The sequence below is a fragment of the Deltaproteobacteria bacterium genome (assembly GCA_016210005.1).
In the GTDB taxonomy this organism is placed as follows: Bacteria; Desulfobacterota; Binatia; order HRBIN30; family JACQVA1; genus JACQVA1.
On the sequence record JACQVA010000069.1, the window covers coordinates 1 to 57671 of the forward strand.

The 57671-nt window shown below is 66.5% G+C and carries 44 protein-coding genes (1 of these 44 running past the window's edge); 10 read left to right on the plus strand and 34 right to left on the minus strand.

The annotated features are described in order from the left end of the window. The first annotated feature begins 183 nt into the window (after positions 1-183). From HY699_07050 to proB, 5 genes are all read left to right on the plus strand, one after another. Positions 184-507 (plus strand): hypothetical protein, encoded by a 324-nt coding sequence (locus HY699_07050; protein MBI4515556.1) that lies wholly within the window; start codon positions 184-186, stop codon positions 505-507. Continuing rightward, complete coding sequence (rplU, locus tag HY699_07055; protein MBI4515557.1) at positions 504-836, plus strand: 50S ribosomal protein L21; 333 nt, start codon at positions 504-506, stop codon at positions 834-836. Before HY699_07050 ends, rplU begins: the two co-directional genes overlap by 4 nt. Next, entirely contained in the window at positions 826-1080 is a 255-nt protein-coding gene (rpmA, locus tag HY699_07060; protein MBI4515558.1) for a 50S ribosomal protein L27, read from the plus strand. Before rplU ends, rpmA begins: the two co-directional genes overlap by 11 nt. 74 nt (positions 1081-1154) lie before the next feature. After that, positions 1155-2195: a GTPase ObgE gene (gene obgE / locus HY699_07065; protein MBI4515559.1), complete on the plus strand. Its 1041-nt coding sequence runs from the start codon at positions 1155-1157 to the stop codon at positions 2193-2195. Then, entirely contained in the window at positions 2192-3334 is a 1143-nt protein-coding gene (proB, locus tag HY699_07070; GenBank protein ID MBI4515560.1) for a glutamate 5-kinase, read from the plus strand. Before obgE ends, proB begins: the two co-directional genes overlap by 4 nt. 9 nt (positions 3335-3343) lie before the next feature. Here proB and HY699_07075 read toward each other — a convergent pair whose 3' ends face one another. From HY699_07075 to HY699_07115, 9 genes are all read right to left on the minus strand, one after another. Next, positions 3344-3757: a VOC family protein gene (locus tag HY699_07075; protein ID MBI4515561.1), complete on the minus strand. Its 414-nt coding sequence runs from the start codon at positions 3755-3757 to the stop codon at positions 3344-3346. A gap of 11 nt (positions 3758-3768) precedes the next feature. Further along, a complete protein-coding gene (locus HY699_07080) occupies positions 3769-4200 on the minus strand; it encodes a pyridoxamine 5'-phosphate oxidase family protein (protein MBI4515562.1) in 432 nt (143 codons plus the stop codon). Positions 4201-4228: 28 nt separating this feature from the next. Then, complete coding sequence (locus HY699_07085) at positions 4229-5470, minus strand: TIGR04053 family radical SAM/SPASM domain-containing protein (protein ID MBI4515563.1); 1242 nt, start codon at positions 5468-5470, stop codon at positions 4229-4231. Between the two features lie 49 nt (positions 5471-5519). Then, positions 5520-6527 carry an acyltransferase family protein gene (locus HY699_07090; GenBank protein MBI4515564.1) on the minus strand — a complete coding sequence of 336 codons (1008 nt, stop codon included), beginning with the start codon at positions 6525-6527 and terminating at the stop codon, positions 5520-5522. Between the two features lie 67 nt (positions 6528-6594). After that, complete coding sequence (locus tag HY699_07095) at positions 6595-7512, minus strand: NAD-dependent epimerase/dehydratase family protein (GenBank protein MBI4515565.1); 918 nt, start codon at positions 7510-7512, stop codon at positions 6595-6597. Between the two features lie 96 nt (positions 7513-7608). Beyond that, positions 7609-8667, minus strand: a complete 1059-nt coding sequence (locus HY699_07100; protein ID MBI4515566.1) for an aminopeptidase — start codon at positions 8665-8667, stop codon at positions 7609-7611. After that, complete coding sequence (locus HY699_07105; GenBank protein ID MBI4515567.1) at positions 8654-10414, minus strand: ABC transporter ATP-binding protein; 1761 nt, start codon at positions 10412-10414, stop codon at positions 8654-8656. The genes HY699_07100 and HY699_07105 overlap by 14 nt, the downstream gene beginning before the upstream one ends. Before the next feature lie 89 nt (positions 10415-10503). Continuing rightward, a complete protein-coding gene (locus HY699_07110; GenBank protein ID MBI4515568.1) occupies positions 10504-12243 on the minus strand; it encodes an ABC transporter ATP-binding protein in 1740 nt (579 codons plus the stop codon). 120 nt (positions 12244-12363) lie between these two features. Next, entirely contained in the window at positions 12364-13710 is a 1347-nt protein-coding gene (locus HY699_07115) for a VCBS repeat-containing protein (protein ID MBI4515569.1), read from the minus strand. 369 nt (positions 13711-14079) lie between these two features. Between HY699_07115 and HY699_07120 the strand changes: the two genes are divergently transcribed. Together HY699_07120 and HY699_07125 are read left to right on the plus strand one after the other, a co-directional pair. Then, entirely contained in the window at positions 14080-15231 is a 1152-nt protein-coding gene (locus HY699_07120; protein ID MBI4515570.1) for a hypothetical protein, read from the plus strand. Between the two features lie 68 nt (positions 15232-15299). Continuing rightward, positions 15300-16616 carry a hypothetical protein gene (locus HY699_07125; GenBank protein ID MBI4515571.1) on the plus strand — a complete coding sequence of 439 codons (1317 nt, stop codon included), beginning with the start codon at positions 15300-15302 and terminating at the stop codon, positions 16614-16616. Positions 16617-16695: 79 nt separating this feature from the next. On the opposite strand, the gene HY699_07130 is transcribed toward HY699_07125, so the two are convergent. From HY699_07130 to HY699_07180, 11 genes are all read right to left on the minus strand, one after another. Beyond that, complete coding sequence (locus tag HY699_07130; protein ID MBI4515572.1) at positions 16696-18981, minus strand: LPS-assembly protein LptD; 2286 nt, start codon at positions 18979-18981, stop codon at positions 16696-16698. 15 nt (positions 18982-18996) lie between these two features. Then, complete coding sequence (locus tag HY699_07135; GenBank protein ID MBI4515573.1) at positions 18997-20310, minus strand: bifunctional folylpolyglutamate synthase/dihydrofolate synthase; 1314 nt, start codon at positions 20308-20310, stop codon at positions 18997-18999. 11 nt (positions 20311-20321) lie between these two features. Continuing rightward, a complete protein-coding gene (locus HY699_07140; protein ID MBI4515574.1) occupies positions 20322-21155 on the minus strand; it encodes a tryptophan synthase subunit alpha in 834 nt (277 codons plus the stop codon). A gap of 7 nt (positions 21156-21162) precedes the next feature. After that, a complete protein-coding gene (gene trpB / locus HY699_07145; GenBank protein MBI4515575.1) occupies positions 21163-22362 on the minus strand; it encodes a tryptophan synthase subunit beta in 1200 nt (399 codons plus the stop codon). Continuing rightward, positions 22346-22954, minus strand: a complete 609-nt coding sequence (locus tag HY699_07150) for a phosphoribosylanthranilate isomerase (GenBank protein MBI4515576.1) — start codon at positions 22952-22954, stop codon at positions 22346-22348. Before HY699_07150 ends, trpB begins: the two co-directional genes overlap by 17 nt. 20 nt (positions 22955-22974) lie before the next feature. Beyond that, positions 22975-23769, minus strand: a complete 795-nt coding sequence (trpC, locus tag HY699_07155; protein MBI4515577.1) for an indole-3-glycerol phosphate synthase TrpC — start codon at positions 23767-23769, stop codon at positions 22975-22977. Beyond that, positions 23766-24782, minus strand: a complete 1017-nt coding sequence (gene trpD, locus HY699_07160) for an anthranilate phosphoribosyltransferase (GenBank protein MBI4515578.1) — start codon at positions 24780-24782, stop codon at positions 23766-23768. The genes trpC and trpD overlap by 4 nt, the downstream gene beginning before the upstream one ends. A gap of 94 nt (positions 24783-24876) precedes the next feature. Further along, positions 24877-25452, minus strand: a complete 576-nt coding sequence (locus tag HY699_07165; GenBank protein MBI4515579.1) for an aminodeoxychorismate/anthranilate synthase component II — start codon at positions 25450-25452, stop codon at positions 24877-24879. 15 nt (positions 25453-25467) lie between these two features. Next, complete coding sequence (trpE, locus tag HY699_07170; protein ID MBI4515580.1) at positions 25468-26940, minus strand: anthranilate synthase component I; 1473 nt, start codon at positions 26938-26940, stop codon at positions 25468-25470. Positions 26941-27031: 91 nt separating this feature from the next. After that, positions 27032-27727 carry an SPOR domain-containing protein gene (locus HY699_07175; GenBank protein ID MBI4515581.1) on the minus strand — a complete coding sequence of 232 codons (696 nt, stop codon included), beginning with the start codon at positions 27725-27727 and terminating at the stop codon, positions 27032-27034. Between the two features lie 45 nt (positions 27728-27772). Next, positions 27773-29428 carry an arginine--tRNA ligase gene (locus tag HY699_07180; GenBank protein ID MBI4515582.1) on the minus strand — a complete coding sequence of 552 codons (1656 nt, stop codon included), beginning with the start codon at positions 29426-29428 and terminating at the stop codon, positions 27773-27775. A gap of 337 nt (positions 29429-29765) precedes the next feature. Between HY699_07180 and HY699_07185 the strand changes: the two genes are divergently transcribed. Together HY699_07185 and HY699_07190 are read left to right on the plus strand one after the other, a co-directional pair. Continuing rightward, a complete protein-coding gene (locus HY699_07185) occupies positions 29766-30071 on the plus strand; it encodes a hypothetical protein (protein ID MBI4515583.1) in 306 nt (101 codons plus the stop codon). 12 nt (positions 30072-30083) lie between these two features. Beyond that, positions 30084-30782, plus strand: coding sequence for a hypothetical protein (locus HY699_07190; protein ID MBI4515584.1), 699 nt, complete (start codon positions 30084-30086; stop codon positions 30780-30782). 141 nt (positions 30783-30923) lie between these two features. Here HY699_07190 and HY699_07195 read toward each other — a convergent pair whose 3' ends face one another. The 6 genes from HY699_07195 to HY699_07220 all read right to left on the minus strand — a co-directional run bounded on the left by HY699_07195 (position 30924) and on the right by HY699_07220 (position 43077). After that, positions 30924-34403 carry a VCBS repeat-containing protein gene (locus tag HY699_07195; GenBank protein ID MBI4515585.1) on the minus strand — a complete coding sequence of 1160 codons (3480 nt, stop codon included), beginning with the start codon at positions 34401-34403 and terminating at the stop codon, positions 30924-30926. Between the two features lie 398 nt (positions 34404-34801). Then, complete coding sequence (locus HY699_07200) at positions 34802-35800, minus strand: nitrilase (GenBank protein ID MBI4515586.1); 999 nt, start codon at positions 35798-35800, stop codon at positions 34802-34804. An 8-nt stretch (positions 35801-35808) separates the two neighbouring features. After that, entirely contained in the window at positions 35809-37638 is a 1830-nt protein-coding gene (locus HY699_07205; protein ID MBI4515587.1) for a CRTAC1 family protein, read from the minus strand. A gap of 16 nt (positions 37639-37654) precedes the next feature. Then, positions 37655-39793 (minus strand): hypothetical protein, encoded by a 2139-nt coding sequence (locus HY699_07210; protein MBI4515588.1) that lies wholly within the window; start codon positions 39791-39793, stop codon positions 37655-37657. Between the two features lie 25 nt (positions 39794-39818). Next, positions 39819-41672: a CRTAC1 family protein gene (locus HY699_07215; protein MBI4515589.1), complete on the minus strand. Its 1854-nt coding sequence runs from the start codon at positions 41670-41672 to the stop codon at positions 39819-39821. 202 nt (positions 41673-41874) lie between these two features. Further along, positions 41875-43077 carry a hypothetical protein gene (locus HY699_07220; GenBank protein ID MBI4515590.1) on the minus strand — a complete coding sequence of 401 codons (1203 nt, stop codon included), beginning with the start codon at positions 43075-43077 and terminating at the stop codon, positions 41875-41877. A gap of 239 nt (positions 43078-43316) precedes the next feature. On the opposite strand from HY699_07220, the gene HY699_07225 reads away from it, so the two are divergent. Beyond that, positions 43317-43754, plus strand: coding sequence for a hypothetical protein (locus HY699_07225; GenBank protein MBI4515591.1), 438 nt, complete (start codon positions 43317-43319; stop codon positions 43752-43754). Positions 43755-43758: 4 nt separating this feature from the next. On the opposite strand, the gene HY699_07230 is transcribed toward HY699_07225, so the two are convergent. The 8 genes from HY699_07230 to HY699_07265 all read right to left on the minus strand — a co-directional run. Then, the gene (locus HY699_07230) at positions 43759-45279 is read right to left on the minus strand and encodes a hypothetical protein (protein ID MBI4515592.1); all 1521 of its coding nucleotides are present in this window, start codon (positions 45277-45279) and stop codon (positions 43759-43761) included. Next, positions 45276-48434 (minus strand): hypothetical protein, encoded by a 3159-nt coding sequence (locus HY699_07235; protein MBI4515593.1) that lies wholly within the window; start codon positions 48432-48434, stop codon positions 45276-45278. Before HY699_07235 ends, HY699_07230 begins: the two co-directional genes overlap by 4 nt. Before the next feature lie 86 nt (positions 48435-48520). Continuing rightward, positions 48521-49726 (minus strand): hypothetical protein, encoded by a 1206-nt coding sequence (locus HY699_07240; protein ID MBI4515594.1) that lies wholly within the window; start codon positions 49724-49726, stop codon positions 48521-48523. 12 nt (positions 49727-49738) lie between these two features. Next, entirely contained in the window at positions 49739-50776 is a 1038-nt protein-coding gene (locus tag HY699_07245; protein MBI4515595.1) for an ABC transporter substrate-binding protein, read from the minus strand. A 210-nt stretch (positions 50777-50986) separates the two neighbouring features. Next, complete coding sequence (locus HY699_07250; GenBank protein ID MBI4515596.1) at positions 50987-53410, minus strand: ABC transporter substrate-binding protein; 2424 nt, start codon at positions 53408-53410, stop codon at positions 50987-50989. A gap of 9 nt (positions 53411-53419) precedes the next feature. Next, a complete protein-coding gene (locus tag HY699_07255) occupies positions 53420-55399 on the minus strand; it encodes a hypothetical protein (protein MBI4515597.1) in 1980 nt (659 codons plus the stop codon). Beyond that, positions 55396-56424 carry a hypothetical protein gene (locus HY699_07260; GenBank protein MBI4515598.1) on the minus strand — a complete coding sequence of 343 codons (1029 nt, stop codon included), beginning with the start codon at positions 56422-56424 and terminating at the stop codon, positions 55396-55398. Before HY699_07260 ends, HY699_07255 begins: the two co-directional genes overlap by 4 nt. Then, positions 56417-57671, minus strand: partial view of a CRTAC1 family protein gene (locus HY699_07265; protein MBI4515599.1) — the 3' portion only. 500 nt of this gene lie beyond the right edge of the window; only the last 1255 of its 1755 coding nucleotides appear in the window; the start codon falls outside the window, past its right edge; it ends in the stop codon at positions 56417-56419. The genes HY699_07260 and HY699_07265 overlap by 8 nt, the downstream gene beginning before the upstream one ends.

Sequence of the window (57671 nt, forward strand, 5' to 3'; positions counted from 1 at the left end):
CAGTCCCTGCGTTGCGCTGTTCTCCCTTGCCATTCGACAATTCTCCTCTCGTCGAGATGGCCGGGGAGGTTAGTCGAACGCGACGTCAGCGCGCATGCATGCTCACCGGAAGGACACAGATCAACCGCGCGGCGCTGTTGGCGCCGTCACCGGCAGCGGCGCGCACGGAAGTGGAGCTATCGGATGCCAGCGGCGAACTTCCGCCTCACCCAGATCCTCAGCGCCGGCGCGAGCAACACCTGGTTGAGCCTCAACTACGACCAGTATCAGCACAACGGCTTGCTTAAGCACTTGAGCGACACCGGCCCCAAGGGGGCCAACAACGCCATGGACAACACCGCCACGTTCACGTACGACGGGCTCGGCCGCTTGCGCGGCGTCGAGGGGCAGCAGGGGCTCCCACCGACCTCCCCCGGGCTCCGCTCCCAGGGCTGGTTGGCCTGGTTGACAAGGTTGGGTGCGTTCAGTAGGTATTCTCGTTCCTGTAAGCGGTGGAGAACTCAATGAACTATGCCATCATCCGCACCGGCGGCAAGCAGTATCGCGTAACCCCGGGCGACGTTATCCAAGTCGAGAAGCTGAGCGGTGACGCCGGCAGCCCGGTCGAGTTCGGCGAGGTGCTGATGGCCTCCGGCGGGGGCAACGTGCAGGTCGGCAATCCCCTGGTAGCGGGGGCGCGAGTCACCGGCGAAATCGTGCGGCAGAGCAAGAGCAAGAAGATCTTGGTGTTCAAGAAGAAGCGGCGCAAGAACTATCGCCGGCATCAGGGCCACCGCCAGCTGCAAACCAGCGTGCGGGTGACCGGTATCGAAGCGGGAGGAAGCCATGGCGCATAAGAAAGGTCAGGGCAGCACGCGCAACGGGCGCGACAGCAACGGACAACGCCGTGGGGTGAAGATGTTCGCCGGTGAGCTGGCGCGTGCCGGCAACATCATCGTGCGCCAATTGGGCACCCGCATCCACCCTGGCAAGAACGTCGGCATGGGCCGTGACTACACGCTCTTCGCCAAGATCGACGGGCTGATTCAGTACGAACGGGTCGGGAAGGACCGCAAACAGGTCCACGTCTACCCCCTGTAGTTCCACCCTCCGACCGCCCCGCGGCGCGGTCGGCCCACCACGATTCAGCCGCTGACGCTGGCTGAGCCCGAGCGATGAAATTCATCGACGAAGCTGAAATCACCGTGCACGCCGGCGACGGCGGCAGCGGTTGCGTCAGCTTCCTGCGCGAGAAGTACCGTCCCAAAGGCGGCCCTGACGGCGGCGACGGGGGGCACGGCGGCAGTGTGATCATGGAAGCTCGCGAGGGGCTCACCACCCTGCTCGACTTCAAGTTCCAACCCATAGTGCGCGCCGAGCGCGGTGAAGATGGCCGCGGCAAGTGCCAATACGGTCGTGCGGGCGAGGACCGCATCGTGCGCGTGCCGCCAGGTACGCTGGTGCGCGACGCCGACAGCGGTGAGTTGCTTGCCGACCTGCATCGGGCCGGTGCCCGCGCGATCGTGGCCCGAGGCGGTCGCGGCGGCCAAGGCAATGCCCACTTCGCTACCGCCACCCGCCAGGCGCCGCGCTTTGCCCAACCGGGCGAGCCCGGCGAGAGCCGCTCGGTGAGGCTGGAGCTGCGCTTGCTCGCCGACGTTGGCCTGGTCGGCTATCCCAACACCGGCAAGTCGACGCTCATCAGCGCGGTGTCGGCGGCGCGGCCGCGGGTTGCCGATTACCCGTTTACAACCCTGGTGCCCCACCTCGGGGTGGTGCGCTGGAACGAGGACGCTAACTTCGTGCTCGCCGACGTGCCGGGGCTAATTGCCGGCGCCCACAGCGGGCACGGTTTGGGGCTGCGTTTCCTGCGCCACCTCTCGCGCACGGCGCTGCTGATTCATCTGCTCGACATCAGCGGACTGAGCGGCCGCGATCCGCTGGCGGACTTCGACGTAATCAACCACGAGCTGGCGTGCTTCGATCCCGAGCTGGCCGCCAAGCCGCAGATCGTCACCGCCAACAAAATCGATCTTAGCGAAGCCCGCGAGCGCTTGCCCGAGGTGCGCGCCCGCTTCGCCGCACGCAACATTGAACTGCATGTGATCTCAGCCGCCACCGGCGCGGGGGTGCGCGAGTTGATGCAGCTGGCCGGCCAGCACGTTCAACGCCAGCGCGCGGCGGCAGCCGCCGAGACCGGAGCCGTCCAGCCATGAGTTCGCAGCTGCAACACAAAGCCAAGCTGCTGAACAACCTGCGCCGGGTGGTGGTGAAGATCGGCAGCAGTCTGCTGTCGGACGGCCTGCGCATCGAGCGCGGTCGGGTCGAGGCGCTGGTCGCCGACCTGTGTGCGCTGCACGATCGCCCGCTCGACCTGATCGTCGTCAGCTCCGGCGCGATCGCCTCCGGCGTCGCGCGCATGGGGTTGAAGACCAAGCCGAAGACTATTCCCGAACGGCAGGCGGCGGCGGCGGTGGGTCAGATCAGCCTGATGGCGACCTACGAACAGTTCTTCGCCACGCGGGGCAAGCTGGTCGGGCAGATTCTGCTCACCGGCGACGACCTGGCCGACCGCAAGCGCTACCTTAACGCGCGGCGCACGATTGAAACCTTACTGGCGGCGCGCGTGGTGCCGGTGGCGAACGAGAACGACACCGTCGCGGTCGAGGAAATCAAGCTGGGTGAGAACGACAACCTCTCGGCCCTGATTGCCACGCTCGTGGATGCCGACTTGCTCATCATTCTCAGCGACGTCGAGGGGCTGTACACCCGCGATCCGCACCTGCATCAGGACGCTCGCTTGATTGAGCTGGTGGAAAAGAGTGCCGGCGGCGTTCTGCACTTTGCCGGCGATGCGGCCGGCCCGGTGGGCACCGGGGGCATGGCGTCGAAGATCAACGCCGCCATCAAGGCCTCGCGCGCCGGCATCCCTACGCTGATCGCTAACGGCACGCGCCCGCAGGTATTGCGCGCCATCGTCGCTCCGGAAACCAGCGTCGGCACTTTGATCCTGGCACAGGGCGATCGGCTGACGCGGCGCAAGCACTGGATCGCGTACACCCTCAGGCCGCGCGGCACGCTGGTGGTCGACGAGGGCGCACGGGCCGCCATCAGCCAACGCGGGCGCAGCCTGCTGCCCAAGGGTGTGCGCGCGGTGCGCGGTGACTTCGGCGTCGGCGCCTGCGTGCGTTGCCTGGACGCCGAAGGCGTCGAGTTTGCCCGCGGCCTGGTGAACTACGCGGCCGCCGAGTTGGAGAAGATCGCCGGCCTGCACTCCAGCGGCATTGAGGCCGCACTCGGCTACAAGACCACCGACGAGGTCATTCACCGCGACGACTTGGTGCTGATCGAGTGAGGCGCCCGCTCACCGGCCAACTTGCCGCGGATTGATCGGCTGGCCGTGGGAGAACTCGACCAAGTTGCCGTCGGGATCGCACAGCAAGCAGAAGTAGCCGACGATCGGCCCGGCATCGCGCGGCGCCTGCGCCAACACCCCGGCGACGGCGGCTCGGGCGGCCATCGCATCGACCGCGGCGCGCGAGGGCAGGTCGTAGCCGAAGTGCGCAAACGGCGCCGGCTGTGCCGCCGGTGCCGGCGCGATGCCGATGGCGACGATGACAAAATCGGGTTCGCTCGGGCGCTCGCTCAGCCAAACCACCCGCACGCCCTCATCGGTGCGGTCATGCACCACGTGCAAGCCGACGTAGTCGCGGTAGAACTCGACCGTGGCGGCCACCTCGCGCACGAACAGCGCGACGTGGGTCAGATGCGGCGGCATCGGGCGCACGCTCACGCCGGCTGGCGCACCGCCGCGTGGCGGCTGTGGCCCAGCCCTTGTGTCCAGTCGATGATACGGATGCGCTGCGGCTCCAGCTTGGCGATCAGCAGTCGCTGGTCCGCCCACACGTCCGCCAGCTGCGGGAACTTCTGCGTCAGCAGATGCTGCCCGAGCACGGTTTCGTCCCCGGCGACAATCGAAGCGTCGCCCAGCAACTCGACGCCGTGCATCGGAATCTGAAACCCGTCGTCGACCACCACCGACACCTGCGGGCGGGCGGCGATCGCCCGGTGCTTCTCGCTGTCCCGGAAGACGAAAAAGTACACGCTCAGCGGCTCGGCCAAAGCGTAGCAAGTGGTGGCCGCGCGCACCTCGCCTTGGAACTCGTAGGACAGCACCATCGAGCGGTGCGTGGCCAGGTAGGCTTCGACTTCGTCTTGCATCCGTCCACCCCCGGAACGTTCGGCCGCATCATGGCGCGGCGGCGTCGGGCTGGCAATGGGCGGCAAGCCGCCGGGCGAAGTAGGCCGCCACCGGCTCGGCGGTGCCGGCGGCCACCGCCTTGCGGTAGGGGCCGGGAACGTAAGCGCAGAAAGGATCCGACTCGAGGTAGTCTCCCGTCATGCTGAAGGCGCGCGCCCGCGAGCCACCGCAGACGTCGCGGAACTCACAGACGCCGCACTTGCCCTTGAGCTGCTGGTAGTCGCGCAAGGTGCGAAACAACTCGCTGTCGCGATAAATCGCCGCCAAGCGCTGCTGGCGCACGCTGCCGGCCGAAATCGGCAAGAAGCCGCTGGGGAAGACCTCGCCGGTGTGTGAAATGAACACGAAGCCGTTGCCGTCATTGACGCTCTTGGGCGCGCGCGACTGCCCGTCCTTGATGGCGAAGCCGAGACCGCGGACCGCCGGCAGCGGGCGGCGCTGGCGGCGCGCGCCGGCGCGCCGCTGCAACAGAAAGCGCCGGTAGTGCGGCGCGGCCGTGCTCTTGATGTCGAACGGCACTTCTTGTGACAGAGAGAACATCTTGGCGAAGATCGCCTCGTACTGCTCGGCGCTGATTTCGTCCTGTGGCCGCCCGCGCCCGGTCGGCACCAGGAAGAACACGCTCCAGAGGTCAATGCCCAGGCCGGTCATCAGCTCGGCCAGGGCGTCGAAGTCATCGAAGTTGAAACGGGTGACGGTGGTGTTCACCTGGGTCGACAGGCCGAGGCTGCGGGCGTACCCCAGCAGGTCGAGCGACCAGTCGAAGGAGCCGCGTACGCGCCGGAAGGCGTCGTGAGCGGCCGCGCTCGCGCCGTCGAGGCTGACGGCTATGCGCGCCAGGCCGGCGGCCTTGAGCCGGTCGATGACTGCGTGCGTCATCAGCGGCGTGCCCGAGGGCGTCATGGTCATGCGCAGGCCGGCGCGGTCACCGTAGCTGATGAGGTCGTAGATGTCCGGCCGCTTGATCGGGTCGCCGCCGGTGAGCACCAACAGCGGGCTGCCGAATTCGGCCACCTGCTCGAGCAGCTGGCACCCCTCGGCGGTGCTCAACTCGCGCGGGTCGCGCGCGGGCACGGCTTCAGCACGGCAATGCACGCAGGCGAGGTCGCAGGCGCGGGTGACTTCCCAAATGACGAGAAAGGGGGCGCGCTCGAAATCGAGGGTGCCGAGGTCGGTGCGGCCGCCGCCAACGGCGGTGTCGGCCGAGGCTGCAGTCGGTGTCGCAGACATCGCGGCGCAGCTTAGCGCAGGCGCACGGCTGGCGCCACCGCACCGCCGGCTAGAAGAACACCCCGGTGCGCTCGCGCAGGCCGCGTTCGAGCATGCTCTGGATCGCGCTCTTCACCTTGTCGACGTGGCGCTGGATGACGCGGTCCTCGTCGTGAGGGTTACCGGAGAACCGCATCGGCTTGCCGAAATAGATGCGGTACTTCGCCGGCAGCGGGATCAAACCGAGCGGCCCGAGCCATGGCCAGGTGAGCGTGACCGGGAAGGCGGGCATGCCGAGCAGGCGCGCCAGCCAGCGCACGTTAGCGATCGCCGGGGCTTGTTCCTCCGAGCCCACCACCGCCACCGGCACGATCGGCGTTTTGGTCTCGAGCGCCAAGCGCACGAAGCCAAGGCCGAACTCCTGCAGCTGATAGCGCTGGCTGAAGAGTTTATTCATGCCGCGCACGCCCTCGGGAAACACCAACACCGCTTCGTCGTTGTTGAGCAGGTCAACGCAGTTCTTCGGCGTGCCGACCACCGAGCCGATGCGGGCGAGCAACTCGCTGACAAACGGGACGGTTGGCAGCCAATACTCACCCATGGCGCGCAGGATGCGCGGCGGGTCGCCGTAGAGGAAGGCGGCGGTGGCGATCATCGTGCCGTCGATAGCTATCTGGCCGGCGTGGTTGGCGATGAGCAGCACGCGCCCGGGCGGCAGGTGTTCGATACCGCTGGCCTCGGCGCGGAAGTAGTAGCGGTAGAACAGCGCCGTAACCTGCAGCGCGCGCCGGGCGCTGTCGACGTGAAAGCCCCAGGGGTCGTAGCCGTAGCGATTCAACCGCACCGGCACCTTGTGCATGCGGTGCGCGATCTCGTCGTTGAGACGGGCGATGACATCAGGATTGACGGCGTTGCCGAGCTGGTGCACGAACTCCACCAGACGTTCGAGCCCGTCCGGCGCCGCGGTGGGCCGGCGGGCGACGCGAGCCTTGGCCGCTGGCCCCTGCTGGTCGCCGGTCTTGGCGCGCCGGCCCGTCTGCCGGCGGTGGTTGTCCAGTGAGGCAACGCGCGCAGCCATACACATCACTCCTTGCGCAGAATCATCCCGTTGGGTTTCCGGCGGTGGTCGTCGCTCGGCTACGCGCCTAACTGCGCAGGCTGGCGAAGATCTCCTCGAGCCCGAAGCGGGGCTTAAAGCCGGTGGCGGCGGCAAAGCGGCTGCCGTCGAGCGTGCACGGGTACTTGACGAAATCGATCGCCCCGGGGGGAAAGGGATAGAGGCCCAGGCGAAACATGGTTCTCACGGCCGGCCGCGCCAGCACTTCCGGCAGCGGCACCGCCGTCCCACCGGTTTCCGCGATCGCCACTTTGAGCGGCACCGCCCCCGGCCCGGTCAAGTTGAACACTCCGCGCGCACGCCGCTCAATGGCCAGCGCGATGGCCTCGGCAACGTCCTGCTCGTGGATGAACTGCATCATGGGGTTGAAGCCCATCGCCGTCGGCACGTATTCCAGTTGCAAATAGCGGCCGATCGCACTGTGTACGGAGTAGCCGAGCACATTTACAGGTCGAATAATCGTGACCGCGATCTCCGGGTACTGCCACAGGTAGGCGCTGGCGAGGGTGTCGACCTCCACCAGATCGCGCACGTCGGGATAGGTGCGGCTGCCGTTGAGCGGATAGCCCTCGTCCATGTAGTAGGGGTTCTCGGGCAGCGCTCCGTAGACGTAGGCGCTGGAAAAAACCACTAATTGTTTCACGCCGTAAGTGACGCAACACTCGAGCACGCGTTTGGTACCGGCCAGGTTGACCTGGTGCCGAACCGCCGGGGCCTCCTCGAAGTGGCGAATGAAGGCCAGGTGCGCGATCGCGTGCGGGCGCTCGCGGCGCACCACGTCCTCGAAGCGCCGTTTGCGCAAGTCGAGCTGGTAGAAGCGCAGCTCGCGCGGGCGCTCCTTCCAGGGAGTGCGGTCGGCGCCGACGATCTCGTAGGCACGAGCCAGGCGGCGGGCCACCAAATTCCCCTGCCCGCCGGCGACGCCCGTAACCAACACCTTGTCCATACGGCGGCAACTGTAATCCGCCGCTCAGCGCAGAGCAATGGCCGCGACCAGCCGGTGCCCGCAGCCCGCCCGCAGCCCCCCGGCAGGCGGGTCGGCTCAATTGCTGCCCAGGTGCGCGGCCAGTGCGGCGTAGGGATCGGCGGCGCCGGCGGCGACTTGCAACACCTGGGCAATCGCAGCAGCCAGGTTGCCACGAGCGCGTGCCTGCATGGCAGCGAACAGCTCCAGCCGCTCGTTGTACATCGCATAGTGCAGCAGGCTGGCGTTATTGAGTGGAGCGCGAGCGAAGTCGGCATAGAGATTGGTTTGCAGGGGCAAGGCGCGAAACTCGGTCTGGCCGCGGCTGAGCCGCCGCCGCCGCTCGCTGTCATCGATGCCGCTGGCGTAGGCTGCGCGCATGCTGGCGGTCAGCCGGCCAAGAAATGCCGAGAACGCCAGCGCGTCCTGCCACAGCTGTTCGGCGCGCGCGGCGTTGTCGCTCTCGCCCCGCGCGGTGAAAAACGCCACCGTGCCGCTGTAACCAACGAAGTTAGCGAACGACTCGTTAAAGGCGCCGTGGCCGGGCAGGTAGCGGGTGTTGTGGGTCAGCTCGTGCATGATCACCGCTGCCAGGCTCACCCGATCGAGGCGCAACAAATTCGACAGCAACGGATCATCGAACCAGCCGAGGGTGCTAAAGGCTACCGACGGCTGCACCACGGTATCGTAGCCCTCGGCTTCCAGCTCCGCCGCCGCGGCGTGCGCCTCGGCCTGGTCAAAAAAGCCGCGGTACGGCACCCGACCCACGATCGGAAACCACCAGGTAACCAGCTCCAGCCGCTCGCGATAAGCCGCCAGCACCACGTGCACCACCTGATCGGCGTCCACCCGCGCGAAGCTGCTGAAGCTGCCGGCGGCCCGCAGCCCGAGTCGGTCGCGGGCAAAAGCGCGGGCATCGAGCGCTAGCGCCAGCTTGCTCTTGGTGTCGGCGTCAAGCAGCGGGTCTGCCAGTAACTCCTCGATCGGTTGCCGGCGCCACAGGATGCGTGCTTCCTCGTAACCCGCGCGCAGCACGTACAGCGGCGAGCAGCCGGCGAGCAAGCAGCCGCCGGCGGCCAGCGCTACCGCCCAAGCGGCGGCCGCGGCCAGCCGGCGCCAGCGCTCACTTCGCCGCACCGCTGCCCACCTCCGCCGCCGGCGCCGGGGCGGCAACCGGACGGTACTGCAACTGATGCAACCGGTAGTACAAGCCGCGGGCGGTCAGGAGCTGGGCGTGCGTGCCGCACTCGCGTAACTGGCCGTGATGCATCACCAGAATGCGGTCGCTGTGCTCGATGGTGGAGAGCCGGTGAGCGATCACCACCGCGGTGCGCTGGCGCATGAGCACGGCGAGCGCGTCCTGGATCAGCAACTCGGTTTCGGTATCGACACTGGCGGTCGCTTCGTCGAGCACAAGAATCGGCGGATCGCGCGCCAGGGCGCGGGCAAACGCCAGCAGCTGGCGCTGGCCGGTGGAGAGGTTGCTGCCACGTTCGCGCAGCTGTGCGTGGTAGCGCTCGGGCAGCCGCTCGATGAAGTGGTGGGCGTTGACCAGCGTCGCCGCCCGCTCGACGACGGCGGGGGAGATCTCCGGCCGGCCCAAGGTGAGGTTGTCGGCGATGGTGCCGGAGAACAGGAAGACGTCCTGCAATACTACGCCGATGCGCGCCCGCAAGGCGTGCAGATCCCACTGGCGCACATCACTGCCATCGACCAGCACTCGGCCACGGTTAGCATCGTAGGTGCGATTGAGCAGCTTGATGACCGAGGTCTTGCCGGCGCCGGTGGCGCCGACGATGGCGATCTTCTCGCCCGGTTCGATCACGAAGGAAACGTCCTTCAGCACCCAGTCCTCTTGTTTGTAGGCGAACCACACGTGATCGAACTCGATCCGGCCGCGGGTGGCCGCCGGCCGCTTAGCCGCCGGTGGGCTGGCAATCAGGGCGGGGGTGTCGAGCAATTGAAAGACGCGCTCGGCCGAAGCCATGGCCGATTGCATCACCGCATACTTGGTCGAGAAATCGCGGATCGGAACGAAGAACTTCTGCACATACTCGATAAAGGCGACCAGGGTACCAAACGCCAAGGCGCCGGCCAGGATTTCGCCGCCGCCGTACCAGACGATGAGCGCGAAGGAGATCGCGCAGACCGCTTCGACCAGCGAGAACAGGGCCGCCTCGTAGATATTGGCCCAGTGATTGGCCAAGCGGTGGGCGTCGTTGAGACCCTCGAAGCGGCGATAAGTCTTGGCCTCCTGGGCGAACAGTTGAATGACGCTCACGCCCGAGATGGCCTCCTGCAGGTAGGCGTTGAGGCGCGCGATGCGTTCGCGGATGGCGCGGTAGCTCTCGCGCGCTTTGAGGCGGAAGAAGTTGATGGCCAACACCATCACCGGCAACAGCGCCAGTGTTACCAAGGCCAGGCGCCATTCGATCGCCAGCATGATGGCGACGATTCCCAGCAGCGTGACCACATCCATCAGGATCGTCATCGCCCCGGCGGCGAACATCTCGCTGATCACATCGACGTCACCGGTGAGCCGGGTAACGGTGCGGCCGACCGGGTTGCGGTCGAAGAACGACGCCGGCAGGGTTTGCACATGCGCGAACAAGTCGTGGCGCAAGTCGGCCAGGCTTTTCTGCGCCACCACCATGGTCAGGTAGTACTGCACGTACAGGCAGACGAACTCACCGGCCAAGCTGCCGGCATAGAGCAGCCCCATATGGCCGAGACCGCTGAGGTCGCGAGCGGCGACGTAGCGATCGATGGCGAGTTTCAGGATGTAGGGTTGGGTCAAGGCGAACAGCGAGGTTAGCGGCAGCGAGGCCAGCGCCAAGAAGAACAGGCGGCGGTAGGGCCGGATGTAGGCCCACAGCCGGAGCATCAGCCGGGCGTCGTAGGCCTTGCCGAGCGCGGCTTCCTGATGCAACGAAGGACCGGCGGCGGTGCCGGCCGTTGTCACTGGCGGTGTGCTCACAGCTCGGCCAGCTCCTCTTCCAGGCTCTGCTGGCGGTAGAGATCGGCGTAAAAGCCGGCGCGCGCCAGCAGCGCGTTGTGGTCGCCGACCTCGACGATGCGGCCGTCGTCGACGACTGCGATCATGTCGGCGTCCTGAATGGTGGAGATGCGGTGAGCGATCACGATGCTGGTGCGGCCGTGCAAGATCTCGCGCAGCGCCCGTAGGATGCGCCGCTCGGTGCGGGTGTCGACGCTAGCGAGCGCGTCGTCGAGCACGAGGACCTGCGGGGCGGCAGCGATGGCGCGGGCCAGCGTCAGGCGCTGGCGCTGGCCGCCGGAGAGCGTGATGCCGCGCTCGCCGATGATGGTGTCGTAGCCGTAACGAAAGGCGGCGATCTCGTCGGCGATACCCGCCGCCTGTGCCGCTCGCTCGACGGCGGCCTGATCAACCGGGTCGAGCACGAAGCCGACGTTGTCGGCAATGGTGTCGGAAAACAAGAAAGGGTCTTGCGGCACAAAGGCGATGCTGCGGCGCAGCTGCTGCAGCGGCAGTGTGCGGATATCGCGGCCATCGAGCAGGATGGCGCCGGCGCTGACATCGGCCAGGCGTGGCAACAACCGGGCGATGGTCGATTTGCCGCTGCCGGTGCGGCCGACCAAAGCGAGCTGCTGTCCCGGCTCGACGGTAAAGCTGATGTTGTCGAGCACCTGATGGCCGTTGTGCGGCGTGTGGTAAGCGAAATCGACGTTGCGGAACTCGATGCGGCCGCGCACGAGCGGTAGCGGCGCAGCATCGGGGGCATCGCGGATCTCGGGCACAGCCGCGAAGATGTGTTCGAGCCGCTGTAATGCGGCGCGGCCACGCTGGAGCACCGACAGCATCCAGCCCAGCGCCATGGTCGGCCACGCTAGCAAGGCCAAGTAGCCGATGAACGCCACCAGATCGCCGAGGCTCAGCCGGCCGCTAATCACGTGCGCCCCGCCGTACCACAGCACCACCAACGTGCCGAGGCTGGAGGCCACCTTCATGGCTGGAAACATCCGGCCGCGCACCTTGGCCAGCTCTATACTGTCGGCGAGGAAGCGCCGGTTGATCTGCTCGAACTTAGCCGTCTCGGCCGCTTCGGCGACGTATGACTGCACCACGTGGATGCCGCTCAAGTTCTCCTGCACCGCGCTGCTCACCTCCGCCAGCCGCTCCTGCACGTGCAGTGTCCCTTCCATCAACTGGCGGCTGTAGTACTTCACCAGCCAGAGCAGCAGCGGATAGGGTAACAGCGCCATGAGCGTGAGCGTGGCATCGAGCGACAGCATGATCGACACGGCGTAAACGTAATAGATTGGAGTGTTGACGAGATTGAGAATGGCCGGGCCTAGCAGCAGCCGCACCGCGGTGACGTCGTTGACCAGCCGGGACATGAGGTCGCCGGTCTGTTGCGCGTGATAGTAAGACTGCGGCAGCCGCTGCAGGTGCGCGAAGAGATCATTGCGCAGGTCGTACTCGACGTCGCGGCCGGCATTGAAGATGAGTACCCGCGAGCAGGTGCGCACCAGCCCCTGGACCAGCGCAATCGCGATGATCGCAGCCGCGAAGACCAGTACGTTGCGGTAGGGTTGCCCCTGCTCGACGGCGTCGATCGCCTGCTTGAGCAGGTAGGGGACGCTCATCGCCAGCGAGGCAGTGACGAGCAAGCAGGCACCACCGGCGAGGTATCGCCGCCGGTAGCGCCACAGATAACCCCGCAGTCGCCCCACGGGGGCCATCATCCCACAACGTGGCGCTGAAGCAACGCGGCCGGCGCCTGCCGAATTACAGAATACAGACGACTACTGTGAGCGCGCGGACGGCAGCGATAGCGCCGGCGCGCAGCGTACTCAACGGCTGATGCGCCCGCGCCAGACCTCGATGGAGCCGAAGCGGCCACGCTCTGGCCCTTGGGACTTGGGGTCGAGCTTGGCTTTCGGGTCGAACTTGGTGTCGGCTTTCTGGTCGCCCGCCTTCTTGGCTGCGTCTTTCTTGCCGCCAGTGCGGTATGTCGGCGAAAGCACGTCGCCGAAAGCTACACCGATATCGAGGACGCCGTCGCGATCGACATCGGCCAAGCCGACACCCCAGGTTCGCTCGCGACCAGTCAGCGGCAGCGTAGTGGTTTCCACCAGCTTCCAGTTGCCCTGGCCGTCACCCAAGAACGGGAACACGCCGTAGACGCCGCCGATTTCCTCCAGATTAGTCTTACCGGCGACGACTAGGTCGGTCTTGCCGTCGTTGTTCAGATCGCCAAAGGCGACGCCGAGCGCGTTCATCGGCATCAAGCCGGTGCTCGACACTTTCCACTTGCCGTTGTCCCAGAGAAACACCTCTATCCCCGGCACCGCACTGGAAGCGGCCAAGTCCAGCTTGCCGTCTCCGTTCACGTCGCCAAGGGCGATCCCAAACATGTACAACCCGTGCACGTCGGGAGCCGGCAGACCTTCTGAGCCTTCGCGGAAGCCCCCTTTGCCGTTGCCGAGCCACACCCGCGGGCCGGCAGAGTAGGCCGCGGCGATATCCAGATTACCGTCGCCGTCGACGTCACCCACCGCCAGCGCATTACCCCACTCGTTTTGAGGCAACCCTTCGGTTCGTTCCCGCCACGTTCCCTTACAATCGCCGCGGAAGGTGCGAATACCCTCCTCGGACGCGGCGATAACAACCAGATCGGCGCAGCCGTCTTTATCGAAATCACCGATGGCGACATCCTCGCATCCGATGGTCGGCAAACCGGATGAGGCGGCCTTCCAATTGCCGGCTCCGTCGCCGAGGAAGACGTATACCCCCTTGCAGTGATCGGCAACGGCTACGTCCGTCTTGCCGTCGTTGTTGATGTCGGCGAACTCCACGCCGCCGCCGCAGAAGGTCTCGCGCGGCAGTCCGTTCGAAGCGTCGGTCCAGTGACCTTTGCCGTCGCCAGCGAAAATGAACGGGCCATCGGCCAAACGGGTGACAAAGCCAATGTCCGGATTGCCGTCGCCATTGATGTCGCCGAAGCTGATCTGCGACTTGAAGATCTTGCCGCTGGGCAACCCCTGGCGGGCCGGTTCGTAGGTCAGCGGCGACGACACCGCCACCGGGGCCGCGGGCTCGGCGGGCGCTGTCGCCGGCACTGGCCGAGTTGCCTGACACCCCGCGATCAGCCCTAGAGCTACCGCCGCGCACAGCAGTTGCGTTCTCGATTCCGTCATGATCCCAAACCTCCCCCGTTTCGCGTGTGCCGTATATGACCGCCGAGCGCGGCAAATATTCGGAGTGCCAAAAAAACGTGCCGTCCTGTACCAGAGCGATTCCGCAGCGTCAAGGACGCCCGCGCCGGCACTCCGGCCCCGCCAGCCGGGGCGGAATCGCCGTATTTTTGAAGACTTCCGTCGCTCGATTGGGCAATAATCGGCCATTTTCCGCTTGACAACATAGACCGCTTCAAGTATCTCAACGGCGCTTCCCGCCCACTTGCGTGAAGGGGTGGCGGTAGGCGCTCGCAGGCATCGGCTTGCGGGCTGGGTGGTCAGGGCTCAGGGTGAGCGGTTAGTTTCTCCGCAACGGAAAGGAGAAAGAAGATGAGTTCTCGATTGGGGAAGCGGCGACTGGCGGGTCTGGCTGTAACGCTGGCGACGGCGCTCCTAGTAACAACGGCGGGACGCGCCAAGGCGGCGGACCCCCTGACGAATTCCGGGGTCACCGTGGATCAGCCGGGCGCGATTCTCGTGTTCCCCAAGGTGGTGTACAAGGCGAACCCGACCACCGGTGAGGTTCGTGACACCATCATCCAAGTTGCCAACACCTTCAATTCCGCGGTGCGGGCGCGTTGCTTTTACGTCAACGCTCAGCTGACGAATCCAACGCAGCCATTTCACCCCACCCTGAATCCGCGGCTGTGGCAGGAGACTGATTTCTCCATTCTCCTAACCCGCCAGCAGCCGACGCACTGGGTGGCCAGCCTCGGCCGGCCGGTTAATCCCGGGGACCCGCTGGGTTCGGGCAACGCCGGACTCGATCCAGGTGGGGTGCCGCCGGTGACGCTGGGCTTCGAGGGCGAGTTGCGCTGCGTTACGGTCGACAACAGCGACGCGGCCCTGGGCGCCAACTACCTCAAGGGTGAGGCGACCCTGCGCAGTAGCACTTACGACGTGTCCAACTACAACGCCATCGCAATCCGCGGCGGAGAGTTAGCACCCGAAAACCCAACCGAATTGTGGCTAGACGAAATCGGTAAAGATACCGGCCTGCATTACAACTCTTGCCCCGACACCCTCCTGCTCGACTTCATTGCCTTTGGCGAGCCGGACCCCGTCGTCTCGGACCTCGGGCTGTGTACCGCTCCGGCGGATTGCGCGGTTGAGACTACCTTGACCCTGGTGCCGTGCAGTGCCGACTTCGAGAACGTGCAGGGCGGCAGCGCCGTCGTCAACTTCGACATCACCAACGAGTTTGAAGAGCGCCTCTCGCGCGACGGTGTGCCGGTGGACTGCTGGCTGGATTCCCCGTTGAATGCTCTGGGCAGCAACGCGTTCAATGCTGGGGTTCTCGGCTCCATCACCGGCTTCGCTCGCATTACGCCGGCCTCAGGCTCCGGTGGCATACTGGGGATTGCCGAAGAAACCCGCTCCGATTCCGCAGCCAGCCTTGGGCGGGCCGCATTCAGCCTGCAACACGAAGGCTCTCGTGCCGCCTCGGAAGCCCCCGATGTCATCGTCCTCTCTGCACCGTGATCGGTGACGCTGAGAGCGGGAGTGGACCAGACGGACTTTGTCCAGCGGTGAGGAAAAGGAGACAAGCGATGAGCACGAACAAGGGGCTTAGGCGGCGGGTGGTGTTGGGGATCGTGGCAGGGATGGTGGCGACAGCCGGAATGGCCCGCGCGGATGTGGTGACGGACCAGGCCGCAGCTATCCTGGTGTTCCCCAAGATCAAGGTCGATACCGCCGGCACGCCGGCAACCGACACGATCGTACAGGTCACAAATACCTCGCCCTTCCTATCGAAGGCACACTGCTTCTACGTAAACGCCAATTCCCATTGCAGCAACGCAAACCCACCGGCTGTCCCGCTCACCTGCCTCAGCAACGCCGATTGCAATCCCGGTGGGCTCACCGGTGGTGTCTGCGTGCCCGGCTGGAACGAGCGTGACTTCCAACTCACTTTGACCAAGCGCCAGCCGCTGTCGTGGCGCGCCAGCCAAGGGCTCGCCAATCCCTGCCCCGCCGGTTACAGCAACGATGATTGTAGCGGTTCCTACGTGCCCCTTAGCGGCGGGCGGGTCTCTCGCGACGGTCAGAGCAACGGCGACACCAAGGTGCCGCCAGTCGAAGAGAACCCCTTCATCGGCGAACTCAAGTGCGTGCAGGTCGACATCGGCACGGATCAGCCGATCGATCGCAACGACCTCAAGGGCGAGGCGACCATCGTCTCGACCACTGACGTCGGGGGAGTCGACGCCAGTAAATACAACGCGGTCGGCATTCAGGCCATCGAGGGGGCGCAGGACGGCGACCCGGCAACACTGCGCCTCGGCGGACCGGACCCCGAGTACAACGCCTGCCCGCGCATCAACTTGCTCGATCACTTCTTCGATAGCTTCGATGAGCTGGACGCCGCTGGTGGCGTAGGCACCCATAATGACGGCACTGGCGCCGCCAGTGTGGTCGAGCGGGTCGCGACCGATATCGTCGTCATCCCCTGCAGCGAGGACTTCCTCAACCAAGACCCCACATTCGGCGCCGCCATTCTGCAGTTCCTGATTTACAACGAGTTCGAGCAGCGCTTCTCCACCGCCACTCGGGTCAACTGCTTCAAGGAAGTCCAGCTGTCAGACATCGACACCCGCTTCGGGGTGGCTGACAACAACGGGTCGATATTCAACGCCGCGGTGCAAGGGACGCTCACCGGTCAGACGCGCATTCGGCCGGTAGTCGGCAGCTCCCGCGCCAACCGAGTGTTGATCCTGGCCCAGGAGCGCTGGCGCACGGGCGGCGGGCCTCTGGAATACATGAGCACGGCGCGTAACGTGCAAACCATCCAAGAAGTCAACCCAAACGAACCGCCGGACATGATCCTGCTGACTTGCCCGGACGGCTCCGCGCCGCCGTGCTTCTAGGCCGAACTGTTTAACGCAAGCAAAAAGGCCGGGAGGAATACCTCCCGGCCTTTTTTTCGCCCAGTGCCCGTTGCCGGTGCTAGCGTGAAGTTGCGGGCCGCAGCTCGCCGGCCGAGCCCAGCCCGACTAGCGTGAATTGCACCCGGGCCTCGACTTCCTCCGGGTTTGACTTGTCCACCACGGCGAACTCAAAGCCCCAGCAGTCACATTGCGACAAGAGCCGGACACCGAAGTAGTTCTCGAGAAAGCGGTTGTTCTGCACATCAACGCGGCCGGCGTAAACAAAGCCCAACGTGTCGGTGAGGCGCAATTGCACCGTGCTGTCGATTTGCTGCAGTAGACTGCGGGTAATGAACCGATAGGTCACCCCCAGTGCGTTGCGGGTCTCCAGGCGCACGGAATCATCGCTGTCAGCTCGGCCCGCGCCGCGCACGCGAAAGCCGACACTGGCCGACGACACATCCGCCACGCTGGTGTCATAGTCCGTATGCGCCCGCAGCGACAGCGCCGAACTGGGCTGCACCCGCAGGCCCAGAGCCACGTCGGAAAAATGGTCGGCCGTGCCGGCCGTGCCCTGTCCTGTCACCGGCTCGATCTCGCGCTCAGTGTCAAAGCTCTGCGTCAGCGACAATCGCGCCAGTTCCGCAACGCTGTTTGCCGACACGTTCCGCGCGGCAGAGCCGGGCGCCGCGGCTACGGTTGCAGCGGGCTCCGGCGCGTGTTTGGCCAGCAGGCGGCTCACCACACCGTAGGTGAAGAGGCTTCGCCGATTATCGCGGTCTTCGCCGTCGAAGACCGGTAACTCGTCCTGGTCGACGCCGGGCACGAACGTGTACTCGACCAATGGCTCGATGGTGTGCTTGAGCTTGCTGACTCCCATGTGCTCGAAGGCATAGACGCGGCTGAGCGAGGTACCGGCCTCGGCGCTGAGATGGAACAGCTCGCGCGTTCGATTCGCCGGTAAACGAACGAACTGGCCAGGCTGTGTTCCGTTGAGGCCATCTGCCGATTCGGTTTGCGTCAGATGATAGGCGGTTTCACGCAAGCCCGCCCGCACCGAACCAAAGAACCCTGCTCCCAGCGGGAGCGGCAGCGCAGCTTCGGGATGAACATCGAGACGCAGACCGTCGATGCCGTCGCGGCGCTGGAAATCCGAGCCGCTCACGTTCATTTGGGCCAACAGCCGGCCGCCGAATACCTGCTGTCCCCACCACTCCACGTCCGGGAGCCGTTGCACGGTCAGGCCATCGCGCTCGACCAGATCCTGGTAAAAGGTGCCCTGCACGCGCAGTGCCGAACGCTGCCACGATTGCAGCGCGCCGACGCGCGAAGCGGTGAACGGCAGCGTCCGAATCGCGACATCGCGCGAGCGGTCGAAAGTGAAGGTGTTGATTTCGCGCAGAAAGGAATCGTCGCCCGTCAAGAACAGATCAGCGTAGACCTTGGCCGAGCCGATCCCATTGGTGTGCTCGGCAACCAAGCTCCAGCGATCGTTCGGGATGTCCGGGTCGGCGATGTTGCGGCGCACCGTCTTAGTGCTGGCGCCGCGAAAGAACTCGTTGAAGTACGAAGGGCTGATCTCACCGGCGAAGTCGCGGCTCAACGCGTAACGGTACTCGCCCACCAGGCCGGTGCGCGCCCCGGTTTCGAAGTCGGCCGCAAGGGTTAGATCCTGGCTGCGATTGATCGCCCAGTAGAATGGCGCCAGCACCTGAAACCCACGCCGGCTCGAGGCACTGAAGCGGGGCAATAGAAGACCCGACTGCCGTTCTCGGCTGACCGGAAAGGCCGCGCGTGGCACATAGAATATCGGCACGTCGAGGATGTTGAACGTTGCGCCGCGCGCGGAGCCGTAGCCGCCCAGTGCTACCTCCACTTCCTTACCGGCAATGCTCCAGCTCGGTGCGCCTTCGTCGCATTGGCAGGTGGTGAACTTGCCGTTCTCGATGCGGTAGCTCTGCCCCAGCCCCTTCTCGATCAGGTCGCCACTCAAGGAGTAGCGCAAGCGGTTGGATTTCACCGAGCCCTGCCTCAGCACACCGGTTTCCTCGTCCAGGTTGAGCCGTAACTCCTGGGCGAAAAGCACGCCCTCGGGGTCGCTCACCGCCACGCCGCCGGTGGCGAAGACCTCGTTAGTGCTGCGATTAACGCGCACGGTTTCGGCGCGGACTTCGGTTTCTCCGCGCTTGATCACCACGCCGCCCCGCGCCGTGACGGTGTTGCTGGGTTGGTCGTACGACAGCGCCTCGGCGTCGATGGCGATTTCCTCGCCGCTACCATCACCCAACGCCGGCAGCTGCGCTCGCGCCGGGGCGCCGAGCGTTGCTGCAATCAGCCCGGCAGCCACCAGCCGGCGCATGCGCATGCCTACCGTCTCCGCCTAGGGATATGCCGGCACCGGCAGCTGCGGTCGCGGTGCAGCTGCGCCCGAGACCGCGCCCACCAGATACAACGAACCCGTCACCAGCACCGCTGCATCCGGCGGGACGCGCGCGAGTATTGCCGCTAGCGCTGCGCGCGGATCACTGATGGTTTCAACCGGGCAGAAACGCCTGAATTCGGCTGCCACCCGTTCGGGCGGCTCGCCCCGCGGAGGGAGCACCGAGGTAACGGTCGCCGAGCGCACCACTGGCCCGAGCCGCTCCACCATCGCGTGCCAGTGCTTGTCCCGCATCACCGCAAACAGCAGGTGCAGCGGCCGCGCGCCGATCAGCACCGGCAGCTCAGCCACCACCGTGGCGATCCCGTCCTCGTTGTGCGCGCCGTCAAGAATCAACAGCGGTGCGGTCGAAACCACCTCGAGCCGGCCGGGCCAGCGCACGCCCGCCAAGCCGGCTCGCACCGCATCGGCGGTCACCCCAAAGCGCTCACGCACGCTGGCGGCTGCTGCCAGAGCGGTTGCGGCATTCTCGATCTGGAAGCGCCCGCGCAGGCCCAGCTTGATGCCGGCAACATCCCAGCCCAGGCCACGAAGCCGCAGCGTTCCGGTTCCGCCCACCTCGATCGCCTCGCTGGCATCAACCAGCGAAGCGCCTCTTTGCGCGGCGAGGTCGCGCAGCACCTGTTTGGCGGCAGCCGGCATCCGGCCGATGACAACCGGGCGGCCCGGCTTGATGATGCCGCCCTTCTCTGCCGCAATCGCCGTTATCGTATCGCCGAGATACTCCTGGTGATCACGCCCAATCGTGGTGATCACCGCCGCCTCCGGGTCGATCACGTTGGTGGCGTCCAGACGACCACCGAGTCCGACTTCGATCACCGCGCAATCCACCGCGCGGCGGGCGAAGGCGAGGAGGCCGATCGCGGTGACGAACTCGAAGAAGGTCAACTCGATTCCCCGAATCGTGGCCGCGCTGTGGATCTCGCGGGTGTAGGCCACGACCTCGGTTTCGCTGATCTCCTCGCCGCCGATGCGAATCCGCTCGGTGAAGCGCAGCAGGTGCGGCGAGGTGTAGAGGCCGACCCGATGCCCCGCCGCCTGCAGGATGGCGTGCAGCATCGCCGCCACCGACCCCTTGCCGTTGGTGCCGGCGACATGGAGGCAGGGGTACTGGTGCTGGGGATCACCGAGCGCGCGCAAGGCCAAGGCCACACGCTCGAGCTTGAAATCCATGCCGCGCGCCGCTTCGAGGCGATACAACCAGGCGAGGGTGTCGCTGTACTCGCTCATTGCCGTACGAATGCCTACCGCCAACAGCGCCGCCGTCAAAGTGATCCGGTGGCGCTTTGCGGTGCTTGGCCACGACGCGTCGCCGCCTTGAGGCGGCCGATAAAATCTGCCACCTGGTCTACGAGATCGGCAGCACCCCCGCGCTCCTCGACGATGCGCATTATGGCCGAGCCCACTACCACCGCGTCGGCAAACTCAGCCACCGCCGCGGCTTGCGCTGGTGAGCTGATGCCAAAGCCGACTCCGACCGGGAGCCGCGTCTGGCGCTTCACCTTCTCAACCATGAGCCGCACCTCGGCGGGATCGATGGGGCGCACCCCAGTGACGCCGGTGACCGAGACGTAGTACACGAACCCGCGCGCGTGTCCCAAGACTTTGCGCATACGGGCGGCGTCGCTGGTGGGTGCCAGTAAGTGGATGATGTCGATCCCGGCGGCATCGGTGTGGCGGCGCAGCTCGGCATCTTCTTCCGGCGGCAGATCTACTACCAGCACGCCGTCAACGCCGACCGCCGCCGCATCGCGGGCAAAGCGCTCCGGGCCATAGCGAAAGATCGGGTTGTAGTAGCCGAACAGCACCACCGGCACGACCAGGGCGTGCTGCCGCAGTTCGTGCACCAACTCCAGCACCCGCGGCAACGACACGTTCTGCACCAAGGCGCGCTGCGCCGAGCGCTGCAGCACTGGCCCGTCAGCCGTCGGATCGGAAAACGGCACGCCCAGTTCGATCAAATCCGCCCCCGCCTCCTGCGCGGCCAGCACCAGCGCCCGCGTTCGTCCCATGTCGGGATCACCGGCCATGATGAATGGGATGAGCGCCGCCTCGCCGCGCGCGCGCACGGCGGCGAACCGCTCCGCGATACGACTCATGAGCGGCTCACTCTCCCAGCGTCACACCGAGATAGGACGCGACCGTGTTCATGTCCTTGTCGCCACGGCCGGAGAGGTTGACGATAATGATCTGCTCGCGGCTCAAGCTCGGCGCCAACTGGGCGGCGTAGGCAATCGCATGCGCGCTTTCGAGCGCCGGAATGATGCCCTCGCTTTCCGCCAGTAAGCGCAAGGCGTCGACCGCCTGCTGGTCGTTGACCGCGACATAGGCCGCCCGGCCGGTGTCTTTCAGGTAGGCGTGCTCAGGGCCGACACCGGGGTAATCCAAGCCCGCTGAGATCGAGTGCGCGGGGCGGACTTGCCCGAGTTCGTCCACCAGCACATAGGTCTTCTTGCCGTGTAAGACCCCGACCTGTCCCGCGCTGATCGAGGCCGCGTGGCGGCCGCTGTCGAGCCCCTCGCCACCGGCTTCAACTCCCACCATCTTGACCTCGGCGTCGTCCAGAAAGGGATGAAACAGACCCATGGCATTGCTGCCGCCGCCGACACAGGCGATCAGGTAATCCGGCAGCCGGCCTTCGCGCTGGCGGATTTGGCGGCGGGCTTCGAGGCCAATGACCGACTGGAAGTCGCGGACGATCATGGGGTAGGGATGCGCCGACATGGTTGAGCCGACCAAGTAGTAGGTTGTGTCGACATTGGTGACCCAGTCGCGCAGCGCCTCGTTGATGGCATCCTTGAGCGTGCAACTGCCGCTTGCCACCGGGTGCACGGCGGCGCCCAACAGCTTCATGCGAAAGACGTTCAGCGACTGGCGCTGCACGTCTTCGCTGCCCATGAACACCTCGCAGCGCAGCCCCAGCAGCGCGCACACCGTGGCGGTAGCCACCCCGTGTTGGCCGGCGCCGGTTTCGGCGATGATGCGCGCCTTGCCCATACGTCGCGCCAGCAGCGCCTGGCCGAGGGCGTTGTTGATCTTGTGCGAGCCGGTGTGACAGAGGTCCTCGCGCTTGAGATAGATCTTGGCGCCGCCCAGCTTCTCGCTCAGCCGCGCGGCCAAGTACAGCGGCGTAGGCCGGCCGGCGTAATCGGCCAGCTGCGACTTCAGGTCGCGGTGGAAATCGGCATCCCGCCGCAGCCGGCGGTAGGCCGCCTCGAGCTCCAGCAGCGCCGGCATGAGTGTCTCAGCGACGTAGCGGCCACCGTAGACACCAAAGTGGCCGTGCGCATCAGGCAGTCTGTGCATTCGCAATGAACCTTCGTACCAGTTCCGGGTCCTTCACTCCCGGGCGCGTTTCCACCCCGCTAGCCACATCCACCGCCAGCGGCCGCACCAGCCGCACCGCTGCCGCCACGTTCTCCGGCGTTAGCCCGCCGGCCAGAATCAGCCGCGAGCGATCGCAGCCAGCGCTCAGCTCCCAGGCAAAGCGCCGGCCGGTACCGCCGGCCTGGCCCTCCACATAGGCATCTAGCAGGACGAAATCAACGTCATAGGCGGCCGCGGCCGCAAGTGCGGCGGCGTCGCGCACGCGCAGGGCTTTGATGACCTTGAGCGGCCAACCGCGGCAATCAGCCGGCGATTCGTCGCCGTGGAACTGCAACGCTCGCAGGCCCACCGCCCGCGCGATCTCGGCCACCCGCGCCCGGGCTTCGTTCACGAACACACCCACGGCACAGACCTGCGGCGGCAGCGCCGCTACGATCGCCCGCGCCGCCTCGGGGTCGAGGCAGCGAGGGCTCGGCGGGTAGAAGTTCAGCCCGATCGCCGCCGCGCCCGCCGCCGCCGCGTGCAGCGCGTCCGCGACATTGGTGATCCCGCAGATCTTCACTTTGACCATCAGAGCAGTCTTGCGCGCGCTCAGCGTCTCGGCGCCGGCTCGCGCTTGCGGCCGCGCAGCTCGTCGAGCTTGGCGCCCGGGTCGGGGGCGCGCATGCAAGCTTCGCCGATGAGAAACGCCTGCGCCCCTGCCCGCAGCAATCGCTCAACGTCGGCCCGCGTCTCGATGCCGCTCTCGGCCACCACGATGGTGCCGGCAGGAATCAGCGGCAACAGCCGCTCGCTGGTCGTCAACGAGGTACGAAAGCTGTGCAGGTCGCGGTTGTTGATGCCGATGAGCCGCGGCTTCACTCGCAGTGCACTTTCGAGCTCAGCTTCATCGTGCACTTCAACCAAGGCCTCGAGCCCCAGTGCCAGCGCCTGGGCGTGGAGGTCGGCGAGCAGGCTGCGGTCGAGCGCGGCGACGATGAGCAGAACGGCATCGGCCCCGCAGGCGCGCGCCTCGAGCAGTTGAAACGGCTCGATCACGAAGTCCTTTTGCAACAGCGGCAGGGTGACTGCGGCGCGGATTGCGGCGAGATAGTCGAGGCGGCCTTGGAAGAAGCGCTCGTCGGTCAGCACCGAGATGGCCGCCGCCGCATGGGCGGCGTAACAGCGCGCGATTGCGACCGGATCGAAATCGGCGCGGATTAGGCCTTTCGAGGGCGACGCCCTCTTGACTTCAGCGATGATGGCGCCCGGGGGCTGCAGCGCGCCGGCAAAGTCGCGCCGGGCGGCGTGGAACAACGGCTGGTCACGTAGCGCCTCTGGCGGTGTAGCGCGCCGGCGGGCGCTCACCTCAATGCGTTTATGTGCCAGGATGTCGTCGAGAATCATGCTTGCGTAAACCGCACCAGCGCCTCGAGCTTGGCCCGCGCGCGGCCGCTAGCCACTGCCTCACGCGCCAGCGCCAGCCCCGCGCGCACGCTCGGGGCGCGATCGCCGGCGTAGATGGCGGCGGCGGCGTTGAGCAGCACCACCTCGAGCCGCGGCCCGGGGGTGCCGTCGAGCACCTGTCGCAGGATCTCCCCGGCCGCTGCCGCGGTCGCGGCGCCGCGCAGGTCGGTCAGATAACAGCGCGCCAGCCCGCATTCCTCGGGAGTCAGCCGGAACGAGCGCACCTGGCCCCCATGCCACTCGGCCACGGTCGTGCCCGCTGCCAGCGAGATTTCATCGAGACCATCATCGCTGTGCACCACCAGCGCGTGCGCGCTGCCGAGCTCACCGAGAGCGTATGCCAGCGGTTCGACCCACTCGGGCGCGAACACGCCCACCACTTGATGACGTGCCCCGGCCGGGTTCGACAACGGGCCGAGCAGGTTGAACAACGTGCGCACGCCGAGTTCGCGGCGCGGGCCGGCGGCATACTTCATCGCCGGGTGAAACACCTGTGCGAACAGAAAGCCGATGCCGACCTCATCGATGCAGGCGGCCACCCGCTCCGGCGCGAGATCGAGATTGACCCCGCAAGCTTCGAGCACGTCAGCGCCGCCGACGCTGCCTGACATCGCCCGGTTGCCGTGTTTGGCCACGGTCAAGCCGGCCCCCGCCACCACGAACGCGGTTGCGGTCGAGATGTTGAAGGTGCCGCTACGATCGCCGCCGGTGCCGCAGGTATCGACCACCACCGCCGCGCGCGGCTGGATGCGTCTGGCCTCGGAGCGCAGGGCACGCACCGCGCCGGTAATCTCGTCGACCGTCTCGCCCTTCATGCGCAGCGCCACCAGCAGCCCGCCGATCTGCGCCGGCGTCGCCTGCCCCTGTATGATCGCGCGCATCACCGCTTCCATCTCCGCCGCCTCGAGGTGGCGGCGCTCGACCACTCGGGCGATTGCGTCCCGCAGTTCCATCTGACTACGCCCTCGCTCTACCGGCAACGCCGGCACCGTGCATGACCACAAGCTCCCGCTGACCGCCGCGCTGCTGCTGTGACGAATTGCCGTCCTATTGCCGTCGCGCCAGCAGCAGGAAATTCTTCAGCAGCACCTTGCCTTCGATGGTTAGGATCGACTCCGGATGGAATTGGATGCCTTCAACCAGCAACTGGCGATGGCGCACGCCCATGATCTCGCCTTCGGCGGTCCAGGCGCTGACTTCCAGACACTCCGGCAGCGTCTCCCGCTCGATCAGCAACGAGTGATAGCGGGTGGCCTGGAACGGATTCGGCAGCCCCCGAAATATGGTGCGGTCGTCGTGCAGGATCGGCGAGGTCTTGCCGTGCATGATGCGTGCAGCTCGCACGATGTTGCCGCCGAAAGCAGCGCCGATCGACTGGTGCCCCAGGCAGACCCCGAGCAGCGGGATGGTGCCGGCGTAGCGTTGAATCACCTCGACCGAGATGCCCGCCTCCTTCGGCGTGCATGGCCCGGGCGAGATCACGATCATCTCCGGCGCCAGTTCGGCGATCTGCGGCAGCGCCAGGGCGTTGTTGCGAAACACGCGCACCTCCTCCCCCAACTCGCCGAGGTACTGCACGAGGTTGTAGGTGAAGGAATCGAAGTTATCGATCATCAGCAGCATGGTTCAGCACCCACGTCACATCGCTTCCGCCAGGCGCAGGGCTTGCACCAGGGCGCGCGACTTATTGACGCACTCGGCGTGCTCGCGCTCGGGTACGGAATCATAGACGATGCCGGCACCGGCCTGGATGTACACCGTATTGCCGGTCACCACCAGCGTGCGGATGGCGATGCAGGTGTCCATGTTGCCCGAGAAATCGAAGTAGCCGACCGCGCCGCCGTAGACGCCGCGGCGCACCGGCTCCAGCTCTTCGATGATCTCCATCGCCCGGATCTTGGGCGCGCCGGTGAGCGTGCCGGCCGGAAAGGTGGCGCGAAAGGCGTCGAAGCAGTCGAGCCCGCCGGCGAGCTCGCCGCGAACGTTGGAAACCAGGTGCATCACGTGCGAATAACGTTCGACCGCCAGGCGGTCGGTGACCGCCACCGTGCCGATACGAGCTATGCGGCCGACATCGTTGCGCCCGAGATCGACCAGCATGATGTGCTCGGCGATCTCCTTCGGGTCGCTCACCAGTTCGCGCTCGAACTCGGCGTCTTGCTTCTCTTGGGTACCGCGCGGCCGCGTGCCGGCGATCGGCCGCACCGTCACCTCGCGCCCTTCCAGCCGCACCATCACTTCCGGTGAGGCGCCGAGCACGGTGTGGCCGCCGGTGCGCAGGAAGAACATGTAGGGCGAGGGATTCACCGTGCGCAGGCAGCGGTAGATGTTGAACGGCTGGGCCCGCAGGGGCGATTCGAAACGCTGCGCCAGCACCACCTGAATGATGTCGCCAGCGACGATGTACTCCTTGGCGCGCCGCACGATCGCCTCGTACTGCTCTTGGGTGAAGTTGGAGTCCAGCGGCGCCGCCGCCCGCGGCGCCGGCGCCGCCGGTACCGCCACCGGCTGGCGCAGCCGCTCGATCACGCGCTCCACCTTGGCGCAGGCGGCATCGTAGGCCGCCCGCAAGTCGGCGCCGCCGTCGAGATGCGCGTGCGCGACGACTTTGATCTTCTGCGCCATGTTGTCGAAGATCAGCAGCGTGTCGGCCAGCAACAAGTACAAGTCCGGCATGCCGAGGTCGGCGCGCGCTTGCTCCGGCAAGCGCTCGAAGAAGCGCACCAGGTCGTAGCCGAGGTAGCCGACCAAGCCACCGGAAAACCGCGGCAGCCCGGGCACCGGCACCGGCTGGTAGCGGTGCAGAAGGTCACGAACCGCTGCCAGCGGATCGCCGGCCGGTTGCGAGTCGGGCGGCCGGCCGGCGCGCTCAACTGTGACAATGTGGCCCTTGCTGTGCATCACCAGTTCGGGCGCCGCGCCGAGAAAGCTGTAGCGCGCCCACTTCTCGCCGCCGACGACGCTTTCAAGCAAGAAGGCGTCGCCGCCCTCGTCGATTTTGAGGAAGGCCGTAACCGGCGTCTCCAGGTCAGCGAGAATCTCGCGATAGACCGGGACCAGGTTCCCGCGCTGTGCCAGCACGCGGAACTCGTCGAACTCAGGCGTGTACATGGGAGCGACCCGGGTCAGCGCCCCTAGCTAGACGAACGTTGCAGTACGGCTCGGCCCAAGCTCGCCGGTGAGGGTGCGGGGGTTTCATTGCTCATTGCGCGGTAACGTAGGCGGCTTCTAGGTTCTCCAGCTTCTTGAGCCGCTGCTCCATTTCCTTGGCCTTGTCGTGGCTGGTGAAGCGGCCGACGCGCACGCGGTACCAGGTCTGCCCGCGCATGGGCGCTTGCAGGGTGTAGGCATCGTAGCCCTTCGCCAGCAGGCGGCGCGCCAGCGCGGTGGCTTGATTCGGGTCGGTGGTGGCGTACACCTGCACGGTCCAGCCAGCGTCGGCCCATTCCTCAGCCCGTCCGGCGCGTGCCGGCGTGGGCGAGGGCGTGGGCCGCGTTACCGCGGCGGTGGCCACTGCTGCTGCCTTTGCGGTTACGGTGGCGGTGGCCCGCTCCAGTGTCGGCGTCGCGATCGCAGCCGCCCGCAACGCCACCGTGGTCGGTACGGCGACCACCGCCGGGGCTGAGGTCACGGCGGTCGCGGCGGCAGCGGGCACAGCGGCCTTGGGCGGCGCCGGAGCCGTCGCCTCGATCTCTCCCGCCTGCCTCTCGGGCAGCATCCGCTCGGCCGGCTTGCGGACCACGCGTTCTTCTTGCGCTAGGCGGCGCTCGACCAGGTCCTTGCCGACCCAAATTCCGAACACGAAGATCAACAGCGACGCCACCAGGAAGCCCAAGGTCAGCACCAGCACGGCACCGATGCTCAAACCTGCGGAACTGCTTTTGCTCTTCTTCGGCATCGTCGTCTCCAGCCTCCAAACCCGCGCTGCCCGCCGTCGCCCGCGCTACATCGTCTCCGGCGCGCGCACCCCCAAGAGCCCCAGCCCGCTCTGCAGCACCCTTTGCACGGCGTGCGCCAGATAGAGGCGAGCGGCGCTGCGCTGGGGATCATCGGTGAGCACCCGGTGATGGTTGTAGAAGCGATGAAACTCGCTCGCCAAGTCGATCAGAAAAAAGACCACGCGGTGCGGCTCCAACGCTCGCGCCGCATCTTCTACCATATCGGTGTAGCGCGCCAGCAGTTTGACCACCGCCACGGCTTCCGCTTCGGCCAGGGTTTCGAGGTGGGCGGCGGCGGCCGGCGGGCGTGCCCCGCCGGCCGCCTGCGCTTGGCGAAAGAGGCTGCAGATGCGCGCGTGCGCATACTGGATGTAAAAGACCGGATTGTCCGCCGACTGTTTCTTGGCCAGATCGAGGTCGAACTCGAGGTGGCTGTCGGCCTTGCGGGTGAGGAAGAAGATGCGCACCACGTCGCTGCCGACCTCGTCGAGCAGTTCATCGACGGTGACGTACTCGGCGCGCCGGGTCGACATCTTCACCTGTTCGCCACCGCGAGTGAGGGTGACGAACTGATAGATGACCGGCTTGATCTTCTCGGCCGCCTGCCCCAGGGCGCGCAGGGCGACGCGGACTTCTTCGTTCTCGGCAATGTGGTCGGCACCGAGCACGTCGACGATCAAGTCGAAGCCGCGCCCCAGCTTCTGCACGTGGTAGGCAATGTCGGGCAAGCGGTAGGCGGGCTCGCCGCTCGACTTCACCAGCACCCGGTCCTTGTCGAGGCCGAGCGCCTCGCCCCTCAGCCAGACCGCGCCGTCGCGCTCGCAAGCCAGATCGCGCGCCCGCAGCTCGGCCAGCACGGCCTCGATCTGGCCTCCGGCGTAAAGCGAATCCTCGTTGAAATACACGTCGAAGCGTATACCCAGCCGCTCGAGCGTACGTTCGATATCGGCGAAGATGGCGCGCTCGGCGGCCTCCTTGAACGGGCCGCTCGCCGGCGTCTGGCGCAATTGCTCGCCGTGCTGCGCCACCAGCGTGCGGGCGATCTCGACGATATACTGGCCGCGATAGCCTTCCTCCGGCAGCGCGAGCGGGTCACCGAGCAGCTCGCAGTAGCGCGCTTTCACCGACTCGCCCAGCAGGGTCATCTGCCGGCCGGCGTTGTTGAAGTAATACTCGCGGGTGACCTGGTGGCCGGTGGCTTCCAGTAGACGGGCGATAGCGTCGCCCAGCACCGCGTTGCGGCCGTGGCCGATGGTGAGCGGCCCGGTGGGGTTGGCGCTGACGAACTCGACTTGCACGCGCTTGCCCGCCCCGAGGTCGGCAAAGCGCAGGGGCCCCTGGGCTTCGCCGATGGCGGCCAGGGTTTGTGCCCAAAACGCCGGCGAGAAGCGGAAGTTGAGGTAGCCGGGTCCCTCGATCTCGACGGCCGCCAAGATACCCTCGGGGTCGACGAGGTGGGCCTTGATGGTCTCGGCGATCTGTCGCGGTGGGCGGCGTTCGGCGCGGGCGAGCGCCAGGGCAACAGTCGAGGCCAAGTCACCGAAGGCTGGGGTCTTCGGTACTTCCAAAAGCAAAGGGGGGAGGCTCGTGGACTGCAGCGCTCCCCCCTTCATGGCTTGCGAAAGTGCGTGCTGAAGCAGCCCTTCAAGTCGGGTCTTCATCCTCCGTCCAACGATGCCAACCGGCCCCCATCTGCGCCACCATGGCAGAGCTGCTGCAAGTCTCCGTAACGAAAAGTCGGCGCGAGCTATAGCCCGCCCCTGCCCAGCGAGTCAAGGCGAGAGAAATCACAGGCGAGGAAATCAATCGGCACATGATGGCGTACCCAAGGCGTAGCAACCGGCCCGGGACGGTTCGCAGCCACCGGGTACTTTTTCCCGCCGGAGCGAGGCATCTTTCCCCCGCTGCCGGGGCGATATCCCGATGGTGCATGCGGCTGCCGCGATTTATGAATAGGACCGGATGGAACGAGAACCAAAACCCACAGGAGGTGCAATAATGACTCGCTATCACGGCAACGAAGTGGTCAAGGCCGGCTTCTATTGGAGCCCGGCGCGCTGGGAGATCGTACCGATCGCCAAAGGCGGCGGCATGCTGCCCGGAACCGCGGATAACCGCTACATCCGGCTCCCCCTGCTGCTGCTGATGGCTGTGGGGCCGTTTATGGGCGCGCTGTACGTTATGTTCCTGCCGCTCCTCGGGTTCGCCATGCTGTTCGGGTTCGGTGGGAAGAAGCTCTACGGTGCCGTCCGGAACATCGCCGGCAACCCGGCAAGGACCGCCGAGGCGGAACAGGAGAACTGAGGCGTCGGTGGTATGACGGAAATGCCGCTAGGCATCTATTTGCCGTCCGTTATTGGGGGCGAGCCTAGCGGCTGGCTTCGCGGCGCACTGGAACGGCCGTTGCTGTTCGTTGCGCCGATGCACCGGGAAGCCGAGGCCATCAAGCGGAAGCAAACGTTTCTGTTCTGTCGCTACGTCCTGATTCTCGCCACCGGGGCCTTGGCGTTCATCGAAGTCAACGGCGAGGTTTCACCCGCGCCGGTGGCTGTGGTTATGGTTCTGGCGATTCTTTCCAACGTGGTGCTCGGCCAGGTGTCGCCGTTTGCTTTCTTCGATGCCTGGACCCAAGCGCCGGTGCTGGTTTCCGATACCGCGATGATCTCGGCCTGTTTGGTGCTGACCCGCGCCAGCCAGGAATTCTTCTTTTTCTTCTTCTTTGTGCTGATCATGGCGGCGAAACTGGAGAACCTTTCGGTGCTCGCTGCCGGCGCGGCGCTCATCGGCTTGGCCAGTTTTCTTACCACCGATCTGAGCGCCGGTTGGATCTCGCCGGCGCTGATGCGAATCCCGTTCTTCTTCGCCACCGGTATCTTCTTCGGCTACGTGGTGCTGCCCGAGCGTACTGGGCAGATGCAGGGCTTTAGTCGCCCCCGCGGTCCGTCGTACATCCGCCCGCCGGCCCCGCGGGTGACCAAGCGCCCGTCCGTCGGCGAGTCCGCGCTCCGGATCTAGCCCACCGGCATTGGCGCCCCGGCGCCGTTGACCGATCTCGGACTATGGCGGCGCAACTCGCTGCCGCCGATCTGAAGCAGCTACGCGCCGAGGTGGTCAGCTATCGTCATGTCATTGTCTACAGCTGGCGCTGAGAGCTTGCTACCCCGCCACGTGGCGGGTGTTCCAGGTGCGCTGGTACTCTCGGTGCTCGGGGGTTTCGGGCGCAGGTCTTGCCGGCGGATAGTTCTCCATCGCGTGGTACGGCAGCGGAGCGACGGTGTCGGGGAAGGCGGTGTAGAGGTCCATGTCTTTGCAATAGCCGTCGGCGTGAAGCACGACGGTGCGGCTTTGGCCGGCGGGCAGGTTCGGAAGCTGCCTGGCGTCGAACTCCAGCGCGATCTCTTCGCCGCGGCCGAAGATGACGTAGCGATCGTCCGCGGCTTCCAGTAGCGGGCGCACGTCGCCGAAGCGGGTGTAGTCGCCGGTGAGGTTCTTGAACGGCACGCCTTGATCGACCCGCTGGTAATCGTACAGCGTGGGGTTGGCGCCGTCGGGCGAGTACTCGCGCGGATAGCCGAGCTGGCGCAGCTCGGCCACCGCCGGGCGCAACGTGTGCCCTTGTAACGTAGAGCCGGCCACGTCTTCGCCGATGAAGATCTGATCCCAGTACACTTCCATGTTGCTGCGGATGCGGAAGCGGCCATGCTCGCGCACCGGCAGTGACGAAATGTCAAACGTCATCATGCGCGGCAGGCCGCCGGGATAGCCCATCTCCGGCACCGCCACCTGCCAGCCGCCCTGCCCGTCCGGCACCTCGATCGACGGCGACTGCATCTTCAAGCCCGCCTGATACGCGGCGTAGTTCACGTGCGAGTAGGTGTACTCGACCCAGCTGTACAGGTAGAGCACCAGGCGCGCGTTCGCCGGCAGCTTCGCCAGCTGCCGTCCGAAATCGAGTTCAATCCAGTGGTCGGCGGCGTAACCCACGAAGCGCCGGTCCATCGGCGGCTCGACGTAGCGGCGATCGATCTGCATCACGCGATCGCGAACGCCGTTGGCATGCTCGTCGCGCGCCGCGACCGGAAAGATCTTCTTCGCGACCGCCAACGGCCGTCCCGTCGGGAACGGCGCGGAACCGGTGAAGCGCTCGTCGGGATACACTTCCCAATTCGCCGGATGGTCGTAGGCATGGAGGTGCAGCTCGTCGAGGTAGGTGATCTCTTCGAGCGGCTCGGCAATGCGCAACGCGTAGCGCCCGTCGCGCGGCTTGATCAGCTCGGGCGGAATGCGCACGTCCTCGGTCGGATCGGGCGGCGCGTACTCGCCCGGCGTCATGAAGAAGCCGAGGCCGCCGACGCCGAGGAAGTCGGTGACAAACGCGAAGGCGCTGCCGTCCCACGCAAACAGCAGCGGACACGACGACGGCTTGCGAAGCACCTTGGTGACGCGCCAATGCTGATCGGCGGCGACTTCCAACTCGCTTTGCAGCACGGCGTCGGGCCACGCCAGGCGCACGTAGTCCGCCTTCGCGTGCTCGCCGAGGCCGAAGTGCGCGCGCTGCGGCGTGCCGCCCAGATAACCGGCCGACGCTCGCACGCTGGCCACTTGCAGCCGGCGGCCGGTCTTCGCCTCGACCTGCAAACCGACGGCGGTGGGATCGACCCATTGCGCTTGACCTTCGCTGGCCTTGGCCGGAATCACTTCGAGCCAATGCCGGCCCGCCGGCACCGGCGCGCGCCACAGCTCGGGCCGCGCCGCTGCGCGTGCCACGACCACTTCAAGTGAGCCGTCGCCGTTGAAGTCCGCCGCCACCGCACCGCGGGCATCCGGCACCGCGCGTTCGCTTCCGAGCGCGACCGGTGGCGCGAAGGCTCCCGCCCCTTTGTTCATCAGAATCCGATGCTGGCCGTTGCCGCCCGTGCCGAGCAGCACCAAGTCGAGGTCGCCGTCGAGATCGAGGTCGCCGAGCACACCGCCCGCTGCGCCACCGACGGAGCGCGCGATCGCGGCCAAGGCTTGATCTTCGACGAAGCGACCACGCTCGGTTTGCAAGAACAGGCGCGGCGGCTCCGGACCGCGCAGCAGGAGCAAGTCCTCACGGCCGTTCAGGTCGATATCGCCTGACAACGCGCCGGTGCCGCCGCCCGCATTCGCCAGCTCGGCGTAGCGCGCCGACGCGTCGGTGTACTGGCCCACGCGGTCGTTGAGAAAGACGTGGTTCGGGCTGCCGGAGTTGATGACGTACAGGTCGAGGTCGCGATCGTCGTCAAGATCGACGAACAGGACGCCGACGCTGGCGGTCTCACCGCCGTCTATCTTCGCGCCCGGTGCCACGTCGGCGAACGTGCCGTCGCCGTTGTTACGGAAGAGCGCGTTGGGCGCGCCAGGCTTCGCTGCGGCGTCCATGCCCGCGAAGTTCGCGACGTAGATGTCCAGATCGCCGTCGTGATCGGCATCAGCCCAGGCCGCGCCGACGCCGAGCACTGCGCCGCCGGCTGTGCCGGTGGCCGCGCTGACGTCGGTGAAGCGCGCGTTGCCGTCGTTGCGATAGAGCCGGTTCGGGCCGGCGCAGGTGAGATACAAATCCGGATCGCCGTCGCCGTCGTAGTCGCCGAAGAACGCGCCGACCGCGTTGCGGCCGTCGATGCCCGAGTCGGGCACAGCGGCGAAACGCCCTCCATCATTGCGGTAGAGCACGCCACGCCCGTCAGGGCCGAGGCTGGGAATGTACAGATCGAGATCGCCGTCGCCGTCGATGTCGGCAGCCGCCACGCCCGGCGCAAACGCCGCCGCGCTGCCGGCGGCAGCTTGTCCGGGCCAGCCCGCCGCGCCCGTTGCGGCAAGCTGCAGGCCGGCTTCTTCCGCCACATCGGCGTACGCAGGCGCCGCGTCAGCTTCACCACCGCCGGCGAGACCGGGGAAGGCACGGATGACCTCGGCGTAGCGCCCCATCTCGCCGTACTTCATGCCGGAGAACGCGCCGGCCTTGGCCGCCTTGAGGGCGCGAAAGCGCGCCATCAGCTCTTCCGCCTTCTGCTTCTCACCCGCCTTCACCAGCAGTGACTGCAACCGGTAGCAGGCCGACTCGTGGTGCGGAATCTTCGCCAGCGTCTTCTCCAAATGCCAGCGCGCGGCCGCGGCGTCCTTGTCCATGACCAGGATGCCGAGCTGGTAGTGGGCGTCGGCGTCCTCGGGATCGATCTTCAGCACCGCCTCGAATTGCGCCTTGGCGTCCTCGAAGCGGGTGAGGTGGCGCAGCAGCATGCCAAGCGCGTAGTGGCCGTACGGGTTTTCGGGCGCCTGCGCGATCACCTTCTTCAGCTCGACCTCGGCCTTGGCGTAGTACTCGTCGGTCTGCCCGTTGAGCAGCGCGATACCGTAGTTCAGCCGTCCGAGCGTCCAGTTCGGCGCCAGCGTGACGACCTCTTCGAAGGCCTTGATCGCTTCGACCGGCTCGTAGCGATCCATCGAGCCCACACCCTTATTGAACAGCGTGACGATACGATCGAGCTGCGCGGGCGGCACGCCGGTTACGGCCGCGGGCGCGGCGGTTTGCTGGGCGGGCTGGTCGGATTCCTGGCGGGAGCAAGCGGCGAAGAGAGGGAGAGCCAGCGCGAGCGCAGCAAGAGTTGCGAGCATAGTGCGGCGACGTCGGAAGCCCTCACCCTGGAGAGGGAATTGATCGGATGTGCCGGCTCGTCTCGGCGCGAGGACCAAGCGCGCTGCGTGCGCGCAATTTGCCCCCTCTCCCCGGACCTTGCGGGGAGAGGGTTGGGGTGAGGGGTCCATGACTTGGCCGGCTGGGTCGTAAAAACCGAGCCGGCGTTGGACGCGATGGAGACTGCGCTGGTGCGAGCGGTCGAGGCTGCTCGGGCCCCTCACCCCGACCCTCTCCCCGCAAGGTGCGGGGAGAGGGAGGTATGTGTGCGCGTGCGGGAGCTTGCTCCCGCTCTGGAATGGCACGAGGCGCCGCCGTAAGGCCCGAAAGCGGCGGCGAGCCGCCGCACTCCAAACGGTGAGTCCGGCTCTCCGGTGATTCATCGCAGCCTCTTCTTCGCCGCGTCGATGGCGTCGTTGGTCTTCTGCACGTCGAGGTCGGGCTCGGTGGTCCACTGGCCGGGGGGAAAGAACGTTTGGCGGTAGACCGGGTACGCTTCCGTGCGCAAGTGAGCTAGCATGTGATGGCCGCGGCGCACGCTGCGCTCGTGCCGTAGCGCGCCGATGTCGATCGGCGCCACGACGATCTTCTCACCCGGCCCCGGATCGGCTTGCGCGAGGATGCGGCCGTCGTAGTCGACGATCATGCTGCCGCCCGGCCACGAGAACGGCGGATAGTGCGACAGACTAGCGGCCTGATTGGCCGCAACCACGTAGGCGATGTTCTCCAGCGCGCGGCAGCGGTTGACCACCGTCCACCAGTCCATCGGTGCGGTCGCGCCCCACGGGTCCATGTACGCCGAAACACGAATCAGCACCTCGGCACCGTTGGCGGCGAGTTGCCGCAGAGCCTCCGGAAAAATCCAGTCATAGCAGATCGCCACGCCGAGATTGCCGATCGCCGTGCGCGCCACCGGGAACATCTCTTCCTTGTAGCCATCGAGGTCGTGGGGGCTGGCGTTGACCTCCCACGGAATCCAGGTGTTGACCTTGCGATACTTGGTGAGCAGCCCTTCGGGGCCGACCAGGCACGTGGTGTTGAACACCGCGTGTGGCCAGGCCGGGTCTTCTTCCAAGAACGTCCCGGTCTGGATGTAGACATCGAGCTCGCGGGCCACCTCGGCGTAGCGCTCGGTGTGCTCGTTAGGGATCGGCACGGTGAGATGCCGGCGCAGCTCGGCGGCGGTGGGATACACCGGCGCGGCGTGTCCGAACTCGGGGAACACGATCAGCTTGACCGGCAGAAATGGCGCGTAGCCTTCGACCGCGTGCCGGATCATGCCGATCATGTGATCGACGCGCTTGACGATCTCGCCGCGGCCTGTCGGGTTGGGCAGATCGAACTGGCAAGCGGCAGCGGCGTAGCGGAGTGTGCTCATTGCAGCCCTCACCCCTGCCCTCTCCCAGGGGAAGAGGGAGAAGGATGTACTACCCGCACTTTGCCGGCGGGCACGTTGGTTAGCGTGGTCTCTTTACCATCGGCCCACTTGACGTGCACCTCCTCGGCCGCTTCGCTCCGGCCGAGTCCGAAGATCATCTCGGCGGCGTGCATGCCGAGGAAGGTCACGTCGGCCCCCCACCAGCGATACTGGCGCCGGCCGTTAACGACCACCTCCACCTTTGCGCCGAAGCACTCCGATGGGCGTCCTTTCAGCGTGACGGTCAGTCCGCGGTTGGCGGTCTCTGTCTCGTTATGGAGCAGCATTGGCTGGCCGCGGTTGATGGCGACGGCGAGGTCGACCTTGCCGTCGTCGTCGTAGTCCGCCGCGGCGAGGCCACGGGCATCGTGCGACGCGGCGAGCGTTTCGCCCGCTGTTGCCGCGACGTTGTGAAACTGCTTGCCGTCGTTCCAGAAGACAAACATCGGCTCGGCGATCAGCTGCTGCGGGTTCTCCTTGTGCTCCAGCGTGCTGCCGTTGGCAACCACCACGTCGATCCAACCATCGAGGTCGAGGTCCATCAGGCCGCTGCCCCAGCCCACCGTCTCGATGGAAATCTCGCCGAGCCCGTACTGCCGGGTCTTGTCACGATACTCCAGATCGCCGCCCGAGGTGATGATGCTCTGATAAAAGGCGTTTTCCTGCGCGACCCAGTGGGTCAGGAACATGTCCGGCAGACCATCGGCCTTGCCGCCCATCTCGTTGATCTCGCCGACCGACAAACCCATTGAGGCGCGTGGATCGGCGGTGCCGGTCATCGTCGAGAGGTCGGCGAAGGCAACCAGGTCCTTGCCGCCCATGTCGCCGATCATGTTGCGAAAGAGCTTGTTCTCGGAGACGTCGTTGTTGACGTAGAGATCAAGCCAGCCGTCGCCATCGAGGTCGACGAAGGAGGCATTGAGACTGCGGCCTTCCGGGCTGGTCACACCGAGTTTTTCCGCGACGTCTTCGAACGTGCCGTCGCCGCGGTTACGGTAGAGGCGATTGGGCACGGGATCAAACGAATTGGGATTGAGCGTGAACGGCACCGCGTAGTTGCCGCCGCCGCGCGGTAGCGTGACCTCGGGGCCGATGCCGGTGTCGTCGTAGCGGACATAGTTGCAGACGTAGAGGTCGAGGTGGCCGTCGCGATCGAAATCACCCCACGCCGCGCCCGCCGACCACAGCGGATCGGCGACGCCGGCCTTCTCGGCAACCTGTTCAAAGGTGCCGTCGCCGCGGTTGTGGAAGAGCCGGTTCGGGCCGTAGTTGGTCACGTGCAGATCGAGGCGGCCGTCGGCGTCGTAGTCGGCGAAGGTAGCGCCCATTCCGAAACCGTCCGGATCACCCACGCCGGCCGCATCGGTCACGTCGGTGAAGCGATCGCCGTCGTTGCGGTAGAGATGATTGGTGGCGGTGGGATCGGGCGGGCCGTGCAATGGCCCGGGGAAGTTGACGACGTAGAGATCCCAGTCGCCGTCGCCGTCGTAATCGCCCCAGGCGATGCCCGAGCCGGTGTCTTCCGGCAACGTTCGGCCGCGCTGCCCCGATCCGTGTTGCATGACCACGCCCATCGCCTGCGCAACCTCGTGAAACTTGATCGGCGGCGCCGCGCTGGTACCGCTGCCCTTGAACTGGGCGGTGACGCCCGCGGTGGGGTCAGCCAGGTCGGTCTTGCGCCGCGCCTCCACCCAGAGCGCGAACAGCGTCAGGCCGGCGGTTCCGAGGACCGTAAACCAGACAGCAAGCCATACCTTACCTTTGCGCGAGAGCCCTTTGCCGGCCCGAAACCAACTCATCAGTGCCGCATTTCCCTCACCGCGGTTCCAGCATGGCCATCGGGGTGCCGTCAATCAGGGCGATGCGCTTCTCGGTGGAATCCTGCGGCACCGTGAACTGGTAGACCCCGCTGTCCTTCTCCATCGTGGGCACCACCAAGTCGAGGAACTGCTGGCGGTAGCGGCGGAAGTTGAGATCGGCCTTGACGGTGATGGGCCCGGCCGTGCCCGCCGGCACGCGAAACTTGTACACCTGGTTGTCGGAGTAGCGCGGGAAGATCACGCGCGCGCCCTTGCCGCCGGCCGACATCCAGAGTTCGTGCTTCAGTAGCGGCACGCCCTCGCGGTTCATCGGCAGGCCTTCGAGCACCATCGTGCCCTGATCACGCGGATTGCCGATTTCATGCAGCTTACCCGGCTCGTCGGTGATCCAGCGCGTCGCAGGGTCGATGGCGCCCCACTCGGCGAGAACATTCCCGACGCCGTCGAAGACGCGCAGATGCACCCACACCCGCATGAAGTCGAGCGGGCCGGTGATGAGATTGTGGCCGGCCTTGCGGTTCATGACGATGGCGCGCAGCACGACTTCCTCGCCGGTCTTGATCTGCTCCGGCCCCAGCAGTTCGATCGACCCGACCGGCCCTTCCGGCCAGACGTGGGCGATCTCCGGGATCACCGTCTTGCCCTCGATCCACTCGCGGGTGAGCTGCACCTGCTTTTCCCAGTTCGGCAGCTTCATCACCGCGGGCATGAACATGTTGGTACCGATCATACCGTGGTGGCGGTGGGCGCCGTCGGCGGCGGCGCGGCGCTGGTCGCCGGCTTCACCCCGCCCGGGATCGCCGGAATTGTGCACCAAGCGCATGTGGCAATCGCGGCAGGCAAGGTCCTTTTGCGCATCGGTCTCGACGTGCCAGCTGCTCTTGCGCCACTCGTCGAACTGGTTCTGGCTGGGCGCCAGGCCGAAGCGGTTGAGCGCCTCGGGAATGAACTGCTTGTGACACGCGCCGCAGAACTCCGGCGTACGCATCAGGTTGCGGTCGTAGTCGGCGAGGTGCTGGTGCGGATAGGCGCGAATCAGGAAATCCGACACCGCCTTCTTCCAGCCCTTGGTCGACTCCCAGAGGTACTTGGTCGGCGGCGTCAGCACGTAGTCGGCGTTGCCGCGCTGGTCGACCTTTGAGATGGAGTGGCACACCGCGCACGAACTGCCCTCCTGCATGCCGGGGGCGGCGAGATCGAGGTTGTGAATGTCCTTGGCGCCCGCGAACAGGGAGATCGGATCGTGACAGCCGGCGCAGTAACGGGTCTCGGCCGGCTCGCGGTCGGTGGCAAACAGCTTCTGCGCCGCCTGAAATGGCGGGTTCGCCGCCGAGAAGCGGTGCGCGCTCGGCTGCCACTCGGCCAGGATCTGCTCATGACAACCGGCGCTGCCACACGATTCGGAGTGCGCGAGAACGTCCGGGTTGATCAGCTTCAAGTTGTCGGTGCGCGCGTAAGTGGGTGCGAACGGGTTGCCGCGATACTCGTCGAACTGCTCGATGAACTTCGACAGGCCGTAACCCTGCGGCACCGGCATCTCGATCTGGTGCGCGGGCCAGAACGGCGCAACGGCGACAACCGCGACGGCGGCGAGTCCCACCCAGGCCACTTCCCAGCGCACGAATCGGCGCACCGCCGGCGCGAACTCGGGCGTGCGCGTGCTGCCGGCACGCCGGCGCGTGTAGGCCAGCACCAGGTGAACGGCCACGAGCACAAACGCGACGATGCCGGTGACCAGATGGATCAGGTCCCAGACCGGCGAGCGCTTCGGTCCAAACGCTGCTTCCCAGGTGAGCACCACGCCGCTGACCGAGCACAGGATCACCAGCGCCCCCAGCACATAGCCGAGCATCATGACCACCGTGACCGTTTGCCGGTACCAGACCAGGAAGTGCCGCACCTGGTAGTAGGCGTACGGAATCAGCACTACCAAGCCGGCAGCGGTGTGGAGCAGCACCTGGAACTGCGAGGCCGCTGAGAACGGCGCCAGATAAATCCACAGGCCGGTGATCGACTCGATCAGCAAGAACGCCGTGACGAATACGGCGAGCCGTGACGTCCAGCCTTCGGTGGCGAGATCTTGCGTGCGAAGACCGCTGCTCTTTTCCCCGTTCCCCTGCGGCCGTTCGTCCATCGTTGCCTCCGTGACGTCCTCCCGATCACTTCCGCTTGCGTACCTTCTTCGCCGGCTTAGCCTTCTGCGCCTTCGCCGGTTTCGGCGGCTGCGAGACCTTGGCTGCCGGGGCTGGCGCGCCGGCGGCCTTCTGCGCCGCCGGGCGGACCTTCTCCTCGGCCTTTGGCTCCGCCGACTCCTCGATCACGGTCAGGGTGGCAGCGCGGGCAGTGTGTACCGAGCGCTGCTTTGACGGCCAGATCACGTCGACATTCGCCTCGTTGATGCCGGGCTTAAGGCCGACGTGAATGGTCGGGTCGCTACTGCTCAGGTAGGCCGGGGTGTAGCGCACCTCGGTGTTCAGCGTGCGGTCGCCCAGCCGGATGGCGACTTTGGCACCGATGGCGTCGGTATTCGGCGCCTTGCCCTTCAACCGGATCTTCAGCCAGCGGTCGTTGCGCGGCAGGTCGTTGCGCAGCAGCTCGGCATGTTGGCCGGAGTTGGACATGAGGATGTCGATGTCGCCGTCGTTGTCGAAGTCGGCAAACGCGCCGCCGCGACCGACGCGCTTCCTGCGCATGACCTCGCCGCACTCGTCGATCATGTTCTTGAAGCGGCCGTCAGCATTGCCAAGAAAGAGCATGCGCTGCTGCGGGTAGGTGATGCTCTGCGAGAAGCCTTCGACGTAATCGACCACGTGGCCGTTGGCGACGAAGCAGTCGAGGTTGCCGTCGTGGTTGAAGTCCTCGAAGCGGGTCGCCCAGCCCACGTGGCGGTAATTGTCCTGGTCGAGACCGAGCGTGCGCGTGGTGTCTTCGAAGCTCATGCGGCCCTTGTTCTGATAGAGGTTGTTGAACTCGAAGATCATGTTGGTGACGTAGAGGTCTTGCAGGCCGTCGCCGTTCACGTCGGCAACATCGACGCCCATCGCGGCGGTCTCGACGCCGTCGGGATCGTAGGCGACGCCCGCTTCCGTACCAACCTCGGTGAACTTGCCGCCGTCGTTGCGGAACAAGAAGTTGGGCGAGGCGTCGTTGGCGACAAAGACATCCTGGTCGCCGTCGTTGTCGAAGTCGGAGGCGACCACGTTCAGGCCCTTGCCGCCCTCGGCCGCAGCGCCGGCTTCTTTGGTCACATCGGCAAAGGTGCCGTTGCCGTTGTTGCGGTAGAGCGAGTGGGCCTCCGCTTGGTAGTCGCGGGGACCGGGGAAGAAACGGAATCCGGTTTTCTGTGACAACGAGGAGGCGTGGACGCCGCTCATGGCGGGCTTGAACTTGACGTAGGTGCTCACGTACAGGTCGAGGTCGCCGTCGCCGTCGTAGTCAAAGAACGCTGCGCCGGCGTGCCAGCGATCGCCGCCGCCAACGCCGGCGCGGTCGGTCACGTCCTCGAAGGCGAGGTTGCCGCGATTGCGGTACAAGCGATTGGGGCCGTAATTCGTAATGAAGAGATCGACGAAGCCGTCGCCGTCGAAATCGGTGCAGGTGACGCCCTGACCGTACGACGGCTGGGCGAGACCGGCCGCTTTCGTGACGTCTTCGAACTTGCCGTTCTTCAGGTTGCGATACAGCGCATGCGTCGTGAACTTGTCCGCGCGCGGCTTGCCGTCGGCGTCGAAAAAGGTGCCGTTGACCAGGAAGGCATCGAGCCAGCCGTCGTTGTCGAAGTCGCACAGCGCGGCGCCACTGCCGGTGGTCATCAGCACGTTCTCCAGCTTGTCGGCGCCGAAGTTGTGCTTGAAGCGAATGCCGGCGGCTTCGGCCACGTCGGTGAACTGCGGTGGGGTGGGGGACTCGGCAAAGGCGGGCGTGGCGAACGCGACGGCAATCGCGAGGCCTATCACGGCGAGGGCGGCAGCAGTGCCCCCTGACCTGAAACTCGCCCGCTGTGTCCCCGCCATCGTCCTACCCGGATCGCTTGGCGTGGCGCTCCCTCTCCCCGCATGTTTTTGCGGGGAGAGGGCTGGGGTGAGGGGTTCATCGTTCGACCTCTTCGCATCCTTCGTGCTGCCAGAAACGCACGAGCCCCTCACCCCGACCCTCTTCCCGCGAAATGATGCGAGGAGAGGGAGCCGTTGCTGTGATCCCATCACCAGCGCTCGCCTACTGGCCGTAGTATACCAACGTGAGGAAAATCTCATGATCATCCTTACCCATCGAGCGATTGACGTCGGCGCGATAGTCCAGCATGGCGGACACCTGCGTGAGAATGGAGTAGCCAATCTCGAAGATGCCCGCCGTGTCGTCGGAGTTCGAGGTGCCAAGATCGCGGATGACCGACTCGAATTGGACCGCGAAACGGAGATCCTGGTGCATCGGGACGATCCAGTCGGCCCACGCCAGGCCGCCGAATACCTCCGCGGTCTCACCGCCGGTGATGCCGACCAGACGGCCGTCGCCTTGGAAGCCGTCCTGGCCGAAGGTCATTTGTGTTCCCATCATCAAGTACGTGCCGTACTTGTACAGCTGATCGGCGCCGAGGCGCCAGCGCGAGATGGAACGGTCGTCCATCACCTTCACCGCCCGCACGGTCGGCAGATCGCCGTAAAGGAACGAGAGGCCATATTGCAGGTCCCAGTAAGTCGGCGTGCCGAAGCGGCCGGTGAGCAGATACGTGCGATCCTCGGCGCCGCCGAACCAGTCGGGGGAGTGCACCGCCTCGCCGGACCCGATGGTGGCGGCAACCTCCCAGTCGTATTCAGCCGCGGGACCTTTGAGGCTGACGCCCCAGTCCCACTTGAGCCCCAAGTCGGTGCCCTCGAGCGGCAGCAGGAAGCGCTGGCGCGGCGCCATCACCGGGTTCATGCCGTAGGGAATCACGAACTCGCCGACCCGCAGCGTGAAGCGGTCCATCCCTTCCGGGTTGAAGCGGAACCAGAAATCCTGCGGCGCGAACTTGATCGGCTCCAGGCCGGTGCCGTCCTCCATGCGGTCGTAGACCAGCCGCGGATGCAGATCCATCGCGGTCAACGGGAACCAATCGGGCAGCGCCTGGCGATTGATCCACGACTGCGCGTTGAACGTCTGGACATAATCCGCGCCGATGTAGTTGCCCGGCGGCCGGGGCGAAAGCTCGAAGTGGTCCTTCGTCATGTCGCCCGGCGGCACGCCCCGCGTACCCTTGGGGGAGTAAAAGGCCGAGAAGACGGCTTCCTTGTAGAAGAAGGATCGGCCGGGGCTTTCGTCCTCGTCGTGCGTTTCGGCGGCGATGGGCAGCGCTGGCAAGAGCACCACCGTCAGGGCTACCACCCCCACGCGTAACCATAAACCCTTTGTGCGCGATGGCTTACCTAAGACGAGATCCACCCCTTCCTCCTCCTGCTCCCGGGTAGAGCACCGACTTGCATAACATCCGGAGCCACAGGAAGCACGGCTCAAGCCTGACCGCGGTCACTCTATGGGCTGACCGCTGCCGATTCGGCCGGGGGACAAACGGTGCCGCCGGGGCTTGGGGCCAACAACGAACGAGGCTGCGGCCTTGCTTCCCATAGCCTGCGATTGTGCCCATACTCGGTCGCGCGGGCCGGCCGGGCGGCGCCAGCACGATGGCAGCAGAGCAGAGCAAGATCGCACGAACGGCGCTGGAGCCGTGGCAGCAGCCGCGGCCGTTTCCGGGCGTGCGCGCCGTTCGCATAGCGTTGCGCACGGCCCACCTGCTGGCCTTCGGGGCGTTGTATGGCGGCCACATCTATGACGTGGCGCCGCAACGGCTGAGCGCGGCACTCTGGGCCACGGTGGCCACCGGCGCAGCCCTGATGGCCGTGGAGATGTACCGCTCGCCACTGTGGCTGATGCAGGTGCGGGGCCTGGCCGCGATGGCCAAGATCGTGATCGTCGCAGCCGTGGCAGTCAACTGGGAGCTGCGGGTGGCGCTGCTGAGCGCGGCCGTAATTATCGGCGGCATATCGTCACATATGCCCGGCCGCCTTCGCTATTACTCGATCGCCCACGGCCGGGTCGTCGGCAGCCAGGAGGCGGGGTGAAGGTCTATTGCCTCAGCGGCACGAATACCAGAAAGCTCTCGTCACGAAAGACCAGCTGATAGCTCTTGGGATCGAGGGCGAGAACATTACCCAAGGCGTGCGTGGCCGGAATCACCAGCACGTCGGGACCCCAGCGCTTCAGCGTGTTCAGCCAGTCGTTCTTCACGTTCATGACATCGTAGGCCCGCAGGAAGTGCTCGGCCGGCACCCACTGTGTGCGACCGTCAGTGGTGACGCGGAAGTCGAGATCCGGCCGCTGCTGGTACAAGATCCAGCGGCACCAGCCGCCGTGGTTGAAGTGTGTCAGCACCCGCAGGTGCTCGCGCGGCGGCCGCGGGCTGAGGTCGAGAGTCGTGATGTGCCGGCAAGCGGCCACTGGCAGCATCGCGGTGATGTACTCGTCATTATCGTGGAGCCAGGGGAAGTGGCGAGCGGCATGTACCGCGGCGCCCAGCAATACCAGCGCCACGATCGCGCTGGCCACCGGCCGCTCCCAGCGCCGGACCCGACCCAGCGGCACGTGCGCCAGTAGCTGCAGCTGGCGCACGAAGTAGGGCAGTCCGGCCACCGCAAATACCGCGACGAATTTGAGACTGCCGATTGCCAGCAGGACAAACACAACCGCCGACAGCCCCGCGCCGATCCGCGCCACCAAGCGGCGCCAGCTGAAGGTGCGCGCCACCACGATGACGTAAAGCAGGATCAGCCACGGGGTGAAGCCTTCGGTTGCAAGCGCGCCGCGAAACTCGCCAATGGTCGTCTTCAGCTCGGCCGGCATGGTGAAGTAGTCCCACAACAGGGCATAGTTCATGAACAGAGACGGCGGCATGAATCCGAACGGCAGCAAGCCGTAAGGCGAAATCAGTCCCGCCCCACTCAGCAGCACCGCCCCGCCCCAGGCGTAGGCGGCGCCGAACCTATCACTGCCGGTGAAGCGCGGGGCGCAACGGTAGAAGAACCACAGCGCCGGGATCAACGCCCAGTAAACGTGAACATTCACCAGCACCACGGTTAGCCCCAGCAAGTACGGCAGCTCCCAAGCGGCCGCCCTCTGAATCAGCCGGCGCACCGCCAGCGCCACCAGGCACAGCGACAGCATTTGCGGCCGCACCGACACGACGTGGCCGATGAGGGCCATGGCGCCGAAAAAGGCCGCCAGGGTGACGGCCATCGGCTGGCGCCGCGGCGACTCCAGCAGGACGATGTCCAGCACCACCGTGGCGAGGTAGGCCAGCAGCAGCCCGAGTGCCAGCCGCAAGCCCTGGTAGTGCCCGAGGCAATAGATCCCGTAGAGCGCTAGCTGCCCGAGCCAGTGATAATCATGCCAGAACGGGTTGAACGAGTTGACGAAGTCGTACGACGGCAGTGCGCGATGGTCGGCGATCCATGCGCCACCGGCAAGGTGCCAGCCCAAGTCCGGATCATGCGCCGGGTGATACCAGAAGGTCAGGCCGTAGATCGCCGCGGTGAGGTACAGCCACACGCGGCGACTGCGCTGCCTCTGATCTTCCTTGCCATCTCTCATTCCACTCCACGCGCCCGCGCCGGCCGCCGCCCGGCCGCCGGCAGCGCCGGCGCGATCGGTGCGCGCGAGATGCGCTCGATCTCGGCTCGGGTGAACGGGCGAGCGCCGGGGTGCGAGTTGTCTTTGAGCTGACGGCCGTCCTCGTCCACCATGCGGTCGAGCAGCACGCGTTCGAGGTCGATCCCGCGGCTGACCGCCACCGGCAGTGTCTTCAACACTGCCGGCGCGTTCACGTCCGACACGTCGATGATCGCCATGCCGCCGGCCGCGAGCCCGGCGTAAACGTAGGCCTTGTTCTTCGGCGGCTCGAAGGCGTTGGCCACCAGCAGATCAGACACCGCCCCCGCCGAGGTGAACGCCGTCACCACAACCGGTGATTCCGGATTGCTGACCCGGGCGATTACCAGGCCGCCGGCGCCGTCGGCCACGTACAGGTACTCGCGTTCGAGCGACCTCTGCGTGCTCGAACCCGGATCGTAGTGCGACTTGGTAAAGAGCGCGTGGGCGTCGGTGGTCGGCAAGGTCGCCGCCACATAGGGTGCGGTGGGATCATCGAGATTGACGATGCGCACGCCGCCCGCGCCGTCGGCCACATACGCCATCATGTTGAACGGCTTGGTGCCCTCCGTCACCGGGTCGGAATACCGCGGCCACGCCGCCACGTCGCGGGCATCGTTAGCGGCTGGGTCGGCCCCGTTCAAGTCGAGAGTGGCCACGACGCTGGCGGCGTTGGGGTCTTTGACGTCGATCACCAGCAAACCGCCGGGGCCGTCGGCCACCAGCACATACAACCCGTGCACCGCCAGCGCGCGCGCGTCGGTGGTGCGCAGGCAGCCGAGGAACAGCGGGTGCAACGGGTCGGCCAGGCTATAGGTCATCAAGCCGTCGGCACCGCCGGCAACTAACAGGGTCTTACCGGCGACCGCGACTTCGTGTCCGTTCGCAACCGGCGTGGTCGACACCACTTGCGGATTCGTCGGATCAGCCAGGTTCACGACCACCAGCCCTTGGGTGCCATCGGTGACGTAGGCGAGCTTGGCCAAGCCATCGACTTGATCGGTAACCACGGCCAGCCCTCGCGGATCGGGCAGGGCCAGCGTGCCAACCACGCCGGCTGCGCCCGGGTCCTTGCGGTTGATCACCGTCAGCGCTCCCTCCGGTGCCGGCGAGAGCGTGAACAGATACGTGCGTGAGAGATTGAAACCGTCGGTGCCCAGCCCCAGGGCGGCCGGGTTACGGTGGCACTCGAGACAATAGCGGGCATTCTTGCGGGTGGTGTGGGGCTGCACCGGGTTCATCGCCAAACCGGAGATGCCGGCTGCTGTCAGCGGCAGCTCCTGGTGCATGATCTGCTGGCCGGCGGCGTCCTTGACAGTGGTCAGCACCTGGCAGCCGGTCACAAACGGTGCGATCTTGCCCTCGGCGTTGTAGCCCATGTGGAAGTTCTTGAAGTTTACGAAGTACTTGTCATCGAGCACCGGCTTGCCCGGGGTTTGCGCGCCGGCGACCATATCGAGCGCGCTCTGGCTGAGGTCGCGGTTGAAGTGACAGCCGTAACAGTTGTTCTGCCACGCGGAATGGCAGGTGTAGCACTCGAGGCCGCCGCTTTCCTTGATGTGGTTGGCGTTCATCGCCGTAGCCGCGATCGGGTTGTGGAACGGGCTCTCCGGGTTGACGATGTCTTTGACCTGCTTGACCACGTGCTTCTCACCGGTGACCTTCGAGGTCAGCATCATCTGCCCGTCTTCCCAGGCCAGATTGGTCAGCGGCGAGCCGCGCGTGCTGACCATCGAGCCGTAGGCGGTAAGCGAGCCGTGGCAGTTCTCGCACTCGATCTCGGTGGCCTGATCCATGTGCCCGTAAATGTTGCCGTCGCCCATGACTTCGCGGCGCACGTGGCAGTCGATGCAGTGCAGGTTGCGTTCGTGATGAATGTCGGGCGGCGTCACCTGCGGGTCTTGCACGTAGTACGCGCCGTGGAGCTTGCGCGGCGTCAGCCCGGGGTAGTCGTCGCCCATCGGCGTTCCCGGCGGGGTTTGTGCCAGCCCGCGGAAACTGAGGCCGATGCGCGCACCGCGGATGTGGCAGTGGGTGCACTGGTCGGTCGGGATCTTGCGCGTGAGCTGGTGAATGCGCGGATGGCCGACCTCGGTCTTGTTGATGGTGTGGTCGCCCGACTCGCTCAACGCGGCGTTGGTGTACGGCATGTGACAGGCGGCGCAGCCTTCGGAGCGGTAGTTGCCTTCTTGGCCGGCTACGCCGCGCACCGCCGCGCCGCGCGACCACAGGTGGCAGCGGGTGCAGATCTTGCGCGGAACATCGCCGTAATGGCGCTGGACGGAGTCGAGCGGCCACTCCTCGTCCTCAGCCGGCACTTGACTGAGCGAAGCCAGCGCGCCGCGCTCGGCGGGGATATCGCCGTCTTCGTCGCTCACCGGCATGTTACCCCAGATCGCGGTGCGATCCGGTAGGATGCCGTTCTGGTAGGCGCCGCCGGTGAGATGGCCGGTGGTGGAGGCCATCATCGACTTCATCAGATCGTCGACGTATGGCGCGTGGCAAGCGCTGCCGCCGAGGCCGTCGCGGCCGCAAGTTGAGCGCACCACCCGCAGGTTGCTCGGGTTCAAGAACTGCAGGTAATCGCGGTCGGCATAGTCCTGCGGCAAGATGGTCGCGTTTTGCGGCAGCGGCGCTTGCGCCTGCACGTGCGCGCCGTCCTTGGTCGTCGCCTGCGGATTGCCGGTGTGACAGTGGGTACAGCCGAGGGCTAACTTAGTGTGTGCCGTCTCAATGCCGGCGTGACAATCAATGCAATGGCCGGTCGCGGCCGCCACCGCATCGGTGGGCGTGGCGGTCGGCGTCTCGGTCGCGGTGGCCGTCGGCGTCGCCGTGGCCGTCTCGGTCTCAGTCTCGGTGGCAGTTGCGCTAGCAGTGGTGGTAACCGTCGGGGTCAGCGTGGCGGTCGCCGAGTTGGTCGGCAGCGGCGTAAGCGTCGGCGTCGCGGCCGGTGTTTGGCTGGCGGTGCCGGTCGGTGTGGCCACTGGCGTGGGCGTTGGCCCCGGCTGCCCGTCATCACCGGCACAGCCCGCCACCAGTGTCACCGCTGCGATCACCAGCAGTGAGTAGGTAGCTGTCAGCAGACGTGCGCGAGCCATAGCCCTCTCCTGTTCCGCGACCAAGACGGCCGCTACCTCGAGACAGCGCCGGCAGCGAAGCCGGCCGCAGGCTCTTTAGTCGCTTTCTACTGCCGAGGCAACGCGGCCACGGCTTCCATTTCACAAAGGAGGTTGGCGCGGCAGACCGCGGCATTGACTATGGCATTGGGGAACCCTTCGACGCCGTGATGGCGAAGGATGTCGCGCAGGCGCGGGGCATCGCCGGCGTGCTTGACATACGTCACCGCCGAGACCAGGTCGCGCAGCGACGCGTTCTGCGCCGTCAGCAGGGCCTCCACGTTGATGATCATCCGCTCCACCTGGCGCTCGAAGTCGCCGACGTGGGCGGTGTGCCCTTCTTCGTCCACGCTCGCGGTTCCCGAAACGTAGAGCGCGACCTTGTTGGCCTCGACGACCTTCAGCCCGCGCGAGAAATCGGCGCCGTAAGTCCACGCCTCGTTGAGCGTGGGCGTGGTCATCACCCCGACTTCCAGCGGCGCGGGCGACTTGATGGCATAGAGGGACATCGAGAAATTGTGCCGGCCCGCGAACGGTGCCCCCCCGATGCCGGTGCTGGCCGGGCGCAGACTAATGCCGCTGCGGCGGAAGAACTCCCTGCGGGCGCGGTTGAACTCGGCGTAGTCGCGGTCGATGTCGCGCAAGTGGATCCAGGTGCGGACCACTTCGCCGAAGCTCAGCCCTTGCGCCCGCAAGAGCTGCTCGGCGGCGAGCAACATGCCGAAGGCTTCGTCGAACGCGCTGCCGTCGCTGCCGAAAATGTTGCCGGCATAGAGGTATTCTTGCGCCCCCAGGCGAACCACCCGCGCCGCAAAGCGCGCACTGGCGGCGCAGCCGCAGGTGGGCGCGCTCCACACCGTGCGCCCGAACTTCTGCGCCCGCTGGCGCGGAATCACCGCCAGCGCGGCGATCTCAACCCGCGCACGTGGGTCCAACGGCGGCTGCTCGATGCAGGTCGAAGCCGGCCGGCAAACTCGGCAGCTGAGCTCGCCCAGCACCTCTGTACGCACGCGCCGGAATGCGGCTAGGTCGCGGCCGATGTCACGGAAGAAGATGGTTTCGTGCACGACGTGACGTACGCCGCCGCCAGCCGCGGCCAGCGCCTGGTGGAGCCCCCGGTAAAGCGAGCGTGTCTGGCCGGCGACATCGCCCGCCGCCGCCCGCGCCGGCGCGCAGAGAATGAAGAACTCATCGGCCTCCGGGCCCGCAAAGCGGCGCATCGTGCACTTGCTGTCGTTCGAGTTGATCGTCAGTTGTTGCTCGCCGTACATCATGGCTCACCCCTTTCATCGACACGCCGCCAGCTCGACTGGCGCTGCCGCAGCCCGATCGCGGTTAAGGCCAAGCGCTTGCAAACGGCCGCCTGTCACGCGGGCGAGCGGCGCCGGCCCGGCGCGGTTACCCGCGGCATCAAACTCGATCCACCCGCTCAGCCCGTGACACCGTGTTGCCGCCAGCGCTGCCCGCGGGGATGCGCCCGCCCTGTCGGATTGCAGCGCCGCGAGCAACACCCGCGCGCCATCGTAACCGTAAGCCGCGGCCGCGCCCGGCTCGTGCCCGTAGGCCGCGATGTACTCGGAGCGAAAGCGCTCGGCCGCCGGCCCTGCCGGCGCGGGCGCGGCCAACACCATGCCTTCCGCCCCCTCCCCCGCCACCGCCAGGAAGGCCGTCGTGGCCAGCGCCAGGGGACCGAAGAAAGGCAAGCCGACACCCGCCCGGCGCAGCTGGCACACCACCCGCGCCGCCGCGCCGGCGGGCTGCAAGAAAAGCACCGCCTCGGCGTCTCCGGCACGCACTGCCTCCGCTACCCGGTCACCGTTCGCCTCGTTTTCAGCCACCGCGATCACCTGCGGCACGGCTGCGCCCCGAGCACTGAGCACCCGCGCAAACGTTTCGAATGCCACGCGCGAGTCGTACTGCGACTGCGCTAGCACCACCGCCAGGCGGCGCACGCCGTATAGCTCCTCGAGCAGCGCAGCAGCCTGCTGGCGATCATCGGGAACCAGGCGGAAGAACCACGGCACCTTGATCCGCGTCAGAGTCGAATCGGAGACCCACGGGGTGAGCAGCAGGAAGCGCCCTTTGCCGCGCGTCACTACCTGTTCGGCAAGGTGTGCGCTGCGGCCGTCAAGCGGACCGAGCACGGCCTGTACGCCCTCGCCGTACACCAACCGCACCAACTCGCCGGCGCCCGCGCTCCACTGGCCGGCCCCCGCCGCCGTCACCGCGCGGCACGCGAGCGGGCATTGCTGCAGCGCCAGCTCGGCGCCCCGGCCCACCTCCGCCGCTGCTGCCGCGCCCGCACCATCGGCGGCGAAAAACATCCCGATGCGCGCCTCACCCCCGCCAGCGGCCCCACCCGGCGCCGCTAAGATACATGCGATGAGCGCGGTGAGAAGACGGAAGCGGGGGTTACAACGAATCAAACGGATCAAGAGAATTGAGACCAACGGATGGGCGGGCTGGGAGGTCCCCATCCGGCCAATCCGCTTAATCGGTTCAATCCGCTGTAAAAGTCCTTGATCCACAAGCGCCTACTGCTTTTGCGCCGGACGGAAGTAGTGGAAGCGGCCGTCTTTCACCTCGGCCAGCCAGGGCTGGCGGACGTTGTTCAGTGTCGAGTCGAACTCGATCGTGCCGGTGACACCTGCGAAGGTCTTATTGGCGAACAACGCATCGCGAATGCGCGCACGATTGAGCCCGGCGCGGCGAATGGCGGCGATGATCAGATTGGTGCCATCGTAGGCGTGGGCACTGAACGCCGTCGGCTCTTCACCGAACCGCTCGCGATAGCGGCGCTGGAAATCGAGCCAGGCCGGATCGTTCCGCTCCGGGTTGAAGGTCGCGCTCGCCACTACCCCCTCTGCGGCGGCGCCGGCGGCTGCAAGAAATTCCGGATGCACGGCGCGGTCGGAGGCAAAGATCGGCAGTATCAGGCCGCGCGCCCGAACCGCCTTGACGATCAACCCCAGCTCGCGCGGGTTGCCGAGCAGGAACAGCGTCTCAGCGTTGCTGCGGGCGATGTTATCGAGCTGCGCGGAGAAATCCCTGTCGCCGTTTTTGAAACGTTGCTCGATTACGACCGGATGGTTGAGCCGGCGCATCGCCTGAACGAACTCGGCCACCCCCACCCGGCCGTCGCGGTCGTTGACACGCAGCAGCGCCACCCGCGCAAGGCCGCGGCCGCGCAGGATGTAATCGGCGAGCAGATAAGCGCTCTGGCGATCATCGCTCATCACCCGCGCGATCCAGGGGATCGCGTGCTCCAGCAGCGTGGGGTCGGAGGAGCCGGCGTTAACGATCGGGACCTCGGCTTTCAAGGTGGCCCGGGCAAGTACGTGCTGGTGGTTACTCTCGACGCCGCTCAAGATCGCCCACACGCCGTCGGCGTAGGCGAACTGCGCCAGCTCATTCGAGGTCTGACCCCATTGCACCAGGTCGGTGCGGCGCACCAAGGCAAACGGCTGGCCGTTAAAACCGCCGGCGCGGTTGGCGTCTTCAACCGCAAGCTGCGCGGCGCGCAGCATCGGGCGCCCGAACAGCTCGGCCTTGGGATCGCCTTGTACCCCCGAACGCAATCCGGGCGGGAGCGTGGGCCGGTCCTGATCCTCGAGCGGACCGATGAAACCGATCCGCACCTCAGTGACCGGCAGGGCCGGCTTCTCCCTCCCGACACCGAGGAACTCGGGCGCGGTGGTGAAGAATTCGTGGTAGACGCCGAGGTGGCGATAGGGCAGGAGTTCCTCGGGCGTGTTGGCGTAGTGAAAACGCGCCGGAACCGCGGCGGGCGCGGCGGGCGCCGGCAGCGCTGCCGCGCCCGCCGCGGGTATCGGCGGGATCGTCAGATGCGGATCCGGTTGGCCGCGGCTGACGCCCTGCTCGGTGGCGAGCCAAAGCATGTCATCCTGGAAGTCCACCCCGAGCACGAAACTATGGGCCATCGCGCTCTCGGTGACGAGCGTAGCCGCGGGCTCTCGGCCGCGGCTGAAGCGGACCTCGCCCCGGCCATCTTCAGCACGCCGGTAACTCACCCAATTGGCGCCGTCAGTGGCACTGAGCCCCTTGTCCGTGGCGCACCACGCGACCCGGCCGCGCGCCCGCACGAACTGGACGAAGTTGCTGGCCAAGCCGCTGTCTTCGGCGAAATAGCTGCGCCAGGCGCGGCCGTCATAGCGCGCCAGGCCGAAGTAGCTAGCCTGCCACAGCAGGCCGTCCCTGAAGTCAACACCCGCAGTGACATCATGCACCGGGCCGTCGTCAGGCAGCAGATCGATCTCCATCTCCTTGTCGGGATCACGGTACTCGCGCCAGCGCTGGGTGGTCTTTTCCAGCTCCAGCACGCCGCCGCCCCAGGCGCCGAGGTAGACCTTGCCGCGCTCGATGGCGGCCGAATAGGTCCAAGGCTCGGCCATCGGCGTGTTCTGCTCGGTGAAAACCGTCCAGGCGCCGGTGCGTAGGTCGAGCCGGCTGGCGCCCATCGCCGTGGCGGCCCAGATCTGGTCCTCGTCGGGATCGCATTCGACGTCGTTGACGAAGTCGTTGGAAAGTCCGCTGGAAAGTTGGGTGAAGGCATCGAAGCGCCCGCCCGAAAAGCGCGCCAAGCCGCCCATCGTGCCGATCCACAGATCACCAGTGCGCGGGCTGACATCGAGCGCGAGCACGACCGGATGCGGCAGCCCGTCCTGCACACCCCACGAGCGCCAGCGCCCATCTTCGTAACACGCCAACCCCGACTCGGTGCCGGCCCAGACCCGGTCGCCGTCAACCCGGATGGCAAGAACTTTCTGTGACGGCAGACCAGCGGCGACGGAGAAGTTGGTCCACCGCCCGATCACCGGGGCACTCAAGACATCGACCTCTGCGGCCTCGACCCCGCGCGGCGGGCCAAGGCCAACGAGCAGTAGGGCGCAGAGCGCGCGCAACCAGCGCGAACACCAGGCACTCGGGTCCATGCTCATGCCATTCCCTCACAAGGTCTTCAGGTACTCGATCAGGTCGTTGAGATCGCTCTTCGACATGTCGATGGTGACACCGTGAGTGTCGTAGGGGTTGAAGCGGGTCCAAATCTCCTCCAGCGAGGCGGCTTTGCCGTCGTGGAGGTAGGGCGCCGACTGGTAGAGGTTGAGTAGCTGCGGCGTGTCGAACTCCTTGTGATCGTCGGTCGTGGAGGCCGAGCCGACATCGAACCGCTGCCGGCCGGTGAACCGCGGCGGCGGGTGGCAAGTGATGCAGCGGTCCTTAGCCTCGATCGGCTTACCGTTGCGCATGGTGCCGCGCTCGAACAGCGCTCGGCCGCGCGCTTGCGCCGGGGTCAGGGCGCCGCCCGGCGAACGGTGGCGGTTGGGCGGGTTGCGCAAGGAGCGCATAAACGCCACCAGGGCGTTGAGATCGGCGGGCGAGAAGGGCTCGACGCGAGTGAGAAAGCGGGCGAAGCGGATGCCGCACTGCATGTACATGCTGGTGTTCTTACCGTCCCATTTGAACGGGGCGGTGCCGTCGATTCCGAGCAGGGTGCGGTTGTCGACCAGGTTGCGGCCGAGGCCGTCGGGCTCGAAGTCGTACTGCAAGCGGTCGACGTGATTGTTGGGGTGACAGCTGCGGCAACTGAACTGGCCCTGGAACGTGCGCGCGGCACTGTTGAACAGCCGCTCGCCGCGCCGCAGCACGGTTTCACTCTCAGTGACGCCAACGTCGATCGTCTCCGCCACCACCAGCCGCTCGAGGTCGATCACGGCGATGCGGTCGGCGAGCCGCTCGGCAACGTAGAGCCACCTGCCGTTGGGCGCCACCGCCAGCCCCTTTGGGTTGGCGCCGACGGCGATGCGCGCGCGCACGTAGCGCCGGCTGAGGCCGAGATGGTTGGCGAAGGTGGCCAGATCATCGGCCGAGGCCGAGGTCAGCAGGGCACGGAGTCGTTCGACGTCGATGACCGTGATCACGTCCACCCCGGAATGACTGACAAACGCGAGTCGACCATCGGGCGTGATGACGACGTCGCAGGGATCGGCGTAGAAGGCATTGGGTTCATCGAGCAGCACCTGCGCCACACGGCCAGTCTTGAGATCGATGACGCCAAGGCCGTTGGTCATCATCCAGCCGCGGGCCACCTGAATGGCCGGCAGCAGATTCTTCGGCCGCACCAGTGTGAACAGCGCCAGGTCGCCTTGCGGCGCCACCGCGATTCCTTCGAGCAGGTGCGCGTTCACCACCGCGCTGCGGGTCGCCACCACGCGCCGCTCGACATCGATGACCGTGACCTCGGAGACCGGCGGCTCGGGACGGCTCTTGGGGTACGAGAGCTGGCCGGTGACCAGCAGGCGTTTGCCGTCGGGCGTGAGCGCGACAGCGTACGGGTTGCTACCGGCCGGCAGCCGCCTAACCTCGGCGCCGCGGGCCAGCAGGACCACGCTGATGTCGTTGCTGAACCAGTTCGCGACCAACAACGTCCCGCCGTCGCCTGTGAGCGCGAGCCCGGCGGGCTCATCACCGACCGCGATGGTAGTGCTCACAGCGCCGGCGTCGAGATCGACAACCACAACCGAATCTTCGCCTGCGTTCGAGACGTACGCGCGGTGTCCGTCAGGAGCCAGCGCGACGCTGTGCGGCTTGGCGCCGACTGCGATCGTCCGCCGCAGCCGCCGGGAGTCGAGGTCGACTTCGAGCAGGGCGCCGGCTTGCATCGCGGTGGCGTAGAGCCGCCGGCCGTCGGCGGACACCGTGAGATTGAGGGGGGAGCGGTAGCCGGGGCGGGCGAGACGGTCGCCGAGGGTGCCGCCGTAGCCGACGTAGTGGCAGGAGAGGCAGCCGACCGCGGCCGGCTCGGCGCCGGTGTAGAAGCGGACGTGCTCGCTCGCGCCGCGGTACGCGGCCGCGCCGGCGAAAAGCAGCACCAGCACCGCCAGCGCAGCGCGGCCCAGCTTGTGCCGTATGCCTCCTCTCCAGCTCACGGCGAGTGAGCCTCGGATTGCGAGTCGGCCGCCGCCAGCGGCGTGGCCGGGCGCGATAGCGCCCGCACCACGCGGTTGTCGGGCGCCAGCTCGGGGTCCTCGTGACAGCCGATGCAGCCGCGGTTCTCGTTCGGCCGCACCCAGAAACCGCTGTGATCTGCTGCCCGCACGCCGGTGCCGTCGAGCAGCTCTAAGTGCAAGGGCTGGTCGGCCGGCACCTCGATGAAGAACGAGCCGTCGTCTTCCACCGGGGCCTCGCCCAGCACCGTGCCGCCGGCCGCCAGCACGCGCACGGCCCGCACCACGCCGCCCGTGGCCGCCGCCATCGTCGCCAGGCGTGAAGCGTAAACATCAAGGCAGAGCAGCGTGCCGCTGGACTTGCGCTCGTCGACCACGCTGGTGAGCCTGAGCGGCCGGGGCTGCGGCGCCGCCGCCTGCGCCGACTTGCCGAAGCTCACCGGCGATCCGCGCGCCTCCGCGCCCCCGTTTGCGCCGCCGGCGAGGATCGCGCGCTCGCCCAACGGCTGGTGGGGCGAGACCGAGACGAGCCGCTCGCTCGCGCCTTCGCCGATCTTCTCGGTGAACAGCACGTGCCCGTCGTGCAGCCACGGCCCGCCTTCGATCGAAGCGCGGTCGGCCGGCGCGCTGAAGAGCTGCAGCCCGGTGCCGTCCGGATTGACCACGAACAGGCGGCCCGGGGCCGCGCCCTCGAGCGGGTGGCGCCGAAAGACGATACGGCCGTCGGGCAGCAGCGCCGGCGCCCGGTCCCGTGCTTCACCGAAAGTGATACGACGCGCCTCCCGGCCATCAATTGGCGACACGTAGAGGGCGCTGGCCGCGCCGCCGGCAGCGCCGGCGGGCGCGCGCGCGAACACGCGCCGCCCGTCGGGTAGAACAAGCGTATCGGCGCCGTCGGCGCCGCGGCTAGCCACCGTGGGCGCGGACCACAGGCGAGCCAACACGAGAGCAGCGAGCGCCAGGGCCGCGATCACTGTTTGCCGGCCGCTCGTGGCGGCCCTAAGCATCGGGCTCCTCGACGCTCAGCACCTGCCGCACGGCTGTATCACTCAGCACTTGAGCCTTGCCCGAGGGCCAGCGGATCTCGATGCGCTCGACCAGTTCGGCCGACCCCAGGCCGAAGTGCAAGCGCGGATCGTTCTGCGAGAGATAGCCTGCACTCGAGCGGCGGGCGGCGGCCTGCGTGCGCCCGCCGGCGGTTATCGTGACTTTGGTACCGAGGCCGTCGCGGTTCGAGCGCGGCGCGGCGCCCTTCGGCTTACGTCCCATCGCGCCGCGCAGTTGCAGGTCGATCCAGGCGTTGCGGTTGCCGCCGTCGTTGCGTAGGAGCACCGCCGGGCTGTTCAAGTTGACAACGATGACGTCGAGGTCACCGTCGTTGTCGTAGTCGGCGTAAGCGCTGCCGCGCGCCATCCACTCGTGCTGAAAGAAGTCGCCCCAGTGCTCGGAGACATCGCGGAATTGGCCCAGCTGGTTCTCGAACAGCTGGCCCTCCTGGCCGAAGAGGCGCGAGAGGTCGGCGTTGACTTTGAAGATGTCGGGGTCGGCGTCGTTGTCGAAGTCGAAGAAGAACGAACCCCAGCCGACGAACTGCGCACTGTGCCGGCCGACGCCGGCCGCGACCGAGACGTCGCTGAAGCGGCCTTCGCCGTCGTTGTGAAAGAGCGAGGAGAGCGAGCTGTCGGAGACGAAGATGTCGACGCGGCCGTCACCGTCGTAATCACCGAAGTCGACCGCCATGTGCGCGGTGGAGTCACCGGCGCTGTTGTAGGCGACGCCGGCCGGCAGCGCGGCTTCGCGGAACTGCTTGCCGCCCTGGTTGAGGTAAAGGAAGTTCTCCATCGCGTCGTTGGAGACGTAGACGTCGTCAAACCCGTCGTCGTCGAGATCGGCAACCGCCACGCTCATGGCGCGGCCGGCGCCGTCGATGCCGGCGCGCTCGGTCACGTCCTCGAAGGTGCCGTCGCCGCGGTTGCGGTAGAGAAGGTCGCGCTCGCCGGCGTAGGCCAGTGGTCCGGGAAAGCCGTCCGGGGCATAGTACAGGTTGTATTTGGGATCGAACTGAATGTAGTTGCCGACGTAAAGATCGAGCCAGCCGTCGCGGTCGTAGTCGAGCCAGGCGGCCGCCGCCGAGCAGCGCGGATCACCGACCCCGGCACGCGCGCTCACGTCCTCGAAGCTGCCGTCAGCGCGATTGTGAAACAGAACGTTGGGGCCGTAATTGGCGACGTAGATGTCGGGGAAGCCGTCGTTG

What these genes read in the sequence shown, in the direction of transcription:
- HY699_07095 (MBI4515565.1), bottom strand. Translation starts at nt 7,512, where the DNA reads ATGGACAAGGTGTTGGTTACGGGCGTCGCCGGCGGGCAGGGGAATTTG.
- HY699_07090 (MBI4515564.1), bottom strand. Translation starts at nt 6,527, where the DNA reads ATGGCTGCGCGCGTTGCCTCACTGGACAACCACCGCCGGCAGACGGGC.
- HY699_07080 (MBI4515562.1), bottom strand. Translation starts at nt 4,200, where the DNA reads ATGCAAGACGAAGTCGAAGCCTACCTGGCCACGCACCGCTCGATGGTG.
- HY699_07140 (MBI4515574.1), bottom strand. Translation starts at nt 21,155, where the DNA reads ATGAGTCGTATCGCGGAGCGGTTCGCCGCCGTGCGCGCGCGCGGCGAG.
- HY699_07235 (MBI4515593.1), bottom strand. Translation starts at nt 48,434, where the DNA reads ATGGCTCGCGCACGTCTGCTGACAGCTACCTACTCACTGCTGGTGATC.
- HY699_07210 (MBI4515588.1), bottom strand. Translation starts at nt 39,793, where the DNA reads ATGGACGAACGGCCGCAGGGGAACGGGGAAAAGAGCAGCGGTCTTCGC.
- HY699_07240 (MBI4515594.1), bottom strand. Translation starts at nt 49,726, where the DNA reads ATGATGTACGGCGAGCAACAACTGACGATCAACTCGAACGACAGCAAG.
- HY699_07215 (MBI4515589.1), bottom strand. Translation starts at nt 41,672, where the DNA reads ATGGCGGGGACACAGCGGGCGAGTTTCAGGTCAGGGGGCACTGCTGCC.
- HY699_07115 (MBI4515569.1), bottom strand. Translation starts at nt 13,710, where the DNA reads ATGACGGAATCGAGAACGCAACTGCTGTGCGCGGCGGTAGCTCTAGGG.
- HY699_07195 (MBI4515585.1), bottom strand. Translation starts at nt 34,403, where the DNA reads ATGCTCGCAACTCTTGCTGCGCTCGCGCTGGCTCTCCCTCTCTTCGCC.
- HY699_07185 (MBI4515583.1), top strand. Translation starts at nt 29,766, where the DNA reads ATGACTCGCTATCACGGCAACGAAGTGGTCAAGGCCGGCTTCTATTGG.
- trpD (MBI4515578.1), bottom strand. Translation starts at nt 24,782, where the DNA reads ATGGAACTGCGGGACGCAATCGCCCGAGTGGTCGAGCGCCGCCACCTC.
- obgE (MBI4515559.1), top strand. Translation starts at nt 1,155, where the DNA reads ATGAAATTCATCGACGAAGCTGAAATCACCGTGCACGCCGGCGACGGC.
- HY699_07180 (MBI4515582.1), bottom strand. Translation starts at nt 29,428, where the DNA reads ATGAAGACCCGACTTGAAGGGCTGCTTCAGCACGCACTTTCGCAAGCC.
- HY699_07050 (MBI4515556.1), top strand. Translation starts at nt 184, where the DNA reads ATGCCAGCGGCGAACTTCCGCCTCACCCAGATCCTCAGCGCCGGCGCG.
- HY699_07245 (MBI4515595.1), bottom strand. Translation starts at nt 50,776, where the DNA reads ATGTTTTTCGCCGCCGATGGTGCGGGCGCGGCAGCAGCGGCGGAGGTG.
- HY699_07250 (MBI4515596.1), bottom strand. Translation starts at nt 53,410, where the DNA reads ATGAGCATGGACCCGAGTGCCTGGTGTTCGCGCTGGTTGCGCGCGCTC.
- HY699_07230 (MBI4515592.1), bottom strand. Translation starts at nt 45,279, where the DNA reads ATGAGAGATGGCAAGGAAGATCAGAGGCAGCGCAGTCGCCGCGTGTGG.
- rplU (MBI4515557.1), top strand. Translation starts at nt 504, where the DNA reads ATGAACTATGCCATCATCCGCACCGGCGGCAAGCAGTATCGCGTAACC.
- HY699_07085 (MBI4515563.1), bottom strand. Translation starts at nt 5,470, where the DNA reads ATGTCTGCGACACCGACTGCAGCCTCGGCCGACACCGCCGTTGGCGGC.
- HY699_07225 (MBI4515591.1), top strand. Translation starts at nt 43,317, where the DNA reads ATGGCAGCAGAGCAGAGCAAGATCGCACGAACGGCGCTGGAGCCGTGG.
- HY699_07200 (MBI4515586.1), bottom strand. Translation starts at nt 35,800, where the DNA reads ATGAGCACACTCCGCTACGCCGCTGCCGCTTGCCAGTTCGATCTGCCC.
- HY699_07205 (MBI4515587.1), bottom strand. Translation starts at nt 37,638, where the DNA reads ATGAGTTGGTTTCGGGCCGGCAAAGGGCTCTCGCGCAAAGGTAAGGTA.
- trpB (MBI4515575.1), bottom strand. Translation starts at nt 22,362, where the DNA reads ATGCACAGACTGCCTGATGCGCACGGCCACTTTGGTGTCTACGGTGGC.
- HY699_07120 (MBI4515570.1), top strand. Translation starts at nt 14,080, where the DNA reads ATGAGTTCTCGATTGGGGAAGCGGCGACTGGCGGGTCTGGCTGTAACG.
- HY699_07260 (MBI4515598.1), bottom strand. Translation starts at nt 56,424, where the DNA reads ATGCTTAGGGCCGCCACGAGCGGCCGGCAAACAGTGATCGCGGCCCTG.
- trpC (MBI4515577.1), bottom strand. Translation starts at nt 23,769, where the DNA reads ATGATTCTCGACGACATCCTGGCACATAAACGCATTGAGGTGAGCGCC.
- trpE (MBI4515580.1), bottom strand. Translation starts at nt 26,940, where the DNA reads ATGTACACGCCTGAGTTCGACGAGTTCCGCGTGCTGGCACAGCGCGGG.
- HY699_07165 (MBI4515579.1), bottom strand. Translation starts at nt 25,452, where the DNA reads ATGCTGCTGATGATCGATAACTTCGATTCCTTCACCTACAACCTCGTG.
- proB (MBI4515560.1), top strand. Translation starts at nt 2,192, where the DNA reads ATGAGTTCGCAGCTGCAACACAAAGCCAAGCTGCTGAACAACCTGCGC.
- HY699_07075 (MBI4515561.1), bottom strand. Translation starts at nt 3,757, where the DNA reads ATGCCGCCGCATCTGACCCACGTCGCGCTGTTCGTGCGCGAGGTGGCC.
- HY699_07190 (MBI4515584.1), top strand. Translation starts at nt 30,084, where the DNA reads ATGACGGAAATGCCGCTAGGCATCTATTTGCCGTCCGTTATTGGGGGC.
- rpmA (MBI4515558.1), top strand. Translation starts at nt 826, where the DNA reads ATGGCGCATAAGAAAGGTCAGGGCAGCACGCGCAACGGGCGCGACAGC.
- HY699_07175 (MBI4515581.1), bottom strand. Translation starts at nt 27,727, where the DNA reads ATGCCGAAGAAGAGCAAAAGCAGTTCCGCAGGTTTGAGCATCGGTGCC.
- HY699_07105 (MBI4515567.1), bottom strand. Translation starts at nt 10,414, where the DNA reads ATGCTCCGGCTGTGGGCCTACATCCGGCCCTACCGCCGCCTGTTCTTC.
- HY699_07130 (MBI4515572.1), bottom strand. Translation starts at nt 18,981, where the DNA reads ATGCGCATGCGCCGGCTGGTGGCTGCCGGGCTGATTGCAGCAACGCTC.
- HY699_07150 (MBI4515576.1), bottom strand. Translation starts at nt 22,954, where the DNA reads ATGGTCAAAGTGAAGATCTGCGGGATCACCAATGTCGCGGACGCGCTG.
- HY699_07125 (MBI4515571.1), top strand. Translation starts at nt 15,300, where the DNA reads ATGAGCACGAACAAGGGGCTTAGGCGGCGGGTGGTGTTGGGGATCGTG.